Below are 57,425 nucleotides of genomic sequence, written 5' to 3' on the forward strand. Positions count from 1 at the left end.
GGAGTTTTTACCCAGGTCGATGGCGGCGATAGCTACGTTGTTCATGAGAATGGTCTCCGATGGGCCCCTTGCGAAAGCTTAGTGAGCTATCGCAAGGGGCGGTGGGGGTAACCATTTCATTAGTGTTCCTATGCCCCTGTGGGAGCGGGCTTGCCCGCGATGGCGGCATTCCAGGCGCCACAGAACACGGCAGGAACATTGACCCGCCCCGATGCGATGCGTAGCCTTGCGCCTTCGAGGTTCTTTGGCGCGTGCGCCGAAGCTAAGAAGGGAACGCGGTCAATGCCGCGGCTGCCCCCGCAACTGTGAACGGTGCTGTTTCTGCCAGGCCACTGCACGCTTGATCTCAAGCGGCGGGAAGGCGCAGCAACCGCCAGTCGAAAGACCGGCCCACCGTCAGCCAGGAGACCTGCCTCGATCCAGATTCTCACTACAACCGGGCGGGGTGATCCGGTGGCGAACGCTTTCCGCACGCCTGCGCGTTGCGGCTTCTCGTCCCGTATGCCCGCCACCTTGCCAAAGGGCATCCGATGAAAACACTGGCCAAACTTCCCGTCACCATCGTCACCGGCTTCCTCGGCTCGGGTAAAACCACCTTGCTGCGGCACATGCTCGACAACGCCCAGGGGCGTCGCATTGCGGTGATCGTCAACGAGTTCGGCGAGCTGGGCATCGACGGCGACATCCTCAAGCAGTGCACCATCGGTTGCACCGAAGAAGAAGCCACTGGCCGGGTGTATGAACTGGCCAACGGCTGCCTGTGCTGCACCGTGCAGGAAGAGTTCTTCCCGGTGATGCGCGAACTGGTGGCCCGTCGCGGCGACCTCGACCACATTCTCATCGAAACCAGCGGCCTGGCCTTGCCCAAGCCGCTGGTCCAGGCCTTCCAGTGGCCGGAGATCCGCAGCGCCTGCACGGTCGACGCCGTAATCACCGTGGTCGACAGCCCGGCCGTGGCCGCTGGCACCTTCGCTGCCTTCCCGGACCAGGTCGACGCCCAGCGCAAACTCGACCCGAACCTGGACCACGAGTCGCCGCTGCACGAGCTGTTCGCCGACCAACTGGCCAGCGCCGACCTGGTGATCCTCAACAAGGCCGACCTGATCAGCCCTGAAGACCTGGCCCGGGTCCGCCTGGAAGTGGCCGAGGAACTGCCGCCGGCGGTCAAGATCATCGAAGCCAGCAGCGGGCGTTTGCCCCTCGACGTGCTGATTGGCCTGGGTGCCGGTTCCGAAGAACACATCGACAGCCGTCACAGCCACCACGACCATCATCACGACGGCGACGACCATGACGACCATGATCACGACGCCTTCGACTCGATCTCCATCGAACTGCCACAAGCCGACGAAAGCCTGTTGCTCGATGCCTTGACCCAACTGGTGGTGCAGCACGGCATCCTGCGGGTCAAGGGTTTCGCCGCGATCCCGAACAAGCCGATGCGCTTGCTGATCCAGGGCGTGGGCACGCGGTTCGACAAGCATTTCGACCGTCAGTGGGGCGCAGACGAAGCCCGTACCACGCGCCTGGTGCTGATCGGCCAGGCGCTGGATGCGTCCTTGCTCGAAGCCCAACTGCGCGCCGCGCTCAGCGTCTGACCCATGCACCTGCTCAGGACCCAGCCCGGCGGATTTGTTGCCGACGACAACATTGCCGACTTAGGGCAAACCCCCGCCGACCTGGTGATCCTGTGCAGCGGCGACTCCAGCCTGGCGCTGCTGGCCGAAGTGGCCCAGCAGTTGCCGGATGACTACCCGAGCCTGCGCCTGGCCAACCCGATGCAGGTGCAGAATCACGCGTCGGTCGACCTGTACGTCGACCAGGTGCTGCGCCATGCCAAGGTGATCCTGATTTCGCTGCACGGTGGCATCGGCTATTGGCGCTACGGCGTCGAGCGCCTGGTGGAACTGTCCAGGCGCGGGGTGCAACTGATCCTGGTGCCGGGCGATGACCGTCCCGATCCGGAACTCAGCGACTTGAGTACGGTGCCGGTGCAGGACCGGGAGCGGCTGTGGCACTTCCTGCGCCAGGGTGGCAAAAGCAATGCCCTGGACCTGTATCGCTGCCTGGCCAGTGGCTGGCTTGGTCGCGACTACCCGTGGGCCGAGCCGCAAGCCCTGCCGCGTACCGCCATCTATCACCCGCGGCACAGCCAGTCCGACCTGGCCACCTGGCAAGCCGACTGGCACGCCGGGCAGCCGGTGGCGGCGGTGCTGTTCTACCGATCCCATTTGCAGGCGGCCAACACCGCCTTCATCGATGTGTTCTGCCAGCGCTTGCAGGCGGCGGGGCTCAACCCGTTGCCGATTGCCCTGGCCAGCCTGAAAGAGCCCGGCTGCCTGGCGGTGGTCGAGGACTGGCTGGATCACGTCCAGGCCTCGGTGATTCTCAATACCACCGGTTTCGCCCAATCCAGCCCGGAAGCGCCGCACCTGCGGCCGTTTCGCCGCAACATCCCGGTGATCCAGGCGATCTGCGCCCAGGACAATGAGCCGCTCTGGCGCGCCAGCGAGCAGGGCCTGGGCCCGCGGGACCTGGCAATGCACATTGCCTTGCCGGAACTGGACGGACGAATCATCAGCCGTCCCATCAGCTTCAAGGACCTGGCCTGGCGCAGCGAGCGCAGCCAGTGCGACGTGGTCTGCTACCGGGCGCAACCGGAACGCATGGATTTCGTCGCCGAACTGGCGCGCCGCTGGAGCGAGCTGGCGCGGGTGGAGAACGGACAAAAACGCGTGGCGTTGATCCTCGCCAACTACCCGACCCGCGACGGCCGCATCGGCAATGGCGTCGGCCTGGACACTCCGGCCGCGGCCTTGAACATCCTGCGGGCGTTGCAGGCCGAAGGTTATCCGCTGCCTGGCGAACTGCCGGACAGCGGCACCGAGCTGATCCGGCAACTGCTCGGCGGGGTCAGCAACGACCTGGACAGCATTGACCAGCGCCCTTGCCAGCAAAGCCTGGCGCTGGACGATTACCAGGCCCTGTTCGACACCTTGCCCGCCGCCAATCGTGCGGCAGTGCTGCAGCGTTGGGGCGCGCCGCAGAACGACCCGATGTGCCGCGGCGGGCGCATGATGATCGCCGGGCTGCGCTTTGGCCTGACCTTCGTCGGCATCCAGCCGGCACGGGGGTATCAGGTCGACCCGAGCGCGGTCTATCACGACCCGGACCTGGTGCCGCCCCACGGTTACCTGGCGTTCTATTTCTGGCTGCGCCAAGTCTACGGCGCCCACGCGCTGATTCACGTGGGCAAGCACGGCAACCTCGAATGGCTGCCGGGCAAGGGCGTCGGCCTGTCTGAACGTTGCTGGCCGGATGCGCTGCTGGGGCCGCTGCCGAACATCTATCCGTTTATCGTCAATGACCCGGGAGAGGGCGCCCAGGCCAAGCGCCGGACCCAGGCGGTGATCATCGACCACCTGATGCCACCGCTGACCCGTGCCGAAACCTATGGGCCGTTGCGCAACCTCGAGTTGCTGGCGGACGAGTACTACGAAGCCCAGTTGCTCGACCCGCGGCGAGCCCGGGAGCTGCAACGGGAGATTCTCGAACTGGTGCGCGAAACCCACATCGATCGGGAATTGCAACTGGACGGCCAACTCGACAGTCAGGCCGATGCGGCGATCTGGCTGCCGCGCCTGGACACCTACCTGTGCGACCTCAAGGAGTCGCAGATTCGCGATGGCCTGCATGTGTTCGGCGAATCGCCCAGCGGGCGCCTGCGCATCGACACCCTGCTGGCCCTGTTGCGCATCCCCCGGGGCGATGGGCGTGGCGCGCAGTCGAGCCTGTTGCGGGCCTTGGCCAAGGCGTTCGGCCTGGGTTTCGATCCGCTGGACTGTGAGTTGTCGGCGCCGTGGAACGGCCCCATGCCGGACGAGTTGCTGCACCTCGGCGAGGACACCTGGCGTACCGCCGGTGACACCCGTGAGCGCCTTGAGCTGTTTGCCGCGCACCTGATCGAGCAAGCATTGCCAGCCTCCTGTGGCAGCGAGCCTGCTCGCGAAACGGTTGATCCCGATGGCCTGCTCCCCCAGGACGCACGCTGGACGGAAGTCAGCACCATCATCGGCCATCTGCGCGAAGTCGTCGCACCGCGCCTGGATGCCTGCGGCCCGGCGGAAATGCGTGGCTTGCTCGATGCCCTGGCCGGGCGCTTTGTCCCGGCCGGCCCCAGTGGCGCGCCGAGTCGCGGGCGTCTCGACGTGCTGCCCACCGGCCGTAACTTTTTCTCGGTGGATGTGCGCAACCTGCCGACCACCACCGCCTGGCGCATCGGGTTCCAGTCGGCCAACCTGATCCTCGAGCGCCACTTGCAGGACCACGGCGATCACTTGCGCCAGCTCGGCCTGTCGGTGTGGGGCACGGCCACCATGCGCACCGGCGGCGACGACATCGCCCAGGCCATGGCATTGATGGGCGTGCGTCCGGTCTGGGCCACGGGCAGCCAGCGGGTCGACGATTTTGAGATCCTGCCACTGAGCCTGCTGGACCGCCCACGCGTGGACGTGACCTTGCGCGTGTCCGGGTTCTTCCGCGATGCCTTCGCCAACCTGATCCGCCTGTTCGATGCCGCGGTGCAAGCGGTCGCCGCGCTGGATGAGCCCGATGACATGAACCCGCTGGCGGCCAAGGTCCGTGAGGAACGCCAAGCGTTGCAGCAAACGGGGCTCGATAGCGAGGCGGCGGCGCGCCAGGCCGGCTGGCGGATCTTCGGCGCCAAGCCGGGCGCCTATGGGGCGGGCGTGCAGGGCGCCATCGATGGCCGGCTGTGGCAAAGCCGCGACGACCTGGCCGAGGTCTACCTGAATTGGGGGGGCTACGCCTACGGCGGCGCCGACGAGGGCACCGCTGCCCGCAGCCAGTTCGCCCAGCGCTTGAGCCAGGTCCAGGCGGTGCTGCAGAACCAGGACAACCGCGAGCACGACCTGCTCGATTCCAACGACTATTACCAGTTCCAGGGCGGCATGCTGGCCGCCGTGGAAAGCCTCAGCGGCGCCGCGGCGGCCAGCTACCATGGCGATCACAGCCAGCCGGACTTGCCAAGAATCCGCACCCTCAAGGAAGAGCTGAACCGGGTGATCCGCTCCCGTGCCGCCAACCCGAAGTGGATCGAAGGGGTCAAGCGCCATGGCTACAAAGGTGCCTTCGAACTGGCGGCGACCGTGGACAATCTGTTTGCCTTCGACGCCACCACGCAGTTGATCGACGATCACCAGTACGCCTTGCTGGCCGACGCCTACCTGCTCGACCCCTCGACCCGCGAGTTCGTGCGCCAGCATAATCCCCATGCGTTGCGCGACATGACCGAGCGCCTGCTCGAAGCGCAGCAGCGCGGGCTGTGGCAAGCGCCTGGCGAGTACCGTGAGGCGCTGGAGCATTTGCTGCTGGATATCGAAGAAGATTGTTGAACCCTTGTGCCACTGCTTTCGCTGGCAAGCCAGCCCCACAGGATCTACGCGGACCTGAGGGAGCTGGCTTGCCAGCGAAAGCGATGTGACAGACAACCGTTGTAGCCGAGACCTGAGATGACCGACATCCCCCATTTCCCGCTGTCCGCCGTGGTCGGCGCCGACGCCCTCAAGCTGGCGCTGTGCCTGACCGCCATCGACCCGAAAATCGGCGGGGTGCTGATCGAAGGGCCGCGCGGCATGGCCAAGTCGACCCTGGCCCGTGGCCTGGCCGACCTGCTGGCCAGCGGTCAGTTCGTCACCTTGCCCCTGGGCGCGACCGAAGAACGCCTGGTCGGCACCCTGGACCTGGACGCCGCATTGAGCGAGGGCCGCGCGCAGTTCTCCCCGGGTGTGTTGGCCAAGGCCGATGGCGGGGTGCTGTATGTCGATGAAGTCAATCTGCTGCCCGATCACCTGGTGGACCTGCTGCTCGACGTGGCGGCCAGCGGCACCAACCTGATCGAGCGCGACGGCATTTCCCACCGTCATCCGGCGCGTTTTGTGCTGATCGGCACCATGAACCCGGAAGAGGGCGAGTTGCGCCCGCAACTGCTGGACCGCTTCGGCCTGAATGTCGCCCTCAGTGGCCACACCGCGCCGCTGGAGCGCGGGCAGATCATTCGCCGCCGCCTGGATTTCGACAGCGACCCGCAGGCGTTCTGTGCGCAGTGGGAAACCGCCCAGGTGGCCCTGCGTGAGCGTTGCCAGCAAGGGCGCCGGCTGCTGAGTGAGATAGCCCTCGACGATCAGGCGCTGGCACAGATTACCGAACGCTGTTTCGCCGCCGGGGTCGATGGCCTGCGCGCCGACCTGGTGTGGCTGCGCGCCGCCCGTGCCCATGCGGCGTGGCGAGGGGCAACGGCGATCGAGGACAGCGATATCGAAGCGGTCGCCGAATTTGCCCTGCGCCATCGCCGTCGCCAGGCAACGCCGCCTGCCTCGGACCCACAACCGGCGCCCCCGGCGTCTGCCCCTCAATCAACGAATGCCGACGCGGGCCAGGGCCAGTGGGGTGAAATGCCGGCCCAGGCGCTGCCCACCGGTGTTCGCCGTGAAGTGCCGAGCTGGCCAAAAAAGCCCTAGGCATTCGCCCGCGCTGTGAGGCGGGGGCGGATGCCAGGCCCCGGGCGGGGCGCTTGAAAAATGGCCGGCAGGGGCCACGTCGCACCGCTGGCAGCGGCTCGGTGGATTGGCCGGGGACGCTGCTCAAGGGCCGGCCGCGCAGCCGCGACGCGCTGCTGTTCCATGTGCGCAGCCGGGCGCCCCACGAGCTGTGGCTGGTGATCGTCGATGCCTCGGCCTCGACCCGCCGCCATCAGGCGCTAGGCGACGCCAAGGGCCTGATGGCGCAGATGTTCGACGACGCCTACCGGCAACGCGCGCGCCTGGCCTTGCTCACCGTCAGCGGCCTGGCGCCGCGCTGGCAGGTCCAGGGCTTGAAAGCCTCCGCCAGTCTGCGGGACTGGCTTGAGGCGTTGGGGGCCGGGGGCGGTACCCCGTTGCTGGCGGCCCTGGGCGAGGCGGGGCAGTGGCTGGGCCGGCGGCAAAAACGATTGCCGGCCGAACAGCAGCGTGTATTGCTGGTGACCGACGGCCGCCTCAAGGCCTGGCCGCACCTGCCTGCGCTCGGCTGCCCGACCCTGCTGGTGGACATCGAGCGCGGCCCGATCCGCCTGGGCCGGGCCCGGGACCTGGCGCGGGACTTGAGGGCTGGGTATCGGCATATCGATGATCTCGGTCCGGTTTGACGGGGCAGCAGTTCCGTTGCTGCGGTCACGGCGACCGAGACAACCTGCCGGCCGGCCTGCTTCTGCGCGAGTACGCAATAACCGGCTTTATCCCTGATCGATACACCCGTCGCCAAACGCCGGGTAGCGCAGGGTATGCACCACGCCCTGGCTGTCGGCGTAGGTCAATTCCCGTTGGCCGATGCCGCAGTAGTTGTAGTCGGAGGTCGAGATGACCCTGGCGATGTCCAGGTGCATGCCATAGCTGTAGTCTTCGACGATGGGCGCTGGGCTTTGGCTACTGTCGGTGGCAGCCCAGGTCCCTGGACTCAAGGTGATGAGGGCCAGGGCAAACAAGGCGGTTTTCATGATGGGGGTCCTGTTGTCGGAGGCTGAAGGATTGCAGCCCCTGTACGACGAACCCCGTGGTGGTTTATTCCCTGCTTGCCGGCCCCTTGATCGTGACGTCAGGCAGCAAAGGTGTAGCGGTCCTTGCCGCTGTGTTTGGCCTGGTACAGCGCTTCGTCCGCCTTTCTCAACGCCTGGCTCAAGGAGTCGCCGTCGGCCACCCGGGCCAGGCCGATGCTGATGGTCACCGGGTGCTCGCCCGGATTCTCGCGCACCACCCGGCACAGGCGTGCGGCGAGGTGCTCGACGTCGCCCCGGCGGACCCCGGACAGGTAGACCGCAAACTCCTCGCCCCCCAGGCGCGCGTACTGGAAATCGGCCATGACCGCCTTGATGTCGGCCGCGATGCGCTTGAGCACCAGGTCGCCAATGTCGTGCCCATAGGTATCGTTGACCTTCTTGAAATTGTCGATATCGATCATCGCCAGGTAATGGTCGTGCTCGCGCGGGCGCGTCTGCAGCTGCTTGGTCGCGGTGGTCATGAACGCGCGGCGATTGGGGATTTCAGTCAGCGTGTCGAGGTAGGCCTGGTCCAGCAGTAACTTGGACATGATGTAGGCATAGAGCCGGGCCTGGCGCAGTTTCAGAAAGGTGTAGAGGGTCAGGGCGCTGAGGAACACCGAGTAGCAGGCGGTCATCGTGCCCTTGAGGTCGAACAGTTCTATATCAGTGTCATAGAAGGGGTTGAGTATCAGCCAGGTGATCAGCAGCGCGCCGTAGAACGAGCCGCGGCTCAACGGCAGCACCGAGGCGCCGTAGAGGATGCTGGAGGCGGCCAGCACCAGCCAGGCCGGCTGCAAGGTGACGGGCAAACCGTAGATGACCATGCGGATGCCCAGGGTCATGATCAGCACGAACAGCACATTGAGTCGGTGAAAGTGCCGGGCCTTGCGGGTGAACCCCAGGATGATCGCAAGGACTGAAAGGGCCCCCAGGAACAGGGGTGAGAGGTAGGTAAAACGCTGCCCGCCCATGAAGCTGACGATCAGGTCGAAGACCAGCCAGATCACGATGCTGGCGATGTAGATCAACAGGCAGAAACGTTGTTGGCGCTCGAAGTGATACTGCTCAAATTCCCGTTGCAAGGCCACCGGGGCAGCCTTTTTCAGCACTTCATCTTCAATGGTCTTGAACATCGCTCGCCTTGTTTCCCTGGAATACCCGGACGCACATGGATGTCGGCTGACGCTTGAATAAAAGCAGGCCAACGCGGTGTTGTCCACTGGGGCGAGGCGGTTGCTGGCCGGATTGCCGGTGCCGTTGCGGCGCTACCCGGCCGCTGGGGTAGCGGCGTGCAAGGTCACGGCGGTGATGGACCCGCATGCCTTCATGACGGTGGCGCCGGGCGCTGAATCCCAGGGCCTGCAGACGGGGCTCAATCGCGGTAGAACACCTGCACCAGGTGGTAGCCGAACTTGCTCTTGATCGGCCCGTGGACCACGCGCAACGGCTTCTTGAAAATCACCGCATCGATGGCGCCGACCATTTGCCCAGGCCGTACTTCGCCCAGGTCGCCGCCGCGCTTGCCGGACGGGCAGGTGGAGTATTTCTTGGCCAGCACATCGAACGCCTCGCCCTTGGCGATACGTTGCTTGAGCTGTTCGGCCTCTTCGGCGGTTTTCACCAGAATATGGCGGGCTTGAGCTTTCATTCGGACAGTTACCCTGCAACGGTGGTGGCGGCGGGGCGCGATTATGCCTGATATCCGCCTGCGGGGCGGATCATCTGGCGAATTTTGCCCGCCAGTTGCTCAAGGGTAAACGGCTTGGCCAGCAGGTCCATGCCCTCGTCGAGGAAGCCTTGGCGTTCGGCGGCCTGTTGCGCGTAGCCGGTCATGAACAGCACTTTCAGCCCGGGGCGATGCTGGCGGGCGATTTCCGCCAGTTGCCGGCCATTCATCCCGGGCAGGCCGACGTCGGTCACCAGCAGATCGATGCGCAGCTCCGATTCCAGCAAGGGCAGCGCGGTGTTGGCGTTTTCGGCGGCGTGGGTGCTGTAGCCCAGTTCCGTGAGCACGTTGAGCACCAGCAGGCGCACCGCCGGGTCGTCTTCCACCAGCACCACCGACTCACCGGCGACCGCGAAGGCGCTGCCCAGGGTCGGCGTGGGTGCCGTCGCCAGCGCCGGGCTGTGCAGGCGCGGCAGGTACAAACGCACGCAGGTGCCCTGGCCGGGCTCGCTGCTGAGCGTGGCGTGGCCGCCGGATTGCTGGGCAAAACCGTAGATCATCGACAAACCCAGGCCAGTGCCCTGGCCAATGGGCTTGGTGGTGAAGAAGGGGTCGAAGGCCTTGGCCAGCACACGTGGGCTCATGCCCGAGCCATTGTCGCGCACGCCGAGCATCACGTAGTCGCCGGCCTTGACCGGCTCCAGGGTGCTGATGTCGCTGCCGTCGAGGTAGCTGTTGGCGGTTTCGATCAGCAACTCGCCGCCGTCGGGCATGGCGTCGCGGGCATTGATCACCAGGTTGAGCAGGGCATTTTCCAACTGCCCGGCATCGGTGTTGACCGGCCACACGCCGGGGGCCAGGTCGAACGTCAATTCGATCTGTTCACCCTTGGTGCGGCGGATCAACTCTTCGAGCGAGCGCACCAGGCTGTTGGGGTCCAGCGGTTGGCGATCCAGCGATTGGCGGCGAGAGAAAGCCAGCAGCCGATGGGTCAGGGCGGCGGCGCGATTGGCCGAGGCTACGGCCGCCTCGGCAAAGCGCCCGATGTCCTCGGTTCGGCCATCGTCGATGTAGCGCTGGATCAGGTCCAGGCTGCCGATGATGCCGGTCAGCATGTTGTTGAAGTCATGGGCGATGCCGCCGGTGAGCTGCCCCACCGCTTCCATCTTCTGCGCATGGCGCAAAGCATCCTCGGCCCGTTCACGCTCGAACATTTCGCTCTGCAGGCGCTGGTTGACCTCCGCCAGGGCCTGGGTGCGCGTGGTCACCCGCTCCTCCAGGGTTTCATTGAGGTTGCGCAGGGCCTCCTCGGTCTGTTTACGCTCGGTTTCGTCGATCACGAAAATATAGAAACCATTCACCGCACCGTCCGGACCGAAGCGCGGCAGGTACTTCATCAACGCGTACCGCGGGCGGCCGTCGCGGTGCGGGGAGTAGGCTTCGAAGCTGCAGGCCTTGCCGGCCAGCGCTGCCTGGATATGCTCCGCCCGCGTGGCATACATGTCCGGGCCGAGGATCTCCAGGATGGACTTGCCGTACAGCTCCTGCGGGGTCATGCCGTACCAGTCCAGGTAGGCACTGTTGTTCAGGCGAAAGCGTTGTTCGTGGTCGACATAACCGATCAGCACCGGCATTGCGTTGATGATCAGTTGCAGTTCGGTCTGGCTTTGTCGCAGCGCCTGTTCGGTGTGCTTGCGTTCGGTCAGGTCGAGGGCGGCGCCGAGAAAACGAATGGGCCGGCCGTGGTGGTCTTTGTAGCAGCGGCCCCGGGCAAACACCCAGCGCACTTCGCCATTGGCTTGCAGCAGGCGGTATTCCTCGGCGTATTCGCCGGCGTGGCTGATGCAGTGCTTGATGCTGCGCGCGACCATGGCCCGGTCTTGCGGGTGCACGCCGTGCAGGTACTCGCTGATGGGCAACTGGCTGGCGCGGCTTGGGTCGACGCCGTGCAACTGGGCGAAATGAGCGTCGGCGAGGAACCGGTCGCTGCCGATATCCCAGTCCCAGGTGCCGACCGCCTCGGTGGCGGCCAGGGCCAGTTGCAGGCGCTGCTCGCTGTCTTGCTGGGCCTTGAGGCTGGCCTCCGAACGTTGCTTGAGCTCCAGGGCGATGCGCCGGCGCTCGTTGGTTTCGATGGCGGTGACCAGGATTCCGGCCACCTGCCCGTGTTCGTCGCGTATCGGGCTGTAGGTCAGGTCCAGCCAGAACTCCTGTTCATGGCCTTCACGTTGCAGGCTGAACCGTTGCTCGCTATAGGAGCGCACCTGGCCCTGCAGCACCGCGCGGTAGATCGGCGTGGTGAAATCCTCGAGCTCCGGCCAGGTCAGGTGCGTCGGCTGGCCGAACGCCTGGGGGTGTTTGTTGCCGGCCAGCAGGGCGAAGCCGTCGTTGTAGATCTGTGCCAGTTGCGGGCCCCAGAGCAGGAGCATTGGCATCGGCGAGTGAATCACGATGTCCACCGCGGTGCGCAGGCTCTGCGGCCACTGACTGGCAGCCCCCAGCGGGCTTTGTGTCCAGTCGAGGCGGGCAATCAGGGCCTGGGCGTCGCCGTTGGGGGAGTGATTCATCGCGGGTTCCTGCGTCCTGTCATCGGGCATGTCGAGGATGTAGACGCCTGGCGGCCGGAAAAGTCTCGCCGCTGCCCGATTTCCTTGTGCAGTCCGTGCTACTCCTGCAATTCCGGGCGCTGGCGAAACTGTTCCAGGGCCTCGGGATTGGCCAGGGCGTCGGTGTTTTTCACCGGCCGGCCATGCACCACATTGCGCACGGCCAACTCGACCACCTTGCCGCTGAGGGTGCGCGGGATGTCGCTGACCGCGAGGATTTTCGCCGGCACATGGCGCGGCGTGGTGTTGGCGCGGATCACCTGGCGAATCTGCTGTTCCAGGGCCTCGTCCAGGATCGCGCCGTCGGCCAGGCGTACGAACAGCACCACGCGCACGTCGTCCTGCCACTGTTGGCCGATGGCGACGCAATCCTGCACCTGTGCAACCTTTTCCACCTGGCGGTAGATTTCCGCGGTGCCGATGCGCACGCCGCCCGGGTTGAGCACGGCGTCGGAGCGGCCATGGATCATCCAACCGCCATGGGCCAGTTCTTCGGCGTAGTCGCCCTGGGCCCAGACGCCCGGGAACTGACTGAAGTAGGCGTCGTGGAGTTTTTCCTGCTGCGGGTCATTCCACAGGCCAATGGGCATGGCCGGGAAGTGGCGGGTGCAGACCAGCTCGCCTTTTTCGCCAATCACCCGCTGGCCGGCGTCGTTCCACACTTCGATGGCCATGCCCAGGCCCTTGCCCTGCATTTCGCTGCGGCGCACCGGCAGCAGCGGGTTGCCGGCGACAAAGCAGGAGATGATGTCGGTGCCGCCAGACATCGAGGCCAGGCACAGGTCGGGCTTGATCTGCCGATAGACGTAGTCGTAGCTGTGGGGTGACAGCGCCGAGCCAGTCGAGAGCAGGGTCTTGAGGCTGCCCAGGTCATGGCTCAGGCGCGGCTGCAAGCCGTGGCTTTGCAGAGTGGCCAGGTATTTGGGGCTGGTGCCGAAGACCGTGATGCGCTCGTGCTCGATCAGGTCGAGCAAGCGTTGTGGCCCCGGGTGGAAGGGCGAGCCGTCGTACAACACGATGCTGCTGCCCACCGCCAGTGCCGAGACCAGCCAGTTCCACATCATCCAGCCGCAGGTGGTGTAGTAGAACAATCGGTCGGCGGCCCCGAGGTCGACATGCAGGCCGTGCTCCTTGACGTGTTGCAGGAGCACGCCACCGGTGCTGTGGATGATGCATTTGGGCACCCCGGTGGTGCCGCTGGAATAGAGGATGTACAGCGGATGGGCAAAGGGCACGGCGACAAATTCAGGCTCGCCGCCGGCCTGATAAAAGTCCTGCCACAGGCTGACGTGGGCCTGGCTGACATAGTCCTGGGTGCGCGCCTGGGGGCGGGCGTACGGCACGATGATCAACTGCTCCAGAGACGGCATGCGCTGGAGTATTTCGTTGAGCTTGAGGGTCTGGTCGATGGTCTTGCCGGCATACCGATAGCCGGCGCAGGTCATCAGCACTTTGGGTTCGATCTGGCCGAACCGGTCGATCACCCCCTGGGTGCCGAAGTCCGGTGAGGAACAGGACCAGACCGCCCCCAGGCTGGTGGTGGCAAGCATGCCGACCAGGGTTTGCCAGGTGTTGGGCATGCACGCCGCGACCCGGTCGCCGAGGCCGACGCCGGCGGCTTGCAGGCTCTTTTGCAGGCCGGCCACATGGCTGGCCAGTTCGGCAAAACTCAGTTGTTCGCGCTGGCCATCTTCGCCGATGGCGATCACCGCCACCGCGTCATCGCGGCGGCGCAGCAGGTGCTCGGCGAAATTCAGGGTGGCCCCGGGAAACCACTGGGCGCTGGGCATCTGCGGGCCTTCACGCAACACCGCTTCGGGGGGCTGGTGGAAGGTGATGCCGAAGGAGTCGACGATGGCCTGCCAGAAGTCTTCGCGCTGGTCGATGCTCCACTGGTGCAGGGCCGGGTAGTCGGCGATGGTCAGGGCGTGGCGCTGGTTGCACAGGTGCCGGAAGGCCTCCATGCGGGTCTGGGCGATGCGTTCGGGGCTGGGTTGCCAGAGGATTTCGGACATGACTTGCCTCTTGTTTTTAGGGGGGCAGGTGGTGCTCGGTGGGTGGCGGATTGTGGGAGCGAGCTTGCTCGCTCCCACAACCACACGGTAGCGAATTACTGCGCCAACCACCCGCCATCGATGTTCCACGCCGCGCCACGCACCTGGCTGCCGGCATCGCTGCACAGGAACAGCACCAGTTCGCCCAGTTGCGGTGGGGTGACGAATTCCAGCGAGGGTTGCTTCTCGGCCAGCAGGTCGTGCTGGGCCTGCTGCGGCTCGACGCCGGCGGCGGCGCGGTCATCGATCTGCTTCTGCACCAGCGGCGTCAGCACCCAGCCGGGGCAGATGGCGTTGCAGGTGACGTTGCTGGTGGCGGTTTCCAGGCCGACCACTTTGGTCAGGCCGATCACCCCGTGCTTGGCGGCGACATACGCGGCCTTGCCCACCGACCCGACCTGGCCATGCACCGAGGCGATGTTGATGATCCGCCCCCAGCCTTTGGCGCGCATGCCCGGCAGGCTCAGGCGGGTGCTGTGGAACACCGACGACAGGTTGATCGCGATGATCGAGTCCCAGCGCTCCACCGGAAAGTCTTCCACGGCCGACACGTGCTGGATCCCGGCGTTGTTGACCAGGATGTCGATACCACCGAACTCGCGCTCGGCGTAGGCAATCATTTCGGCGATTTGCGCCGGGTCGCTGACGTCGGCCGGGTGATGACCGACCTTGCCGCCGAACTGGGCGACGTCGGCGATCACCTGGGAGGCGTCGCCAAAACCATTGAGGATCAGGTGGGCGCCGGCTTTGGCCAGGCTCAGGGCGATGCCCAGGCCGATGCCGCTGGTGGAGCCGGTGACCAGTGCGGTCTTGCCCGAAAGAGATGTCATGAATGCCTCACACAATGCCGGTGGCGTAGAAGGTAGCGATGACGACGAAGACCGCCAGGGTCTTGATCAGCGTAATACAGAAAATGTCTTTGTAGGCTTCGCGGTGGGTCAGGCCCGTGACCGCCAGCAAGGTAATCACCGCGCCGTTGTGGGGCAGGGTGTCCATGCCGCCACTGGCCATGGCCGCCACCCGGTGCAGCACTTCCAGGGGGATGTTGGCGGCGTGGGCGGCAGCGATGAAATCGTCGGCCATGGCTGCCAGGGCGATGCTCATGCCGCCCGAGGCGGAACCGGTGATGCCGGCCAGCAGGGTTACGGTGATTGCTTCATTGACCAGTGGGTTGGGGATGTTTTTGAGCCAGTCGGCCAGTACCAGGAAGCCCGGCAGGGAGGCGATGACTGCGCCGAAGCCGTACTCCGAGGCGGTGTTCATGGCCGCCAGCAGGGCGCCGCTGACTGCGCTTTTGCTGCCTTCGGCGAGTTTGCTGCGAATCGCCTGGAAACCGAACACCAGCACCATCAGGATGCCCACCAGCAAGGCCGCCTGCACGGCCCAGATGGCGGTGAGCTTGGCGATTTCGCTGGTCACCGGCGCAGTCATGCCGGGCAGGCTGAGGCTGTGGGTCTTGCCGTACCACTGGGGAATCCAGTGGGTGAACAGCAGGTTCATGATGCCCACCGCCAGCAGTGGCGACAGGGCCAGCCAGGGGTTGGGCAGCTTGATGTCTTCGGCGGTTTCCGGCTCGTTGCGCAGTTCGCTGCCATAGCCTTCGCCGCTGCGCTGGGCCTTGTTGCGCTGGCGCTGGAGGAACAGCATGCCGGCGCAGAACACGAAGATGGTGCCGATCACCCCCAGCCAGGGCGCGGCCCAGGCGGTGGTGTTGAAGAAGGTGCTGGGGATGATGTTCTGGATTTGCGGGGTGCCCGGCAGGGCATCCATGGTGAACGAGAACGCGCCGAGGGCGATGGTGGCCGGGATCAGCCGTTTGGGAATGTTGCTCTGCTTGAACATCTCGGCCGCGAAGGGGTAGACCGCGAACACCACCACGAACAGCGAGACGCCGCCGTAGGTGAGCAGGGCGCAGACCAGCACGATCACCAGCATTGCCTGGCGAGTGCCCAGCAGGCGGATGGCCGCGGCCACGATCGAGCGCGAGAAGCCCGACAGCTCGATCAGCTTGCCGAACACCGCACCGAGCAGGAAGACCGGGAAATACAGTTTGATGAAGCCGACCATTTTCTCCATGAACACCCCGGTAAAGGCGGGCGCAACGGCGGAGGGGTCGGTTAGCAGGACGGCGCCAAGGGCGGCAATCGGGGCAAAGAGGATAACGCTATAGCCACGGTAGGCTGCGAGCATCAGCAGCGTGAGGGCTGCCAAGGCAATGATCACACTCATGGTGTGTCTCCTTCGATTGTTATTTTTTTAGGGGGGAAAGCGGGTGTGGGAGGGGCTATAGCGGGTTTTGTGCCATATATTTAAGTTATTGATTTATAAGTACTTTTTAGTATTTCAGTAATAAATTTTAATAAATTGTCTCGGTAGTGAGATATTTATCGATGGGGATAACGCTATCGCGAGCAAGTTTTGCGTCTGCGGTGGGCGCTACAAGTCCGTCGGAGCAGGGCTTGCCCGCGATAGGGCAAGGCCTGTCTCTCTATCAAGACCTAAGTCTCAATTAAGAGACTCATCAATTCCCAGCGCTGCCATCTTCTTGTATAAGGTCGAGCGCCCCAGCCCCAACCGAACCGCAGCCTCCGGCACCTTGCCCGCGCATTGGGCCAGGGTGCTCTGGATCAACTGCCGGTCGAAACGCTCGCGGGCGGCGCTGAAGGTTTCATTCAGCAGGGGTTCAATCGACGCCGTTGCCGCGCGTTGCACGGGCACCAGGCTGCCGATTGCCGCGCGGATTTCGCTGGCGTCGAGGATCAGGTCGTCGCTGAGCAAGGCGGCCCGCTCCAGCACGTTGCGCAATTCGCGGATGTTGCCCGGCCAGGCGTGTTGGCCCAGCAGTTCCAGGGCCGACTGGTCGAGTTCGTGCTGGCTGCGCAGTTCTTCGAGAATCGCTTCGCTCAAGGCGGGCAGGTCGTCGAGGCGCTCGCGCAGGGGGGGCACCTGGATCGGCAGGACGTTGAGGCGGTAATACAGGTCGGCGCGAAACTCGCCGCGCTTGATCGCCGCTTCGAGGTCGGTGGAGGTCGCGGCGATGACGCGCACGTCACTCTGGATCATTTCATTGGAACCCACCGGCTCGAATTCCTTCTCCTGCAGGACCCGCAGCAACTTGCTTTGCAGGGGCAGGGGCATGTCGCCGATCTCATCGAGAAACAGGGTCCCGCCCTGGGCGATTTGCAGCTTGCCGGCGCGCCCCTTGCGATCGGCACCGGTGAAGGCGCCGGGGGCCGTGCCGAAAAACTCGGCTTCCAGCAGCGCTTCGGGAATCGCCGCGCTGTTGATGCTGACAAAGGCTTTGTGCGCCCGGGGTGAAGCACTGTGAATGGCCTGGGCCAGCAGTTCCTTACCGGTACCGGTTTCCCCCAGCAGCAACACCGGCGAGTCGGCACTGGCGCTGCGCCGGGCACGGCGCTTGACCTCCAGGCTGGCGGCGCTGGTGCCGATAAAGTGGGCAAAGGTGTACTTGGCCTGGCAGGCCCGCAGCAAAGAGCGGGTGGAGGCCAGTTCTTCCTGCATGCTCAGGTAGCGCTTGAGCATCGGCGACAGGCTGCGCAGTTCGTCGAACAGGGCAAAGCCGATGGCGCCGATCACGGTGCCGGCATCGTCGTGGATCGGCAGGCGCATCACCACCAGCGGTTCCTTGGAGGTGTCCTGCATGTCCAGCAGGATCGGTCGGCCGCTGCGCACTACCTCGCGCAACAGGCTGCCGGGGATCACGCTTTCGCAGGCCTTGCCGATGGCCACGGCGGCCGACTCCAGGCCAAAGCGCCGGGCATACCGCTCGTTCATCCAGACGATGTTGGCATCGCGGTCGACAATGACCGTGCCTTCGCTGGATTGCTCGATGATCTCGAACAAGGAGCGGATCGCCAGCGAGCGTACGCGTTGGTAGTCCTTGAGGTTTTCGCCGGTGTTCATCGGTTCATTTCCGAAAGGTGTGTGGTGGGTGACGGCCTCATCGCGAGCACGGTCCAGCGGCCGACGCGCAATCATGCCCACCCCGGATGCGCCGCCGCCAACAGCTCCTTGGTGTAGGGATGCTGTGGCGCCTCGAACACGTCATGGCTGGCGCCGCGTTCGACCACCTTGCCGTCCTTGATCACGATCATGTCGTGGGCCAGGGCGCGGATCACCGAGAGGTCGTGGCTGATGAACAGGTAGGTCAGGCCGTATTTTTCCTGGAGCTGGCGGAGCAGGGCGACCACTTGTTTTTGCACGGTGCGGTCCAGCGCCGAGGTCGGTTCGTCGAGCAGGATCAGCGCCGGCTTGAGCACCAGGGCGCGGGCGATGGCGATGCGTTGGCGCTGGCCGCCGGAAAACTCATGGGGGTAGCGGTGGCGGCTCTGTGGGTCGAGGCCGACTTCCTTGAGCACCTGGATCACCTGGGCTTCACACTCCTGGGCGGTGGACTGGCTATGGACCTCCAGGCCCTCGCTGATGATCTGCGCCACCGACATCCGCGGGCTGAGGCTGCCGAAGGGGTCCTGGAACACCACCTGCATCTGCTTGCGCCAGGGCCGCAGCTGCTTCTGGTTGAGACCGTCCAGCGCCTCGCCCTGGAAGCGGATGCTGCCCTCGGAGTCCAGCAGGCGCAGGATCGCCTGGCCGAGGGTCGATTTGCCCGAACCGGATTCGCCGACGATGCCCAGGGTCTTGCCCCGTTGAATGCTCAGGCTGATGCCGTCCACGGCGTGCAGCCAGGTCTTGCGCTGGAACAGCCCGCCGCCGAGGGGGAAGCGCACGTTCAGGTCGGTGACTTGCAGCACCGCTTCGCGTTCATCCCGGGGCAGCGCTTCACCTTCCGGCTCGGCGTTGAGCAGCACGCAGCTGTAAGGGTGCTGCGGCGCGGTGAACAGGGTTTCACAGGCGGCCTGCTCGACGATCTCGCCGCCGCGCATCACGCAGACACGCTGGGCGATGCTGCGCACCAGGTTGAGGTCGTGGCTGATCAGCAGCAGCGACATGCCCAGGCGTTGCTGCAGCGACTTGAGCAGCCGCAGGATCTTGCGCTGCACCGTCACGTCCAGGGCGGTGGTGGGCTCGTCGGCGATCAGCAGTTCCGGTTCGCAGGCCAGCGCCATGGCAATCATCACCCGTTGCCGCTGGCCGCCGGAGAGCTGGTGCGGGTAGGCCTTGAGGCGCTCCCTGGGGTTGGGGATGCCCACCAGTTCGAGCAATTGCAGGATTCGTTGTTGCGCCGCCTTGCCGCCCAGGCCCTTGTGCACCAGCAGGGTTTCGCCGATCTGTTTTTCGATGCTGTGCAGGGGATTGAGGGAGGTCATCGGCTCCTGGAAGATCATTGCGATGCGATTGCCCCGCAGGGCGCGCAGGGTGCTGGCCTCGGCGCCGAGCAACTGCTGGCCGCGGTAGCGAATGCTGCCCGAGGACTGGGTGCCGCACTCGGGCAGCAGTTGCAGGATCGAGTGGGCGGTCACCGACTTGCCCGAGCCGGACTCACCGACCAGCGCCAGGCACTCGCCGGGACGGATGTCCAGGCACAGGTCGCGCACCGCCACCTGGCCGTTGAAGGCCACGTTGAGGTCACGGATTTCGATCAGGTTGTCGCTCATGGCAATAGTCCGCCTCAAGACCGGGGATCAAGATCGTGGATCAAACGCGTCGCGCAAGGCTTCGCCGATAAATACCAGCAGTGACAGAATCAGTGCCAGGGTGAAAAACGCCGTCAGCCCGAGCCACGGCGCTTGCAGGTTCTGTTTGCCCTGGCCGATCAGTTCGCCCAGGGATGCACTGCCGGCCGGCATGCCGAAACCGAGGAAGTCCAGGGCGGTCAGGGTCGAGATGGCCCCGGTGAGAATGAACGGCAGGTAACTCAGGGTCGCGTTCATGGCGTTGGGCAGGATGTGCCGCACGATCACCTTGCGGTCGTTCAGGCCCAGGGCCCGGGCGGCCTTGACGTATTCCAGGTTGCGCCCACGCAGGAACTCGGCGCGCACTACGTCCACCAGGGCCAGCCAGGAAAACAGCGCCATGATCCCCAGCAACCACCAGAAATTCGGTTCGACGAAGCCAGAGAGAATGATCAGCAGGTACAGCACCGGCAACCCCGACCAGACTTCCAGCAAGCGCTGGCCCAGCAGGTCGACCCAGCCACCGTAGTACCCCTGCAGGGCTCCGGCGGCGATGCCGATCAGCGCGCTGATGATAGTCAGTGCCAAGGCGAACAGGATCGATACCCGGGCGCCAAAGATCACTCGCGCCAGCACATCCCGCGCCTGGTCATCGGTGCCCAGCCAGTTGACCTTCGACGGTGGGCTCGGGGCGGGTTGGTTGAGGTCGTAGTTGGGGGTGTCGTCGCTGAATGGGATCGGCGGGAACAGCATCCAGCCGCCGTCCTTTTGAATCAGCTTGCGCACATAGTCGCTGCGGTAGTCGGCCTGGAAGGGCAGTTGACCGCCGAACGCCTGTTCGGTGTAGCGCTTGAACGCCGGGAAGTACAAGCTGTTCTGGTAGCTGAGGACCAGCGGTTTGTCGTTGGCGATCAGTTCACCGCCCAGGGTCAGCAGGAACAGGCCGATGAACAGCCACAGTGACCACCAGCCACGACGGTTTTTCTTGAAGCGCTCGAAGCGTCGGCGCGCCAGGGGCGACAGATTGAGCATCAGGCGTTCCTCGCGGCAAAATCGATGCGCGGGTCGACCAGGGTGTAGCACAGGTCGCCGAGCAGTTTTATCAGCAGGCCGAACAGGGTGAAGATGAACAGCGAGCCGAACACCACCGGGTAGTCCCGGGATACCGCGGCTTCATAGCTCATGCGTCCCAGGCCATCGAGGGAGAAAATCACCTCGATCAGCAGCGAGCCGGCGAAGAACACGCTGATGAACGCCTGGGGAATCCCCGACACCACCAGCAGCATGGCGTTGCGGAACACGTGACCGTACAGCACCCGGCGCTCGCTCAGGCCCTTGGCGCGGGCGGTGACCACGTACTGGCGGGTGATTTCGTTGAGGAAGGAGTTTTTGGTGAGGATGGTCAGGGTCGCGAAGCCGCCGACCACCAGCGCCGTCACCGGCAACACCAGGTGCCAGAAGTAGTCGGCGATTTTGCCCAGGGTCGATAATTGCTCGAAGTTTTCCGAGACCAGGCCGCGCACCGGAAACCAGTTGAGCGAGGTGCCTCCGGCAAAGATCACGATCAGGAACATGGCAAACAGAAAGGCCGGCATGGCGTAGCCGATGATGATTGCGGTACTGCTCCAGATGTCGAACTGGCTGCCGTGGTGTACCGCCTTGCGGATGCCCAGCGGGATCGACACCAGGTAGGTGATCAGGGTGGCCCAGAGTCCGAGGGATATGGTCACCGGCATTTTTTCCAGGATCAGCTCGGTGACCGTGGCCCCGCGAAAGAAGCTCTTGCCGAAGTCCAGCTGGGCGTAGCTCTTGAGCATCAGCCACAGGCGTTCATGGGCCGGCTTGTCGAAACCGTACTGTTTCTCGATGTCCTTGATCAGTTGTGGATCGAGGCCGCGACTGGCCCGCGAGCCATGGCCCAGGGCATCGCCGGACGCGCCGACGCTGCCACCCCCGCCAATCCCCTGCAAATGCGCGATGGCCTGTTCCACCGGGCCACCGGGCGCGGCCTGGACGATCACGAAATTGACCAACAGGATGACCACCAGGGTCGGGATGATCAGCAGCAAGCGACGCAACACATAAGCCAGCATCAGCGCGGTCCTCCGGGCTGTCCACGCTTGATGCGTTCGGCGGCCATTTGTTCATTGGTCAGCGGCGTGGTGCTTACTTGCCACCAGCTCTCGATGGCTTCGTCATTGCTGGCCGGTACCGCCGGCATGCCAAAGCGGTTCCACCACACGGTGGAGGTGCCCGGCGGGTAGTAGTTGGGAATCCAGTAGTAGTTCCATTGCAGGACCCGGTCCAGGGCGTGGGCATGGCGCAGCATGTCGGCCTGGGTGGTGGCCTTGACCAGGCCGTCGAGCAGGTGGTCGACGGCAGGGTTCTGCAAGGCCATGTAGTTGTTGGCGCCGGGGTCGTTGGCCGCGGCCGAGCCGAAGTAGTTGAACAGCTCACCGCCCGGTGAGGTGCTGACCGGGTAGCCGGTGACGATCATGTCGTAATCACGGCTCATCAGGCGATTGACGTACTGCGAGGAGTCGATCAAGCGGATATTGAGCTGGATGCCGATCTGCGCCAGGGTGCGTTTGTAGGGCAGCAACAGGCGATCCATGCCGTTCTGGCTGATCAGGAACGTGAATGCCAGCGGTTCGCCCTGGGCATTGACCAGTTGATCGCCGTCGGGTTTCCAGCCGGCCTGTTCCAGCAGGTCCAGGGCTTGCAGTTGCTTGTCGCGAATCAGCCCGCTGCCATCGGTTTTCGGCGCCTCGAAGACCTGGGTGAAGACTTCGTCGGGAATCTGCCCGCGCAGCGGTTCGAGAATCGCCAGCTCAGCGGCATCCGGCAGTTTGCGCGCGGCCAGTTCGGTGTTGGAGAAAAAGCTCTGCTGGCGGATGTACAGGTCACGCATCATCTGCCGGTTGCTCCACTCGAAATCCCAGAGCATGGCCAGGGCCTGGCGCACGCGGCGGTCCTTGAACTTCGGGTTCTGCAGGTTGAACACAAACCCCTGGGACGGTTGTGGGCCCTGCTTGGCCAGATGGGCCTTCTGCAGGCGCCCGTCGTTCAGGGCCGGGCCGTCGTAGCCGATGGAAAAACCGGTGGCGGAGAACTCGCGGTTATAGTCGTAGGCGCCGCCGCGCAGGACCTGGCGCGCCACGTCGGTGTCGCCAAAGTACTCGATGCTGAAACGGTCGAAGTTGTACAGGCCACGGCTGACGGGCAGGTCCTTGCCCCACCAGTCGGGGTTGCGCTCGAAGGTGATACTGCGCCCGGAGTCGATCTTGCTGACCCGATACGGGCCGCTGCCCAGGGGGGCTTCATAGCCGCCGCCATTAGCGAAGTCGCGGGTTTTCCACCAGTGCTCGGGGAACACCGGCAAGGTCGCGATATCCAGGGCCAGGGTGCGGTTCTGGTTGTTCTTGAAGTCGAAGCGAATGAGGCGCGGCGACTCGACCTCGACGCCTTTGACGTCGGCGAACTGGGTGCGATAGCGCAGGCTGCCCTGGGTCATCAGCAGCTCGAAGGTGTAGCGCACGTCTTCGGCGGTGATGGCGCGGCCGTCGGCAAAACGGGCTTTGGGATTGAGGTAGAAGCGCAGCCACATGCCGTCTTCGGCGCGCTCCATTTTTTCCGCCACCAGCCCGTAGACGGTGTAGGGCTCGTCCAGCGAGCGTTGGGCCAGGGGCGAGTACAGCATGCCATCGAGCTGGCTGACGCCGATGCCTTTGTCGATGTAGGGCGAGACGTGGTCAAAGCGCCCGATCTCAATGGCCGAACGGCGCATGCTGCCGCCCTTGGGGGCTTGCGGGTTGGCATAGGCAAAATGGCTGAAGCCGGCAGGGTACTTGGCCGGTTCGCCGTAGACGGTGAGGGCGTGCTGGGGTGCTGCGGTCACGGGGGTGGCGCTCAGCAGCAGGGCCAGGCCCGTGAAGATCAATGAGGAGAAAGCCAGTCGCATTGTCAGCCTTAAGAGCCGGGTGATCGATGGTTCGATTTGTACGCTAGCGGCGCAGGCCTTGCCAGCCAAAAACGTTCGGCACAAACACAACGGCCCACCAAAAGGCGGGCCGTTGTTCAAACAATTGGCGGTGGATCAGTCCTGACGGCTGGTCACTTCCAGCAGGTGGTAACCGAACTGGGTCTTGACCGGGCCTTGTACGGTGTTGACTGGGGCGCTGAAGACCACGGTGTCGAATTCCTTGACCATCTGGCCAGGGCCGAACGAACCCAGGTCGCCGCCTTGACGGCTGGATGGGCAGGTGGAGTTGGCTTTGGCAACTTCGGCAAAATCAGCGCCGCCTTCGATCTGGGCTTTCAGTTCGTTGCACTTGGCTTCGCTGGCAACCAGGATGTGACGGGCAGTGGCTTTGGCCATGGGAAGAATCTCCATTCAATGTTCAATAAAGTGCTGAGCCTACCGGATTCAGTGGGCTATTTCTCGTCAATCTGCTGCTTGATGCTGCGCCAAAGGGCCATCGGTCGTAAATAGTCTGCCCTGCGGCACTCAGGCGCCGGCCTGCTTCAGGCGCTCGACGTGTTCCAGGTACAGGGCCACGGGATTGATGCCCGGGCGCACCAGGCCGGCGGTCTGGTTGATGCTGTCCATGTGGTCCAGGGGATAGTCGGAGCGCAGGACCGTGCCCAGGTGCGAACTGAAGCGCCCGACCATGCCGTCGTTCTGTTCGGCCTCGCGGATGAAAAAGCGCGAGAAGCTGCGGCAGAACAGGTGCAGCGGATCGAGGGCGTTAGGGCCATCGTCCAGCAGGCGACCCTGCAGGGTGCCGCTCCAGGAGTAGTAGCGAACGCCGTTGACCTGCTCCTCGCCGTTGCCGCCCCAGGTGTCGGGCAGCCCTTGTGGGTATTTGTCATTGAAGGCGGCGACGCCCTCGGTGGTCAGGGCGTTGAGGGCGGCGATGGCGTTCTGGGGAATTTTCGGACTGCCGCTGATAAACCTGAGGAACTCGACAAACAGGGTCGAGACCGCCGCCGCGACCTGCTCGGGCAGATGCCCGGGGGTGAGCGCCTGGCGCAGGCAGTCGGCCAGCTCCGAGCCATGGTTCGGCCCGCTGACCGAGGTAATCGAGGCCACATGCCGGGGTGCCACCGCCGCCGCATAACGCGCCGCAAGGGCGCCTTGGCTATGGCCGATCAGGTTGACCTTGGCGGCGCCGGTGCCCGCCCGCACCAGTTCGATCTGCGTCAGCAATTGTTGGCCGCGCAGTTCGTTGCTGTGGGTGGCGGAGAGGTAGGGGATGAACACGTGGGCGCCGGCGTTGCGCAAGGCCTGCTTGACGCCGTGGAAGAGGTCGAGATTGCCGATACTGTCGAAACCGAAGAGGCCGTGAACCAGCATGATCGGGTATTGGGTGCTTGCATTCCGTTGCATAAGCGTGCCTGTATTCCGTGAGGTCGGGAAGGGATTCGCGTTCTCACTCTAATGCAGGCCACACCGGTGCGTTGTGCGAAAAAGCCGCTGTCCGTTGTTGCAGACGGAATAGAAGTGGCAGGAGGAATCGGTGGTGAACCCTGCCGTTGCGCGCCAAACCGGCGCAACGGCGTATTCAGTCAAAAGCCGGTGGGCTTCAGGTCGTGCGCAGCTTGAGGCTGGCCTGGCGCAGGAGCTGCTCGGTCGCCTCCCAGCCCAGGCAGCCGTCGGTCACCGACACCCCGTAGCGCAGGGACGGCCCCAGTGCCTGGCACCCTTCGAACAGGTGGCTTTCAAGCATCATGCCGATCAGCGCGCGATTGCCGCTCAGGCGTTGTTCCAGCACGTCGTTGAACACCGCTGGCTGACGCAGGGGATCCTTGCCGCTGTTGGCATGGCTGCAATCGACCATGATCCGCGACGCGATATTCAAGCGCTGCAGGTCGTCCTCGATCCGGGCTACGTGATGCTGGTCGTAGTTGGGGCCGCGATGGCCGCCGCGCAACACCAGGTGGGTGTCCGGGTTGCCCGGGGTCTGGATGATCGCTGGATGGCCCTGGCTGTCGATGCCGAAATGGCGGTGCGGGTGGGCGGCCGAGCGCATGGCATCGGTGGCCACGCCCACGCCACCATCGGTGCCGTTCTTGAAACCGACCGGCATGCCCAGGCCGCTGGCCATTTCCCGGTGGATCTGCGATTCGGTGGTGCGCGCACCGATGGCGACCCAACTGAGCAGGTCGTCGAAGTAGCTGGCGGCCATGGGTTGCAGCAACTCGGTGGCAACCGGCAAGCCGAGGCGCAGCATCTCGCGCATCAACTCCCGGGACAGGGTCAGGCCGCCGACCATGTCGTCACTGCCGTCCAGGTGCGGATCGTAGGCCAGGCCTTTCCAGCCCACCGTGGTGCGCGGTTTTTCGACGTAGGTACGCATCACCAGGAGCATCTCGGCGCTGACGTCGTGGGCGAGCCGGGCGAGATTGGCGGCGTATTCGAGGGCCGATTGCGGATCGTGGATCGAGCAGGGGCCGACGACGACCAGCAGGCGGGTGTCTTCACCGTCGAGGATGGCGCGGATGGCTTGGCGATGGGCGGCGACCTGTTGGCTCAGGGCGAGGCTCAGGGGCAGTTGTTGCTTGAGCTGCAATGAGCTGGGCAGACGCTGGGTCAGCGCTTGATTGGCAGAGTTCTGGGTAGACAGCGGCAGAGCGGATACGCGGGAGTTCATATTCAGGCTTCCTGGGCTGGCGGCGGGTTCGTGCCCGCGCGCTCGGCCCTACTGGGGTGTTCGACAATTGGCCGTGTTGGCTGGGTGTGTGCGCTTGCCACCTGTGGGTGACCGATCGGAGGCGGCAGGCTGTCCCGAGCGGAGGCTGGTAAATCGCCAGGCGGTAAAACTGTCGTGACGGTAATAAGTGGTGTAGTTCATGTCGTAATTCCTTGAAGTCAGTGATGTCGCTAAAAAGGTGGGGGCCTGAAAAAACAAAACCCCCGGTCGGGGAGCCGACCGGGGGTTGAGAATTCTCTGGCAGGCGACCCCTTGAGTAGTGGCCGCCGTGTGGGTATCAGGCGCGCCAGTGGCTAAACCAATACCCAAAATAAAAGTTTGCCGGAGCACAGGTGCCGTTCGCCCGCGCAGCCGCATCCGAGCGCAGGGCGCTGGAGGTGCAAGACTGGGAAGGGGTATGCAACATGCTGGTAGGTCTCCGATGAATGCGCCGAGCTTACTAGAGGCCAGGACGCAGTTTCAATCAGAAAATGCTATCGGCGTGAAGGTAGCTCGCTATGGTTTAAGTCGTGACACGCTTTATGCCAGACTCGGCGATTGCTTGCGCACCCTCATCAAGGAAAGCCGGGATGACCACACTGACTGTTGCAGCGGCCCAATCGATCTCTATTGCTGGCGATGTCCACGCCAATATTGCCCGCCACCAGCGCTTCATCGTGGCCGCGGCGGAGCAGGGCGTGCAGGTGCTGGTGTTTCCCGAACTGTCCTTGAGTGGTTATGAGCGTGGCCTGGCGGCGCAACTGGCGATCGCCCCAGATGCCGCGCTGTTGCAACCCTTGCGGGATCTGACGCGGGAAGTTGGCGTCACGGCGGTCGTCGGTATGCCGATTCGCCTGTCGGACGATTCCCCAGTGTTAATCGGCGCGCTGGTGCTGGCCGCCGATGGATCGTTGGCCGTCTATAGCAAGCAGCATCTGCACCCCGGCGAAGAAGTGGCGTTCGCTCCGGGGACGGGTGGCGGGCCCTTGACCCTGGGTGACGACACCATCGCGCTGGCGGTCTGTGCCGACTTTTCCCACGCCAGCCATGCCGCTGCGGCCGCTGAAGTGGGGGCGAAGATCTATGCCGCCGGGGTGCTGATCACCGAAGGCGGATACGCCGCCGACAGCGCCTTGCTGCAAGGTCATGCGCGCGAACACGGGATGCTGGTGCTGATGGCCAACCATGGTGGCGCGACTGGCGGCTGGGCGTCGGCAGGGCGCAGTGCAATCTGGGCAACGGACGGCAGGCTGCTCGCCGCCGCTCCCGGGGTAGGGGACGCGCTGGTGATTGCCCGTCGCCAGGCGCTTGCATGGAGTGGCGAAGTGGTGCCGGTGAAGCATGCCTGAGCCCGGCTTGGCGTTGCGTCCGGCCATGGCCCAGGATTTGCCGTTTGCCCGGGCACTGGCGCGGCGCGGCATGCTCACCTATTACCTGCGTCACGACCTGTTGTGGCTCGACGAGGCGTTCGATGTGGCCTGGGCCGGGCGGGAAAACTGGTTGATCTGCCAGGACAGCGCGGTGCTTGGCTTTACCAGTCTGAGTCGCGACGCCAACGCCCTGTACATTCGCGAGTTGCACGTGGTCGAGGCCGCGCGGGGGCGGGGCATCGGCAGTTGGACGATCGATCAGGTTTTTGCCCAGGCCTGCCAGGAACGGCGTCCGGCCCTGCGTCTGACGGTGTTCACCGACAACCCGGCACAAGCCCTGTACCTGCGCAGGGGGTTGCAGATTGTCGGGCAGGATGACTGCTTCTTGCGAATGCAGCGCCAGTGTCCGCGTTGAAGCGTCTGAAAGGCACGTAGTACAAGCGTTCCAAGATGTATTGAAACCATTTTAAATCGTGGGTTCTGCTAGGTCTGCCGGATGCTTTTTGCTAAGGTGGCGGGCAACCAACAAGACCATATCGCGGGGTGTCTGCTTGATTAGGGTGCTAGTAGTCGATGACCATGATCTCGTTCGTACAGGTATTACACGAATGCTGGCTGACATCGATGGCCTGCAAGTAGTCGGCCAGGCCGAGTCGGGGGAAGAATCCCTGCTCAAGGCGCGCGAACTGAAACCCGATGTGGTGCTGATGGACGTCAAGATGCCCGGCATCGGCGGCCTGGAGGCCACGCGCAAGATGTTGCGCAGCCATCCGGACATCAAGGTCGTGGCGGTCACCGTCTGCGAGGAAGACCCCTTCCCGACGCGGTTGCTGCAAGCGGGCGCGGCGGGCTACCTGACCAAGGGTGCCGGCCTCAACGAAATGGTGCAGGCCATTCGCCTGGTGTTTGCCGGCCAGCGCTACATCAGCCCGCAAATTGCCCAGCAACTGGCGATCAAGTCGTTCCAGCCGAGCAACGATTCGCCGTTCGATGCCCTTTCGGAGCGCGAGATCCAGATCGCCCTGATGATTGTCGGCTGCCAGAAGGTGCAGATCATCTCCGACAAGCTCTGCCTGTCACCCAAGACCGTGAACACCTATCGCTATCGGATTTTCGAGAAGCTGTCGATCAGCAGTGACGTCGAGTTGACCCTGTTGGCGGTGCGTCACGGCATGGTCGATGCCAGCCTCTGACAATGACTCAAGCCTTTGATCCAAGCGCCTTCCTCGCCACCTGCAGCGGGCGCCCCGGTGTGTATCGCATGTTCGACAGCGATGCGCGCCTGCTCTACGTGGGCAAAGCCAAGAACCTGAAAAAGCGTCTGGCCAGCTACTTTCGCAAGACCGGCCTGGCGCCCAAGACGGCGGCGCTGGTAGGCCGAATCGCCCAGGTCGAGACCACCATCACCGCCAACGAGACCGAAGCGCTGCTGCTGGAGCAGACGCTGATCAAGGAATGGCGACCGCCCTACAACATTCTGCTGCGCGACGATAAGTCCTATCCCTATGTGTTTCTTTCCGATGGTCAGTTTCCGCGCCTGAGCATTCATCGCGGGGCAAAAAAGGCCAAGGGCAAGTATTTCGGTCCCTATCCCAGCGCGGGGGCGATTCGCGAAAGCCTCAGCCTGCTGCAAAAGACATTTTTTGTCCGCCAGTGTGAAGACAGCTACTACAAGAACCGTACCCGGCCATGCCTGCAATACCAGATCAAGCGCTGCAAGGCGCCCTGTGTCGGCCTGGTGGAGCCTGAGGTGTACGCCGAAGATGTGCGGCACTCGGTGATGTTCCTCGAGGGGCGCAGCAATGCCCTGACCGATGAACTGTCGGCGGGCATGGAGCAGGCAGCCAGCACCCTGGATTTCGAGCGCGCGGCCGAACTGCGCGATCAGATCTCCCTGTTGCGCCGGGTCCAGGACCAGCAGAGCATGGAAGGCGGCACGGGCGACGTCGATGTGGTCGCGGCGTTCATCAACCCCGGTGGCGCCTGCGTGCACTTGATCAGTGTGCGGGGTGGTCGAGTGCTGGGCAGCAAGAACTTTTTCCCGCAGGTGGGTATTGAAGAAGACGTTGCCGAGGTCATGGCGGCGTTTCTCGGACAGTATTTCATCAGCAGTCCTGAGCGCGACTTGCCGAGCGAGTTGATCGTCAATGTGGTCCACGAGGACTTCCCCGCGCTGATCGAAGCCATTCATGAGCTGCGCGGTCGCGAGTTGACCATCAGTCACAGGGTCCGTGGCACCCGGGCGCGCTGGCAACAATTGGCGGTCACCAACGCCGAGCAGGCGTTGGGCGCGCGCCTGGCCAATCGTCAGCACGTTGCCGCGCGCTTTGACGCGCTGGCTGAAGTATTGAATCTGGATGAGCCGCCCCAGCGCCTGGAATGCTATGACATCAGCCACTCCAGTGGCGAAGCGACCGTGGCGTCCTGCGTTGTGTTCGGCCCGGAAGGGCCGTTGAAGTCCGACTACCGTCGCTACAACATCGAAGGGGTGACCCCGGGCGATGACTACGCGGCGATGCACCAGGCACTGACCCGGCGCTTCAGCAAGCTCAAGGATGGCGAAGGCAAGCTGCCGGACATCCTGCTGGTGGACGGCGGCAAGGGCCAGTTGTCGATGGCCCGTGACGTGCTCAATGAACTGGCCGTGCCCGACCTGATTCTTTTGGGCGTGGCCAAGGGGGCGACTCGCAAGGCCGGCTTTGAAACCCTCTACCTCAATGATGCAGCCCATGAGTTCACCCTGCGCGGCGACTCCCCGGCGTTGCACCTGATCCAGCAGATCCGTGACGAGGCCCATCGTTTTGCCATTACCGGGCACCGCGCGCGACGAGGCAAAACCCGCCGTACCTCAACCCTGGAAGGGGTAGCCGGGGTAGGGCCGACCCGGCGTCGGGACCTGTTGAAACATTTTGGTGGATTGCAGGAGCTGTCTCGTGCCAGCATCGACGAGATCGCCAAAGCACCGGGGATCAGTAAAAAGCTCGCAGAGTTGATTTATGCAAACCTGCACAGCGAGTAGAATGCCCCCTCACCTCGTAGCCAGTTGTGCCGATGAATATCCCTAATCTGATCACCGTACTACGCGTTCTGCTCATCCCGATCTTTATTCTGCTGTTCTACATGCCGTATCACTGGAGCTATATGGCCGCCAGTTCGGTCTTTGCGTTCGCTGCGGCGACGGACTGGCTCGATGGTTACCTGGCCCGCCGGCTGGAGCAGAGCACCCCGTTCGGGGCGTTTCTCGATCCGGTGGCCGACAAGCTGATGGTCGCCGTGGCCCTGGTGCTGCTGGTCCAGGAACACGCCAACCTGTGGCTGACCTTGCCGGCAGCCGTGATCATTGGTCGTGAGATCGTCATTTCCGCCCTCAGGGAATGGATGGCCGAACTGGGTGCACGGGCCCAGGTGGCCGTGTCGAACCTGGGCAAATGGAAAACCGCCGCGCAAATGCTGGCGCTGGTGATCCTGCTGGCCAACCCGTCGGACTTCAGCTTCTGGGTACTCGTAGGCTACGCCTTGCTGATGGTCTCGGCCGGCCTGACCCTGTGGTCCATGGTGCAATACCTGCGCGCCGCCTGGCCGCACCTGAAAACTGATGTGCAGAAAAAATAAAACTTTTTTGAATCAAAGGGTTGACGCGTATTCGAATTGCTATAGAATACGCCACACCAAGACGCGGGAATAGCTCAGTTGGTAGAGCACGACCTTGCCAAGGTCGGGGTCGCGAGTTCGAGTCTCGTTTCCCGCTCCAAATATTGCGCTGCAGAGATTCAACTGAATTCTGTAAGCGATTGAAATAAGGACCTTCGGGTCCTTTTTTCGTTCCAGCGGGAACCACTGAAATCCAGCACTATCCGGTGCGTTTAAGTCCAGAATCCTGACTTGCACCGAATCGGTTTGTTGCTGGAGCAGTTTGCGCAGTGAGATGAGCATCTGGTCCTGACTCTGTTCAGGCGCTTGCGATGGCACTCTCAGAAATGACAGTTCGGCATGCCAGAATCACCGGTAATGACTACATCCTCGGTGACAGCGATGGTCTCACACTCAATGTGACGGCCAGAGGCGGAAAAGTCTGGCTCTTCCGTTACTACTGGGCTGGCAAGCGGGATCAATCCCTATGAGCATCGCAAACAACAGCGACTTGCTGTTCGTTTTGCGACAGAGCATACCTTCGAGGTCGTGTTCAATCAGTGGGTGGGGTTCCGCAGTCTGAGCCTGAAGGAAGGGCGTCAAAGTACGCTCTCGCAAATCTTGAGAGTCTTCAATAAAGACGTCCTGCCCATACTGGGTGGACGGTCTATCTACGATATGAATCGTCACGACCTGCTGGATTTATTGAGCAGGATCGAACAGCGCGAGGCCCTAACAACAGCTGAAAAATGTCGGACCTGGTTCAACCAATTGTTCCGCTATGCGCTGGTGAAGATCGAGGGGCTGGAGCACAACCCAGTTTCAGATCTTGATGTGGTGCTCTCCCCAAACCTCCGGTTGCGCATAATCCATTTCTTCGTATGGACGAGCTCTCGACTTTGTTTGCGCTTGCCAGCGTATTCAAAGTCGGAATAGCTCATCTGGCTCATGCGTGGCTCGGGTCAGGTGATGAAAGCGTACTTCGGCATATCTGAGGACGTGTTCGGAGTTTCCTTAGGTCATAGTCGAATATAGCCCGCCAGCGTACCGGAATTAACCGTCTTGTATGTCAGTGCTACGTACTCACGCGTCAGGTATAATGAAAAATCTTGCATTGTCTTCGCTGTTTCCGCAGAGTCGAGGTAGTCCTGAAGGATAATGAGCTCATCACATGGATAGTCAATTCAAATACTCTGATATCGTCCCGGCCCACGAGAGTCATTCAAGCGTCTGTTTACAACCCGAACTTGAAAACCTGTTAGGGGACCTTCAGGGATTAAGCTATGCCTACTTTGCTGTTCCTCGAAATCGTGAAGCGGCTCCCATTATTGTTTCAAATTATCCATCGCCCTGGCTGAAAGCCTATAAGGGAGCCAACTATCATTTGATCGATCCGATCATTCAACACGGTCTTAAAAGTTGCGCGCCATTTTCTTGGAGTGATGCGCTCCAGGCCCTTTCCTGTGCCAAGAGTCGGGAGTTGTTTCGACGTTCCAGCCAATACCGGATCTGCTCCGGCGCCACCTTTATCCTGCATGACCCCTGTGGAGTGTTCAGTTCGTTGAGTCTTTGCAGCGGCGGGCAGCAATCCGACTTCGACCGCCGCATGGCCGACCAGCAGGGGCAGATACAGATGGCACTGATCCGCTTTCATAGCCGACTGTTGAGCCTGCGGACGGTGGATGAACTGTTTTCCAAACTCCAGAGTGGGCTACTTTCGGACAAGGAGATGGGGGTGCTCAAGTGGGTGATGATGGGCAAGTCCTACCGGGAAATCGCGCTGATCTGCGCGATTTCCGAGCGTACAGTCAAATTTCACATGTCCAACATTTCCGGAAAACTGCAGGTCTGCAATGCCAAGCAGGCGGTTTATGAGGCTCGGCGCCAAGGCATCCTCTGAATCAGGCGCTGATCCGCTTGGGCTAACCGAGCGGTGTGTCGCGGATGTGCAGACGATGCGGCCACTGGCTTGCCTGCGTGGATGACAAGGGTTGCTTGCGCGCAATACTGGACATCAGTCGCTGACGATTGAGCTCGGTTACCGGCATGTTCAGCAGCAGCACCTTTTCCCCCGGAGAGGCTTCGCCGGTATCCAGCACTTCGTAGTGCCAGCCGGCGTTGCGTACGACCCGTCCCATGGCATTGCTGACCACGGTGATGATCGATTCCAGGCCACTGCCTGCGGCATAGTTGTGCATGCAAAAAAGCAGCATTTCGGTCAGAGGTACTTGGGCCAGGCCGTGTTGGCGTGATCGGATCTTGTCGACGAAGAAGCGACTGGACTCGGCCATCAGCGCGTGCTTGGGCAGCTCGCAGCGGAAAAAATCACGGAACGGCCCTTCGACCATATAGGGATCCAGGGTGCTGATTAGGCGCAGGCCGGCCAAGGGGACACCCTCCCAGGTACCGATCAGGTAGGTCGTCCGCTCGCTGTCGTATTCATCGAACTCGATGCCGTTGTTTATATTGACTTTCCAACTTAAACGATCAGCGAATACTTCCTTGCGCAGGCGATACAAGTCGGCGACCCAGGCATGGGGCGTCGCACTATAGTCAAGCGCGTGAAACTCGATAGCTTTCATGTTATTAACATTCTTCCATGGGAACTGGCACTTAAGTACTAAATGGTGCGGCTCGTACAGGTCGCGAGGGAATAAGCTTCCGGGTACGAAAAATCAATCGCGCGACCACTGTTAGTTTATCAATGTCCGCCTAGCGGCAACCTGTACTTAGGTGCAGTTGCAGGCTGCATAATTTTATTTTCATCGCGCTATCTGTCCCTAGATACAGTTGTTCTCTCCGGGTAACTACGGCAACTTATGCCGGGCAGTGGTTAAGCCCCCTATGACGCCGCAGCGCTGAACTTTTAAATGTTGGACGACTGTTCCAACTAAGGCGTCATGGCTTGTACTTGCGAGTGCTCCACTTGCCTATATCGCCGAACATGGCAATGACAGTCTGAGCGTCTGGATCAGGCGTTCTTCACGCTGTACGGCATTCCAGTCAAGACATCGAAACAGGGAAGATCATGGAAAAGTCCGCTTCTTCAGAACCGCGCCGGGTCGTTGTAACCGGTTATGGCGCCATCTGCTCGTTAGGGGAGAATGTCGACGCCATCTGGGACGCAATGATGGATTACCAGGTCGGTTACCGTCAGCACAGGTTCGACGATCCGAGCATCCATGCGCGTTACTTTGGCTTTATCGATGACTTCGGTCGTGAAGCGATGCGTCCGTTTTCGAAGAAAATCTCCAAGATGTTGCCGTTGTTCGCCAAATACAGCCTGGTGGCCACCCACGAGGCGATCTGCATGGCGTTCGGTGATACGCCTTTGGATGAGATCGTCTCGCCCTTTGATCGCGGCGTGATCCTGGGGACCGGTTGGGGTGGGCTCGACACCGCCAACTGCAATAACAACGAATACCGTAAGCACGGCATCTCCACTTCCTTCGCCACCGTCATGTCGATGTGTAATGCCGCGACCGCCGGCATCACCATGAACTGGAACATGCGTGGTATCCAGAACAGCCCGGTTGCAGCCTGCGCCACGGGCACCATCGCCATTGGTGAGGCTTACGAGGCGATTCGCAGCGGCCGCGCCAAGGTGATGATCGCTGGTGGCAGTGAGTCCTTGAAAGAGCAGTTCAACGTCTGGTCGGTGGATGTCATTCAGGCCCTGAGCAAAGAGCAGGAAAACACGCGCCTGGCCTGCTGCCCGTTCAGCAAGGGACGCAGCGGCTTCGTGCTCTCCGAGGGCGCGGCTGTGCTATGCCTGGAGGACTATGAGTCGGCCCGGGCACGGGGCGCGAAGATTCTCGGCGAGATCACCGGCTACGCTAACTATTCGGACGCCTACGACATGACAGCCCCGGCCGAAGACATGCAGGCCCGGGTACGGGTGATCAATGACGTCTGCAAGCAGGCAGGCGTGAAGGCATCGCAGATTGACTACGTCAACCTGCACGGCACCTCGACACCGCTCAACGATGTCAACGAAACCCGCTCGATCAAGCTGGCCCTGGGGGACGCCGCATACGGCATTCCGATGTCCAGCACCAAGTCCTACACCGGCCACCTGATCGGTGCCGCCGGTTCCATGGAGGCGGTCTTCTGCCTCAAGGCCATGGCCCGTGGCACCATCCCGGCAACTATCCATATGGATGAGGCCGATCCTGACTGCGACCTCAACTACGTGCCCAACGAGCATCTGCATGGGCAGACCCTGAATAACGTGCTGAACCTGAGCTTCGGCTTCGGTGGTGCCAACGCCGGCATCATGCTGCGCAAGGTGGTCTGATCATGCAGTTGCAATTCGGAGCCGAGCAGATCGAGGCCTGGGCCGGCCTCTCCGGTGATCGCAACCCGATCCACTTCGACCGTGAGGCGGCGCGCCGCATGGACGCAGCCGATGTGGTGGTGCATGGCATGCTCGCGCTACTGTCGGTCAAGCATCGCATGGGGCGTGTCAATCAGGTGCTGCCCCAGGACTGGATGCAGTTCAAGGCGCTGCTCAAGGCTCCGGTGCTGCGCGACAGCCCGGTAGTCCTGTCGACCCGCGAGCGCAGCGACAGCACGGGGTTCAAGTTGCACTCGAGCGGCGGCGACAGTGAACACATGATCGGCCATGTACGTATCGTCGAAGCGCCGGTCTGGTTATCCACAACCCCGGGCTTCCTGCTGGCACGCGAGGAGGTCGCGGCCTGGCTCGCACAGTTTCGTGATGACCTGGGCCGGGGGGTCGATGATTGGGTCGCGCTCGATGCACTGATCTTTTCCCACTTCATTCGTAACCATCTGGGGGTGATCTTCGATTGCCTGTCCCCGCAGTTCCGTCAACGACAGCGGCCGGACCGGCTTGAGGATCTGTCTGATCATCTAGTGGTGCAGACCAGCCACCAGATCACCTTCTGCACGTCGCTGCGCTCGCTGGGCCAGTTGCAGACCGATATTCGCTGTGAGATCGACAACATCCACCTGATTGAAAGCCCTGGCAAGGCCGTGGGCACCCTCGATCTTGGGGTGCATGTCAGCGATCGCCACGTGATGACCATCACTCTCGGGCTGATGGTAAAGACACTTTCAACCCACCAAGGAGCTGTGCAATGACCACTGTAGAGAACGTATTTGCTGTTGTTCGCGACCTCATTCTGGAACTCAAGGATGTCGACGAAAACGATGTGACCCTCGATACCAACATCGAATCGATGGCGTTCGATAGCCTGGACTTCGTCGAGATGCAGCTAGTGGTGCAGAAGAAGATCGGCGTGGCGCTGGATCCCGATTCGTTCGCCAGCCGCAAGATTTCCACGCTGCGCCAGCTGTGCGAGTTCGTGGTCGAGTTCAACGAGTCCGCCGCCGTCCCTGCCTGACTGGCAGGTCTACCGTTACGGATAGGAGCAAGGGAATGTCCACGCAGACCAATAGTGTATTCACCATTTCAGAAGCAAGGGAATCGAAGGTCCGCAAGCTGAGCGAGGTCTCGCACCACAAGACCATGGACCACGCGACCGTATTGCCCTGGGACCAGGAGGTCGATCGCAGACTGTACCCGAAGGACCCCGATCATCTGTGGATCAACGGCACTCGTTTCTGTGAAGGCCTGAGCGAGGCACAGAAGCTGGAACTGGCCTGGCTGGAGACCGGCCGTGACATCTCCATGTTTATCTGGCTGGAGCAGACTATTCCGCCGCTGTACATGGGTTATGTCACCCAATTCCACGATCGCATCTCCCAGGACCTGCAGGAGTACCTGATGATCTTCTCCAAGGAGGAGATCGTTCACACCCTGACCTTCAAGCGCTTCATGGGCAAGGCCGGCCTGCAATTGTGGAACCCACCGGTGGGTCTCTACGAATTGCTGACCCAGACACTGCCGAAAATGGAGCCCGCGGTGGGCGTGCTGTTCACTCTGTTGATCGAGTGGGTCGCGGAAATGGGGGCGATGCACACGTCCCAGGGCCCAGGCATCGAACCTATGACCCGTACCATGTTCCGTGAGCATCATCATGACGAGGCCCGGCACATCGCCTTCGGTCGCTGGATCAGCGAGTCGTTCTTTGAAACGGCCAGCCCGGAGTCCATCGCCCAGGTGAAGGCCATGAGTCGCAGAATCATTCCGGCGTTGATCGACATGTTCACCTATAACCCGGAAATCGCCCGGCACACCTCGTTTGAGTTTCCGATCGCGGTGGATGACAAGGCGAAGATCGAGGAGGTCTGGCGCTCGGCCCACAACGCCCGGCTCAATGCCATGCGTTTTGCTGAGATCTACGCCTGGGTCGACAAGTTGGGGCTGCGCCAATGAGCCAGCCGTCCTGGGACGCGATCTTCGTCGGTGCCGGGATCACCAGCCTGGCCTGTGCGGCCATGCTGGTCAAACGTGACCCCGGGGTGCGCTTGCTGGTAGTCGACAAGCATATTGTTGTCGGCGGGTATGCCTCCACGTTCAGTCGGCCGAAACAGAACGCGGTGTTCGACTGCAGTCTGCATAAGCTCAGTGGCATGGCCGAGGGTGGCAACCTGATCCGTATCCTGCGTAATCTGGAGCTGGAAGAGACACTGGACCTGGTCTATCCCCAGGACTATTTCTGCGCCTACCAGGACGGCATGGCGCTGCCGCTGGCCAATGACGCGGACAGTGTGCAACAGCTGTTGGTCGAGCGCTTTCCCCATCAGGCCGAGGCCATCGCGACCTTCTTCGAGCACGTTCGAACTTACGGGCGCAACGGCTACTACCAGTTCCAGATGCTGGACGGCACCTTTGAGCCGGACATGGCCCAGTTGCGTTTCGCGCATCGCAACCTGAAGCACAAGACAGTGCGTCAGGCGCTGCACGAACTGTTCGACGATCCGTACCTGATCGAGATCCTGGCGGCACCGGGAATCTACGTCGGTGGCTACTCGGAAGACCTGGGCTACCTGTACTACCTGCATGTGGTGTACGCCACGCTCAACCGTGGCAACGCCTATGTCATGGGCTCCTCCCAGCACCTGTCCAATCAGCTGGCGCAGCGGATTGAACAGGCCGGCGGGCAGATCCTACTCAGCACAAGTGTCGATGGGGTGCTCACCGATGGACAAGGCAATGCCACGGGCGTCAGCACCAATCGTGGCGAATTCCATTCTTCGCGGGTGTACATCAACGCTTCACCGCACTACGCGGTGCAGTCGCTGTTCGCGGCGGATGTGGAGCTGGCGGCCACTCGGGAGAAACTCACCGCGCTGAAACCGGCACGCTCGACCACCACGGTGTACCTGGTGACCGACCTGCCACCGGCGCAACTTGGCCTGCTGCATAGCGAATCGATGCTGTTCGCCGGTGATCCGGCGGCAGGCGCCGAGCTGCGCATGGCCGCCGAACGCAGCGGTTATGAGGCGGCGCTCAGTGAGTGGGCATTCTGGGAGATGTCGCCGATCGAGGTCACCAACTATCACGCCCTGGATCCGGCTGCGGGCCTGGTGGTGTGTATCAACGTGCTCGACTCGATCGCCCATTGGCCACCGCGCCGCACAGCGCAATACCGCGCCAAGAAACAACGGGCCAGCGACACCCTGGTGGAGCGTCTGTTGAGCCAGGTGCCGGGGCTGCGCGGACATGTGCTGCATACCGAGGTTGCCACGCCCCACACCTATGTGCGCTTCACCAACAACACCGACGGTTCGGGTTATGGGGCGATGGTGGGTACCGATCTCAGCGGGCATGTATTCCATCACGGCTTCCCGGTGCAGGGCGTGCAGTTCCTCAGCGCCTGGGTGGCGGGTCCCAGTTACGAAGCAGCATTCGGTTATGCCGAGATGAAGGCCAGACAATGGAAGCGAGCATGAGCAAAAACGAGCAATCGACCGGTTGGCTGGGTGTCGCCATTTCCAAGCTGTTCATCCGGACAATGTTCCGCCAGGTACAAGGCTGGAAGCGCGACGTGCCAAGTCGTGCGGCAGGCTTTGTCGAAGTCGCACGCGACGGCAGCCGGCTCGAGGGAGCGTCCCTGCGCACCACCGCCATGCACCCTCGGGGCGTGGTGCTCTTGTGCCATCCGTTCCTCAAGTACGGCATGCATTACTTTTTCGAGAACAAACTGGATCAGGCGTTTCTCGATCAGGGTTATCACGTGGTCGCCTTCAACTTCAAAGGCTTCGGCCGCAGCACCATCGGCGGCCACGCGTTTGCCGACGATGTGCTGGCGATTGCCCGGCGAGTGACCCGGGACAACCCCGGGCTGCCCATCCACCTGGTGGGCTGTTCGTTTGGCGGCTATCACCTGTCCCATGCCCTGGCGCGCGATACCACGCCCTTTACCTCGGCGGTGCTGGACAGTGTGCCGGTTTCGGTGCGCAGCTACTTCACCCGCGGACCGCTGCGACTCGCTATGCGCTGGATCAGCGGCAGCCGTCTGGCGGTTCCCACGGGGACCTGTGCCATTGATCACTCGTTGCAGGGCGTGCGCGATCTACCGATCGCCTATTTTTACGGGCTCGACGACCGCTTTATCCCGGCTGCCAGCGTGGTGGGGCTCAGCCTGGATTGCGAGGCGCTACATATGGTCGGTTTCGAGGGCTGTCGTCACTTGGAAAGCCACAAGAAGCATCGGGACCGCTACTTCGAGGAAATCTTCGATTTCTTCAATCGTGCAGAAGCTCAAACTCCCGTCGTGCCCGCGTAACAACGGCAGGACCATCAGGCTAAAGGATGTAGATCATGGATGTTCAGCAGTCTTCAAACGGCAAATGGGTACTGGTCAGTGGCGGCAGTCGTGGCATTGGACGCGCACTGGTCTCGGCCCTGGCACGGGAAGGGTATCAGGTTGCTTTCACCTACCAGTCCTCGGCCGACGCGGCTTTGCAACTGGAGCGGGAAGTGGCGGCCAGCGGTGGCTGGGCCCGTGGGCATGCCTGTGACGGGCGGAGCCACGGTTCGGTCGAGGCGGTGTGTGCACAGTTGGTGGAGACCCTCGGCGAGCCCTACGGCTTGATCAACAACATGGGGGTGACCGGCGATCAGTTGTTGCTGAAGTTCGATATCGAGCGTTACCGCGATGTGGTCGCGACCAACCTCGATTCGGCGGTGTATTTCAGTAAATGCCTGGCGCCGGCGATGGCCGCCGAGCGTCGCGGCAAGATCTTGCACATGTCCTCCGTCAGTGGGTTCAAGGGTAACAAGGGGCAGTTGAGTTATTCAGCGACCAAGGCGGCGATGATCGGCATTACCAAGACCATGGCCCTGGAATTGGCGCGCTTCAAGATCAACGTCAACGCCATCGCCCCAGGTTTCATTGCCACGGAGATGGTCGAGCAGATCGCCGACCCGGTGCGCAAGTCGATCACCGACACCATCCCCCTCAGGCGCTTCGGTGAAGTGCGTGAAGTGGCGGCCTTGGCCAGCTTTCTGCTGTCGACCCAGGCCGACTACATCACGGGGCAGACATTCGTCATCGATGGCGGCCTGACGGTCTGATTTGGCTGTCCGGATCTGGCCGCAGAGCCTGGAGATGTAATGAGTCAAGAATACGATACCGTTTTCGTCGGCGCGGGCCTTGGCGCACTGGCGAGTGCCAGCCTTATGGCGCAGCGAGGCCAGAAGGTACTGGTAGTGGAAAAGCACAATGTACCCGGCGGTTATGCCAGCAATTTTCGGCGCAAGGATTTCAACTTCGATGTTTCGCTGCATTCGTTCGACGGCGTGGTACGTGGCGCCGAGTCGTTCAATGTCATCGAGGCCTGTGGCGTGGCGGACAAAGTCGAGTTTCTTCATCACCCGACCCTGTATCGCTATCGCTCTCAGGACATCGACATAACGGTTGGACACCGAGACCTGGAAGGTTACAAACGCGAGTTGTTCCGTTTCTTTCCCGAGGAAGTCGACAACATCAATCGCCTGTTTGCCGAGTCTCAGCGCAACTACAAGGACCTGTGCGGCTTTCTGTATTCGCGCAAACCTTTCTGGATGAGGTTGGTGGCCACGCCCATGATCTATCCGCGGGTGCTCAAGTATGGCCATGAAACGGTGGATCACTACTTCTCGCGGTTCACCTCCAACGAACGCTTGAAGGAAGTGCTGTCGGCGCAATGGAGCTACTACGGTCTACCGGCCAAGGACCTGGCGTTCGGGTACTTTTCCTATCCCTTTATCGACTATCTGGAGAACGGCGGCTATTCGATCAAGGGCGGCTCCCAGGCATTGTCCAATGCCCTGGTCGAAGTGATCGAGCAACATGGCGGCCGGGTCGAGCTGGAGTCAGCGGTCAACCAGATCGTGATTGAACGCGGGCGAATCGGCGGCGTGGTAACGCGCAAGTCGGGCAGGGTCAAGGCGCGCAATGTTGTGGCCAATATTTCGCCCCATGCGGTCGTGGCACTGGCTGGCGAGCAGCACTTCGCCGCCAAGTACCGCTCGCGACTGCGCCGGCTCAAGTTGTCGGTGTCCGGGTTTCAAGTCTACCTGGGGCTCGATTGTCCGCTGAGCGAGTTGGGAGTGGGCCCCGAGGAGTACATCCACTTCTTCGCCCCGCAGAAAACCCAGCGCGAGCAGTTCGAGCATATCCAGGCCGGGGAGCTGCATGGCGACAACACCAGTTGGTCGATCAACTACTTCTCCAACGTCGATGCTTCGATGGTCCCGGCCGGAAAGTCCAGCCTGGGCCTGTTCACGCTGACGGGCGCAAGCGAGTGGCACTCGCTGGGCAAGCTCGACTACAGGCGCAAGAAACTTGAACTCACCGAGCTGCTGATCGCCAACGCCGAACGAGTCATTCCAGGCCTGAGTCGGCACATAGAGGTCTGCGAGAGCGGCTCGCCACGCACCATGACCAAGTTCACCCATAACCCGGAGGGCGCGATCTACGGCTTCGAGCAGAACACCCGACAATCCGGCCTATTCAACCGTTTCCCGCAGAAATACCCGGTCAAGGGGCTGTACCAGGTCGGGGCCTGGACATTCCCGGGCGCAGGTTTCATCGGGACGATGTTGTCGGCGCGTTTGTTGGTCGACCGCTACTTCTGAGTGGCGACTTCCCCGTCAAACCAGATTTTTACGAGACGCACCATGACCTACGTAGTGACTGACAACTGCATTCAATGCCGCCACACCAACTGCGTCGATATCTGCCCCGCGGATGCTTTCCACCTAGGGCCCAACTTTATCGCCATCAACCCTCAGGAGTGCGTCGACTGTGGTCTGTGTCTGCCCGAGTGTCCGGAGGAAGCGATTCAGCCGGAGAACCAGCTCGATGACAGCAACCGGCATTTCATCGAACTCAACGCCGAGCTGGTCAAGCACTGGCCGGTGATCCTGCAGCGGATTCCGCCATTGGCGAACCATGAGCACTGGAGCCGCAAGCCGAACAAGCTGCCCCACCTGATACGTGAGGCCGAGGCGGTCGATCCGACCCGAGACCACCACCTAGCCCATGCCTGACGCGCGACTGGAACCTTATCCATGCAAAGTTTTGATCGATTCAAAACCCTCGAAAGCGACACCTTTGACGTGATCGTAGTTGGCGCCGGCATCGGTGGCCTGACGGCTGCCGCGACCCTGGCCAATCGCGGGAAGCAGGTACTGGTGCTCGACATGCACTATGAAATGGGCGGCTGTGCCACGGTGTTCCACCGCAAGGGCAAGGACTATGAGTTCGACGTCGGCCTGCATTACATCGGTGACTGTGGCAAGCACGGTCTGATTCCGCGGATTTTGCGGGGAGCAGGTATCAATGACGGTGAAATCAAATTTATCGAGCAGGACCCGGAGGGGTTCGAAACCCTGTGTTTTCCCGACTTCCAGTTCGCGGTTCCCCGTGGCTACGAACGCTTTCGCGAGAAGCTGCTGGAGGCATTCCCTAAGGAGCGAGCGGGAATCAACCGCTACTTCAAGATGCTGCAGCAGGTCTGGGATTTCATGGGCATCCACTCGCGGCCGCTGACCGCGCTGTGGGTGCTACCACGCTCTTGGATGCTGATGCGGCATGCCAAATCGACGGTGGCGCAGTTCCTCGACACCTGTACGCAGAATCAGCGCCTTCGGGCCATCCTGACCGGGCAGTTGGGGGTCTATCACCAGCCGCCGAGCCGCGCGACCATGGCTGGCCATGCCGCGGTGGTCAACCACTTCCTGCAGGGTTCCTATTACCCCTCGGGTGGCGGCCAGATGTTCTCCGACAAGTTGGGCGAGGTGGTCGAGCGCAAGGGCGGCAAGATCCTCCTGCGATCCAAGGTCGAACGTATCCTGATCGAGAACGGTCGTGCCGTGGGCGTCGAGTTCAGCAACAAGCACTTGGGCAAACGGGTGGTCAAGGCGGACGCGGTGATCTGCAACGCCGATATCAAGCAGGCCCTGCTTGGCCTGATTGGCCGTGAACACCTCAAGCCACAGACCGTGCGTCGTACCGAACAGTTCGAGATGTCACCGGCCATGGGCGTGGTCTATCTCGGCATCGACATGGACCTCAAGGCCATGGGCCTGAAGAACACCAACTACCGCATCTACCCTGGCTGCGATTATGAGAAGGCCTACCGCGAGGTGTTCGCCGGAGAGTTTCCCGAGGAGCCCCATCTGTTCATCGGTAACGCAACGATGAAAGACCCGGATAACCCGGCCATCGCCCCGCCAGGCATCTATAACCTGCAGCTCATGTCGGCGGTGCCTTCCACGCCGCAAAGCTGGGGCGTGACCCAGGCCGAACTGACGGATGGTAGCTACCGGACCAACCCTGTGTACCTGGAGAAGAAAGAGTGGTACGCCCGCCAGCTGATTGCCCTGGCTGAACGGGTGATTCCGGGAATGTCGGGCCACATCGTGTATCAGGAAGTCTCGACCCCTTTTTCAGTGACGCGCTTTATCGGCTCTGAAGGTGGCACGTCCTACGGTCTGGCCTTTACCCCGGAGTACTTCCTGCACAACAGGCCAGGGGCCAAGACTGAAATCCGCAACCTGTACCTGTGCGGCGCATCGACTCGTACCGGGCATGGTATTTTTGGCGCCATGACTGGCGGGGTGGAAGCGGCCGCTGCGATCTGCGGTCGTCACGTGCGCTACCAGGTGATGGACGTCGGCACCCGCGCCGAAGCGGCAACCAACTGAGTACGTGTCAAGGCGGGCCCTGCCGACGCGCCACGATGTCTATGGGGCTCACCGTGGCGTATTTGCATCAAGGAGCGATGGAATGGCAAACGAATACAACATGGCGCTGGTGATCGGCGCCGGGCTCAGCCTGCTGGCGGCCCTGATGCATGTCGGGGTGATCATGGGAGGGCCTTCCTGGTATCGCTTGTTTGGCGCTGGCGAGCGCTTTGTGCGTGCGGCCCAGGCCGGTCGCTGGTTTCCTGCGATGGTCACGACGGGGATTGCCCTGGTGCTCGCCGCATGGGCGGCGTATGCACTGTCTGGGGCCGGGGTGATCGATCCCTTGCCCCTGCTGCGCCCGGCATTGTGCGCGATCACCTTGGTCTACCTGCTGCGCGGCCTGTTGGGACCGATCACGCTGGCAGGCACTGGGCGTAGTGTTCGCTTCATCGTGATCAGTTCGGCGGTCTGCCTGGTCTATGGGCTGGTGCATCTGTTCGGACTGGTGCAAGTGTGGGATTCCCTTGCCTAGTGTTCTGTCTCAGAAATAAATTCCTAGCCCGAGCTGTGTCTGCAAGGCCTGGTGGATCTGCCCGGACGAGGTCGCAAGCCATCTTTGCCGGACGAAGCGTTGAAACGAACCCTTGAGCAAGTCACTCAGCCGCTGTAGGAGCGCGGTTTATATGCGGTGGCGTCCTCGTGGTCGCCATCGTCTGGTCGCCCTCTGAAGCCCCACATCAACAAAAAAGACGCTTCGGCGTCTTTTTTCGTTCCTGTAGGTCAGCAGGTGCTGAACGTGATAGGCAAGAATGGGCGGCACAAGGCCATGCCCATGGCGCAATAAAGCTGTACGTGGCTCACCCATTCCGGAAAAAACACGCGTCACTCGACGGCCGTTCAAGGGCTGTGAGCTGCCCCACACGCTGCTGCGTGAATCATTGGGGCAGCGCTGGATCAGAGCTTCGGCAACTGCCCGATACGCCCCATCATTTCCGTGACGATCTGCAAGTCCAGCATGAACTGTTCGACGGTCTTGAACTCGTTGTCGTTGTGCCCGGTGTATTTGACGTCGGGCATGGCCAGGCCGAATTGCACGCCGTTGGGCAGTTCATGCACCGAGGTGGCGCCGGCGGAGGTGCCGAACTGGTGTTTCATGCCCAGGTTATCGCTGGCCACGGCCAGCAGGGCCTTGACCCATTCACCTTCGGGGTTGCGGTACATCGGTTCGGCGATCGAGTAGTCGAAGCCTGGCGCGATCCCGGTCTTGCTGCTCCAGGCGCTCAGTTTGTTGGCGATTTCGCTCTTGAGCACCTCCGGAGACTTGCCCTTCGGCACCCGCAGGTTGACCGCCAGCTTGAAGGCCTTGTCGTCCATGCCGACGTAGGTCAGGGACGCGGTCAGCGGCCCCATGAAATCATCGGCAAAACCAACCCCCAGCTTGCCACCCAGGTAGTCCAGGCCCCAGTTGTCGGCGGCGTAGCGGGCGGCGTCAGTGATCTGGTTGTGCTTGAGCGCGACCTTGCCGTCGAGGCCATTGATGAAGTCGAGCATCCGCGCCACCGGGTTGACCCCGGACTCAGGCTCGGAAGAGTGGGCAGACACGCCGGTGACGGTCAGTTGCACGTCCGTGCCGACAACCTTGGCGGTCACCGTGAAATTGCCGCCGTTACGCTTGGCGTAGTCGGCGCCGGCTTGCTGCAGGCTGGCGGCCAGTTCGACGGGTTGCTCGGTGAGCAAGGTGGCGACCGAGGTCGACGGAATCTGATTGGTCGCCAAACCGCCGGTCAGGGTGCTGATTTCGGCACCTTTGCCCTCGGCGGCGCGCCGGGCAAAACGGGCCATGACCGTGCCGTAGCCTTTCTCGGCGATCACCACCGGGTAGCCACCATCCAGGGCCAGGTTGTAGTTGGGCGTCGGGTTGCGCTCGAAGTAATAAGGGATGGCGTCACCGGTGGTTTCCTCGGTGGTGTCCACCAATAGCTTGAAGTTGCGTGCCAGTGGCAGCTTCTCGTCCTTGATGACCTTCATCGCGTAGAGGGTGACCACGATGCCGTTCTTGTCATCCTCGGTGCCGCGGCCGTACAGGCGGTCGCCAATCAAAGTGACCTTGAACGGGTCCAGCCGGGTGCCGTCTTCCAGCACCCAGTTCTCCGGGGTCACGGGCACCACATCGGCGTGGGCGTGAATGCCGACGACTTCATCGCCAGCGCCGTCCAGGGAAATTTCATAGACCCGGTTGTCGATGTTGCGAAACTTCAGGTTGAAGCTCTGGGCCAGGTCCCTGATCTTGTCGGCAATCTTGAGGAACTGCGGGTTCTCGTGCTGCGGCACGCCTTCGACCTCGAAAGTCGGGATGGCCACCAGTTCGCGCAGGGTCTCGGTGGCCGCGCTGCCATATTTGACCCGGGCATAGAGGCCCAGCAGGCGATGGATTTCATTCTGCTGTTCGGCGCTCAGGCTCTGGTTGGCGAGGAAGGCATTGATGGCCGGGGCGAGGTCGTCGTTTTTCGCCAGCTCGCTCTTGGCCAGGCGCGTGAGGAACTGCCTGAAATCCGTGACTGAACTGTCGTTGAAGGTCTTGAGGATGGCTGCGCTCTGTTGCGGGGTGATAGTGGCGTGGGCTGCGGTGGTGAATGACGCCAGGCTGGCCAGCATCAGGGTGGTTGCGGCCAGGTGCTTGAGGGAAAAATCCATGGTGGGGGCATTCCTTTGCAGGGGGTGTAGGGGAGATGAAACAAATCATTTCCAAGCTAACACCACAACCGTGCGAAAGGGCAGCCCCTGAAGTGGGATCTGTCCCACAGAAATGTAAGTGCGCCCCACATGCCCAATCCTGAGCAAGGCGCCTGTACTTGTCAGCGCAGCCTTACTGTCCAGCGGGTTGTGGGCGTTGATCGACAGGTGGCCAGATTTTTTCCATCTCGAGCACTTCAACCGATCCGCTGGGGGACTGGACCGTTGCCGACAGCGCTGGGAGCATTTTTTTGTCCTGCGTGCGGGGCTGGCGGTCAAAGTTGACGGTTATCCGGGTGCCGTCGGCGAATTGTGAGCGCTGTACCAGGCGGTCGCGGGACAGGGTTTCAAAGTGAGTCATGGCCTGGGTGAACAAACGCTGATGCAGGGGCGAAAAGACCCGGTCATAGGCTTGAATCAACGGCAGGTCGCGACGCAGCACCGGGTCGCTCAGGTGATACAGCGGTGGCACCATGTACAACAGTTGCAGCAATGCCGTCTGGTCGCGTTCGGTGGTGAACTTCAGCGAGCCATATTCCCAATGATGGGTGCTGACGATGCTGTCGTGCAGGGCGATTTCATACAGTGGCAGGCGAAACTGTGGACGCGTCACATAACGCGCCACCGAATCCGCCAGCGGCACGGGTTGAAAGTACAGTGAGGGTGCTTCCGGCGGCCAGTATCGGCCTCGGTAGTAAGGTGAGCGGGGATCCTGGATGGAGGGGTCCATCCAGGCAAAAGGCGGCGTCAGCACACCGTGGGCAAACGCCACCTGAGGGGCAAACATCGAAAGCACGCCTTCACTCCCGGTGACCAGGCCATGGGTCAGCGTGGGGTATTCCAGGCGCCGACGGTGGGCCTGGGCGTCGTCAGCCTGGTTCATTTCCCGCCCGGGCGTGTAGTCCTCCGTCAGGGGGCCGGCGCCGTCGACGTCGAGAAAGTAGCTGTTCAACTGCCCGGCTGCAGCGACGGCACTGATGCGCCGCCGGGTATAGGGCTCGACGACCTGTGGGTTGGCGTACACCCCACGACCGGCAAAACCGACTGCGAGTTTGCCGTCCTGGTTACGATAACCCGCGTCAGCCAGCGCATTGCCCATTTGCGCGGTTGACCAGGTATTGGCCAGGTCCTCTCGATGGGCGCTGCCATAGCTGTCATACACCGCCACCAGATACCCTGCGGCTTTGGCGGCGGCCACGGCCTCGGGGTGCCAGAAACTCGATAGCCAGTTATCGGCGCCCAACCAGGCGCGCTGTAGTCCGGCTGTGCGCAAGGCATCGATGGTGCTGGTGGACAGCCCATCGCCCCATTGTGCCGGCGGCTGCAGGGTTTCGCCGAAGGTCTCCAGCAGTTGTTCGCGAACCGTGCGCCCCCAGGCGACTTCGGCCATGGGGTCGTGCTTGCCCGGCAGCGGCGCCACCGGCATGCGGGGCACTGTCTGGCGCAGGCCGCTGTTGAGGGCGTGGATCAATGGCTGTCGCCGCCAGGTGCTGAGACTGCCGTTGACCGACTCGTTGAACGCCGCTTCGAAGAGGTCCCGAGTCTGCGTGTCAAACAGCTGCCACACGCGAGCGGCCAGGCTCCCCGATACCTGCCGGCCCGCCTGCAGGCGCTGGAGAAAGCCAGGCCAGTCGGCGATGTCGGCGGCTTTCAACAGCCCGCTGTCCCAGAGATAGATGTGGGAGGCACCGCCGAGTCTGGCGGTGGCTGGCAGGGTCTTGATCTTTTCGTCCAGCGAGACGAACTGGGTGGTTTGTTGCAACCAGTCTCGGTAACGGCGCGCCCCGGCCATGACGTCCGGGCCGGCAATGTGCAGGCGTATGATGTAGGGTGCGTCCGGGGCCAGCCGGGTGAATGCATGGCGCAGTCGCATTTGCGGGCGCCCCCCATTATCGACAATCGAAAATTCCGTGTTCAGCGGCGTCTCGACCATCCAGGTGAGCGAGCGCTCCTTGCGCAGTTCGGTCCAGAATGGCATCGACAATGCGCCGGCGACACTTTCGTTTTGATAGCGGCGCACCAGCCAGTCCAGCCAGCCCGGATCGGTACTGGGTACGTAGTTGCCTGCGCCAAAGGGAAAGGCATAAGCGTCGATCGCAGAAGGTTGGGCCGAGATCGGCCAATCCAGCGTGGCGGGTTGTGCGGCGCGGATGCTGACCTGAAGGTCATTCTGGTCGCGCGTGACGGCGATGTCGAAACGCTGTTGCCCCTGCTGGATCTGCCATCCTTCAGCAGTCAGAGGGGTGGTGTTTGCACCGCTGAAAGCGGGAGCCGCGAGGGGCAATGTGGGACCTGTAGGTGGCATGAGTTCGATGGCCAGGGTAGCCCGATCGATTCGCCAGGTACCGGCTGCCGTTGGCACTTCGTGCCAGTCCGTGACTGCGGCGAGGGCATTTACACTCAGGCCGCAGAGCAGCAACAGCAATATCCCACGAAATACCTGCCAGGCCATGCCTCGACTCCTTGTCGTCAATCACGCTAGCGCGTGGGTTCGAGTAGTAAACAGCGGCCTTGCGCCGGTGACTGACTACCGTACTCATCGCCGTCGCCACTGCCAACGGGCTGTTGCGTGAAATGCATTCAACATGTAAGCAGCGGGATGGAACTAACCTTCACGTCAGACTCTATATTTCAACAGCCCCTAAAAAATCAAGGAACGCTCCATGTCCAGATCTCGCGCGTTGATTGCAGCTGTTACGTCCCTTGCATTGGTTTGCGGCTCGGCGCTGGCATGGGCCGATCCAGGTAATGGCAAGGGCCAGGGGAACGGCAAGGGAAACCCGCCCAATAGCCAGGCGCATGGCAATCAAGGTGGGCATGGCAACCAGGGCAAAAACCCCGCTGGCGGCGATTGGAGCAACGGTCCGAGTATCAACCGCACCAGTGTGCTGGGAATTGTCGGCGGCTACCGGGACTACTGGAGCCCCGGACCGGCCTTGCCCCCCGGGATTCAGAAGAACCTTGCGCGGGGCAAGCCACTGCCGCCCGGCATTGCCAAGAAGCTCGATGGCCGGCTACTTGGCCACTTGCCCCATTACGACGGTTACGAATGGCAGCAGGTGGGTACGGACTTGATTTTGGTGGCCTTGGCCACCGGGCTGATCTATGAAGTGCTCACGGGCGCTTTTGATTAACGCACCAGGTGGTGGGCCACCATCCATCGTGAGGCTTGAACTGTGTGGGTTTTTACGCGTCTTAACACACGCAGTATCCACCCCCATGGGAAGCACATCATGCTTTTAAAGAACAAGAGTCTGTTTGCGGTAATGTCCTGCGCCCTGATGCTTGCAGCGGCGCCTTTACTCCCCGCTGACCTGTCCATCATGAACTCCGCCTACGCGAAAGAGGGTGGTGGTGGTGGTGGTGGTGGTGGTGGTGGTGGTGGTGGTGGCGCAGGGGGTGGCCATGGCGGTCATGCCGGCTCGGGTCACTCGGGCAGCAATGGCCAGGGCAAAGGCTTGAGCAGTGATCACGCCGGCAAGGCGGTTCGCGATCATGGTACCAGCGGCAATCACTACGGCAGTGACCGTAACGATGATCGTGGGCATGGCACCACGACCTCGGGCATTGCCCAGTCCAACGATACCCGTGGCGTGACTAAAGCCACTGCAATTTCGACCTCTACCCCTGGCGATCACAACGCCAAAGGCTTGAGCAAGGCCGGGCCATCGGCAACCAAAAAATCCTATTGATCGACCCTCGCTGCCCCCACATGACACCTGTTCGCGCTGCGCGAACAGGTGTCATGTCACTTCAACCGGACTGCCACCCGCCCTGGCGCAGTCACTCAAGCCGTCTGGCGTCGCATCGTCAGTATCGCGGTGCCAAAGAAGATAAACGTCGAACCCACCACACGATTGACCCACTTGGAAAAGGTCGGCCGGGTCAGTACGCCTTTGGCCCGTGAAGCGAGCAGGGCATACAGGCTCAGGGAAACCAGGGACAACGCCATGAAGATCAGGGTGAGCACGAAGAACTGCGGGATCAGGGCCGAGTTCTGATCGATGAACTGCGGGAACAGCGCGGTGAAAAAAACCGTCGCCTTGGGGTTGGTGGCGGCCGTCAGGAACGCAGACTTGAACAGCTTGAAACGGGCCGGGTACAGGTTGTCCGGATGCGCGTGCGTTTGCGCGGCCATCACCTGGTTGTTCTTGAGCAGGTGCTTGGCGCCGAGATAGAACAGATACCCGGCCCCGGCAATCTTCACCGCGTTGAAGATCAATTCCGAACTGGCGATCAATGCGCCCAGGCCCAGCATGGCCGCTGCAGAGATGCAGAACAGGCCGCAGATATTGCCCAGTGACGACCACAGGGTGGATCGGGCGCCGTAGGCCAGGCTGTTGTGCAGGGCCATCAGGGTAGCGGGGCCGGGGCTGGCGATTGAAACAGCGGCCACCAGGGTGTAGGTCAAAACCGAGTGAACTTCCATTTTCCGAACTCGTTGGGCGTGAGGCGGCGATTCTACGGACAAATGCCCCGTGAATCACCCAGCGCTCAGTCGCCGTTGCACTTGTGCACTGACCGGGGGCCTGGAGGCGGACGAACGTTGTGTCGGCTGAATGGCTCGGATGGGCTGAGAATCGACAGTTCGATACGTCCGCAGTGTGGGCACAAGGCTTTGATCTTGGCCTTGGCCGCGCTGTCGGTGTCGGCCATCACTTCGCCGTAGACCGCGTGCTGGGCGTGGTCCTTCGGGTAAGCGGTGTAATCGTAGAGCCGCATGGTTCGAACCTGAGGGTGGAGAGGCTGCCGCCGAACTCACAGGTATAGGTCGCCAAGGGCGGTTCGTCCAGTATCAGGTTTGAAAGGTGACTGGCGGTTCACCTTGCAGCGTCGGCTCTACGCTCAGTCACAGCGGCGGTGCGGGCTGCGAGTCTTTGAACTGGGCGAGCTCCAGGGTGATTTCCTTGGCTACCTGATTGATTTCGCCGCGCAGCCATTTGTGCGCCGGCGATGCGTGCAGGCGTTCGTGCCAGACCTGGGAGACGGTGAAGCCCGCCACTTCTACTGGTGGTTCGAACAGTTGCAGGGGAATGTCCTTGGCGATGCGCAAGGCCGTCAGCTCGGCGATCATGCCGATCATGTCGGTTTGCGAAATCAGGATGTGCGCCAGCAAGAAGTGCGGCACCGTCAGGGACGTCTTGCAGCGGATGTCGTGTTGTTCGTAGAGGCTGTCGATGGCCTCCTTGACGGCCCCGTGGTTGCTACTGATACGCAGGTGCTGGCCGTTGCGAAATTGCTCCAGGGAGAGGCTGCCGTTGATCTGGGGATGACCGACACGCACCACTGACTTGAGCCGGTCGGAGAACAGTTTGCGCACGTGGAAATTGGCTGGGGCGCTCTTCTCGTTCCAGATGATCAGGTCGAGCTTGCCGTCCTTGAGCAGCGGCAGATCCTCTTTGGGGCGCAACGGCTGGATGTTCAGTTCGACCCCGGGCGCGACTTCGGCGAGGCGCACCATCAGGCGCGGCAGGAGGATAAAACCGATGTAGTCGGTGGTGGCGATTTCAAAGCTGCCCTGGAATTGCCCGGGGTTGAAGGCCTTGACCGGCTCGATCAGCTTGTTCAGCGCGGCCAGGCTTTGCTGCAAGGGCTCCACCAGCTCCAGGGCGCGGCTGGTCGGCACCATGCCACGGCCCATGGAGACAAACAGCGGATCGTTGAACAGCAGGCGCAGGCGAGCCAGGGTATGGCTCACCGCCGACTGAGTCATGTTCAGTTGCTCGGCGGTGCGAGTGACGTTGCACTCGTTGAGCAGGCAAAAGAACACGTGCAAGGATTTCATATCGACGTTTTGCATGTGCCGGGCGCTGGCCTCGCGGTGAAGGATGGACAATACCGGTCGCCACTTTACCGAGGTTTGCGCGCGAAAGCTGGTCAAGGCTTCAGACCATCGGCACCAGCGTATGGGCGAAGTCCTTGCGTCGCTCCATCAGTTGCAGGGTCTGGGCCTGCGCGCCCTGGAGCAGGGCCGTCTCGTCGACCAGGGTACTGCGGCCGTTTTCCAGGATCACCTTGCCGTCCACCAGCACGGTTTTCACGTTCGAGCCGCGGGCCGAGTACACCAGGTTCCACAGCACGTTGGTCTGGGTCCCCTCCCAGACGATCGGGCACATGTTCGGCTGGGCCAGGTCGAGCAGCAGCAGGTCGGCGCGCTTGCCGACTTCGATCGAGCCGATCTCCCGGTCCATGCCCAGCACCCGGGCACCCTCGATGGTTGCCATGCGCAAGGCGACATTGGCCGGCAGGGCGGCGGCATCCAGGCGGTGGGCCTTCTGCAGCAGCGAGGCGAATTTCATTTCTTCGAACAGGTCGAGGCTGTTGTTGCAGACGTTGCCGTCGGTGCCCAGGCCGACGCGGATGCCGGCGGCGAGCATTTCCGGGACCCGGGCGATCCCGCTGGCCAGCTTGGCGTTGCTGCTGGGGCAGTGGGCGACCGCGGTGCCGGTGTCGGCCAGGCGCTTGATCTCTTCATCGTTGAGCCACACGCAGTGGGCGATCAGGGTCTTTTCGCCGAGGATGCCCATCTGGTCCAGCATCGGGATCGAGCGTTTGCCGAAATGCTGCAGCACCGCCTGTTCTTCCTCCTTCTGCTCGCAAGCGTGGGTGTGGATGCCGATCCCGTAGTCGCGCGCGCAGTCGCGGGCATGGGCATAGGCCTTGGGTGAGCAGTAAAACAGGTGTTCCAGGCCCATCCACACCCGCACGCGACCGTCGTGGGCCATGTGATGGGTTTCGATCAGCGTGCGATTGGCGTGCGGGCTTTCGAAGAAGTCCTTGCCGGGCAGGTCGGCGGCATAGGGCGCCAGGTGCACACGGATACCGATTTCGCCAGCGGCGTCGGCGCAGCGGTGCATGAAGCGGTACATGTCCATGACGCAGGTGGTGCCGCTCTTCAGTGCCTCCAGGTAACACAGGCGTGCGGCGTGGTAGGCGTCCTCGGCGTTCATGGCCCGGTGTTCGAGCTGGTAGTAGGGCAGCCATTGCATCAGCGGCCTATTTTCGGTGATGCCGCGCATCAGGCTGGAGTGCGAGTGGGCATCCACCAGGCCTGGCAGCAGGGCCATCTGGCCTTGGCAATCGATGACTTTGGCGTCGGCGGGCCAGGGCATGTGTTCGCCCTGGCCGATGGCTTCGATGAGGCCGTCGCGGATGACCACATGACCGTTGGCGAGGACCTGGTCCTGGGGATTGACGGTGAAGATGATTGCGTTGCGGATCACGGTGTAGCTCATGGCTGGGTCCTTGTTTTTTTTGCTTGGTTTTTACTGTAGGAGCGAGCTTGCTCGCGATGGCGACCTGCGCCACACCATAGATCTCGGCAATCCCCGCACCTAATACTGCACCCGCATCACCAAAAACACCGACAACGCCGCCACCCACCACATGATGGGCTTGACCGTGTGCGCCTTGCCGATCAGCAGTTTGAGCAGGACGAAGACGATGAAGCCCAGCGCGATGCCCAGGGTAATGGAGTAGGTCAGGGGAATCAGCAGGATCACCAGGAATGCCGGAATCGCCTCTTCATACGACTTCCAGTCGATTTTGCTGATGGTGTCCATCATGAACACGCCGATCATGATCAGCACCGGTGCCGTGGCGATTGCCGGCACCAGGGACAGCAGGGGGGAGAGGAACAGGAATGGCAGGAACAGCACGGCGGCGACCAGGGCGACCATGCCGGTGCGGCCGCCCTGGGAAATGCCGGCGGCCGATTCGATGTAGGCCGTCGCCGGGCTGGTACCCAGGGGCGCCGAAGCCAGGGCGGCGAGGGCGTCGACGTGCATCGACTGCTTGATGTTGCGCGGGTTGCCGTCGGCGTCCTTGAGGTCGCCCGCTTCGGAAATGCCGAGAAAGGTCGACAGCGACTCGAAGAAGTTGGTGAACACCAGCACGAAGATGTACGGCAGGTAGTCGAGGCGCAGCGAACCCAGCAAGTCGACCTGGCCGAGGAAGCTGAAGTCCGGCGCGGCAAACAGGCCGCTCCAGTTGACCAGCGTCACGGTGCTGGCGCCTTCGGGCCAATAGGCCGTGGCATCGCCCCACAGGCGGCCGATCGGGATCGCCAGCAAGGTGGTGCAGATGATCCCCAGAATCAACGCCCCCGGCACCTTGCGCGCCACCAGGGCAATGGTGATCACCAGGCCGGCGAGGAAGGTCAGGATGATCGGGTTGAACGGTGCGGCGTGCACCACGGTGAACGGGTCGGCGCTGATGAACTTGGCGTTCACCAGGCCGATCAGGGCGATGAACAGGCCCATGCCACAGGAAATCGCATTGCGCAGGCTCGCCGGGATGCCGTCGATCACCGCCTGGCGCACGTTGAAGAACGCCAGCACAGTGAAGATCACACTGGCCCAGAGCACGCAGCCCAGGGCAATTTGCAGCGGGATCTTGGCGCCCACCACCATGGTGTAGGCGAACAGGATATTGATGCCCATGCCGGGGGCGATGAGGATCGGGTTGCGCGCATACAGGGCCATCGCCAGGGTGCCGAGAAAGCTCACCAGTACGGTGGCGGTGACACCGGCGGAGAAGGGGATGCCGGCCGCTGCGTTGATGTCCGGGTTGACCACGATCACGTAGGCCGCCGCGAGGAAGGTGGTGCCCCCGGCGATGATCTCGCGCTTTAAAGTGGAGCCTTCGCGGTGGATGCCGAAGTAGGTTTCCAGCCACACCTTGAGCCTCGCGATAAACCCGATGGGCGCACCGCGCAAACTGACCGGTTGGTTCATGTTGATCTCCTCAAAGCGGCAAGGCTCGGTTATTTGTCGTTGTTATTTTTTTTGGTTTGATTCGAGTCGAACAGGGGTCAGACGGATGAAGTGGCGAAAATGCCCGACATCACGGTGAAACCGGGCAAGCGTTTGATGCGGTCGGTCCAGCGCCTTATCGCGGGGTAGTCGATCAGGCTGATGCCGGCCTCGTCGGACAACATCACATAGGGAAAACAGGCGATGTCGGCCACGCTCGGCAAAGGTCCGCTGCAGACCCATCCCTGGTGTTGCCGCTCGCTGAACCACAGGTGTTCGTCGAGGATGCGGAACAGGGCGTGGGCGCCGTTGCGGGCTTTTTCGGCGTCAAGATCATAGTTGAAAACATCCGCCAGGCGCGCGGCCGACGCGGTGGCCGTGATGCCGTCGGCAAAGGCCAGCCACATGTTCACCTCACCCAGGCGGCGCGCGTCCTGCACCGGGTACCAGGTGCCGCTGGCGTCGTAGCGGGCGGCCAGGTAAGTGAGGATCGCCTGGGCGTCGCGCAGCACATAACCGTCGTCGTCGAGCACCGGCAACTGGCCCAGGGGGTTGATGGCCAGGAAGGCCTCGCCCTTGTGCTCCTTGCCTGGGTAGAACTCCAGGTCCACCGTGCGGAAATCCACACCCAGCAGGTTCATGAACAGGCGCAGCTTGTAGCAGTTCCCGGACAGCTCGTAGTTGTAGAGTGTGATCACCTGCCTGCTCCCTTAAAGATCGAGCACCAACAGCTCGGATTTGCTGCGCGATACACAAGGCATCAGGCAGCGGTTGCCTTGCCGCTCTTCGCGGGTCAGGTAGACGTCACGGTGTTCCGGTTCGCCATCGACCACCGCGGTGCGGCAGGTCCCGCACACGCCTTGCTCGCACGAGGTGTCGAGCGTTATCCCATGGGCCTTGAGGCTGTCCGCCAGGCTGACGCCGGCCGGTACGGTAAATTCCTCGCCGCTGTGTTGCAGGCGTACCCGGAAGGGCTGGTCCTGGTCATGGCTGACTGTGTTGGCGAACAGTTCGAAGTGCACCTGGCTGTCGCTCCAGCCGGCTTCGCTGGCCAGGGTGCTGACCAGCTCGATCAGGGCCTTGGGGCCACAGACATACAGGTGGGTGCTGGCGCTCGCCTGTTGCAGCACGATGCGCAGGCGTTCGCGGGTCTGTTGCGGGTCCAGGCCGGTGTGAATGCAGTTGTGCCGCAGCTGATGCAGGCGTTCGGGGAACGCCACGTGGGACTCGCTGCGCACAAAATAATGCAGCTCGTAGGGTCGTTCGGTGGCCTGCAGGGCCGCGCCCATGGCCAGCAGCGGGGTGATGCCGATCCCGCCGGCAATCAGAATCCCGGCGGTGCCTGGGACCAGCCGAAAATTGTTCTTCGGTGCCGAGATGCGCAGGCGCTCGCCGGCCTTCAGGTCGTGGTGCATCGAACGGGAGCCGCCACGCGACTGCGCCTCCAGCTTGACCCCGATCACCAGGTGCTCGCGCTCGTCGGGGGCGTTGACCAGCGAGTACTGGCGCACCAGCCCGCCGGGTGTATGCACATCGATGTGGGCACCTGCGTCGAAGTCAAAGCCGCCATCGGCGGGCAGGGCCAGTTTCAGGGCGACAATCTCGCTGGCGGTGGTCCAGCGCTGCAACACCTCGACTTCCAGGGTTTGTGCCGGACGGCGCGCCGCTGCGATGGGCGCGAT

Annotated in this window: 48 protein-coding genes, 1 tRNA gene, 2 pseudogenes and 1 riboswitch (1 of these 52 running past the window's edge); of the genes and pseudogenes, 26 read left to right on the forward strand and 25 right to left on the reverse strand. The window is 62.4% G+C overall.

The annotated features are described in order from the left end of the window. Window positions 1-220: 220 nt before the first annotated feature. Window positions 221-431, forward strand: a riboswitch (cobalamin riboswitch). Between the two features lie 99 nt (window positions 432-530). The 4 genes from cobW (at window position 531) to AACY45_RS12585 (ending at window position 7,204) form a co-directional block, all read left to right on the forward strand. Then, a complete protein-coding gene (cobW, locus tag AACY45_RS12570; protein WP_095170367.1) occupies window positions 531-1,598 on the forward strand; it encodes a cobalamin biosynthesis protein CobW in 1,068 nt (355 codons plus the stop codon). A 3-nt stretch (window positions 1,599-1,601) separates the two neighbouring features. Continuing rightward, complete coding sequence (gene cobN, locus AACY45_RS12575) at window positions 1,602-5,414, forward strand: cobaltochelatase subunit CobN (RefSeq protein ID WP_339545776.1); 3,813 nt, start codon at window positions 1,602-1,604, stop codon at window positions 5,412-5,414. A gap of 117 nt (window positions 5,415-5,531) precedes the next feature. After that, a complete protein-coding gene (locus AACY45_RS12580) occupies window positions 5,532-6,539 on the forward strand; it encodes an ATP-binding protein (protein WP_339545777.1) in 1,008 nt (335 codons plus the stop codon). Window positions 6,540-6,592: 53 nt separating this feature from the next. Further along, on the forward strand, window positions 6,593-7,204 hold the full coding sequence (locus tag AACY45_RS12585) for a vWA domain-containing protein (protein ID WP_339545778.1): 612 nt from the start codon (window positions 6,593-6,595) through the stop codon (window positions 7,202-7,204). An 87-nt stretch (window positions 7,205-7,291) separates the two neighbouring features. Here the strand turns inward: AACY45_RS12585 and AACY45_RS12590 are convergent, their stop codons facing one another. Both AACY45_RS12590 and AACY45_RS12595 read right to left on the reverse strand, forming a co-directional pair. Then, the gene (locus tag AACY45_RS12590; protein WP_339545779.1) at window positions 7,292-7,552 is read right to left on the reverse strand and encodes a DUF2790 domain-containing protein; all 261 of its coding nucleotides are present in this window, start codon (window positions 7,550-7,552) and stop codon (window positions 7,292-7,294) included. A gap of 98 nt (window positions 7,553-7,650) precedes the next feature. Next, window positions 7,651-8,727: a GGDEF domain-containing protein gene (locus AACY45_RS12595; protein WP_339545780.1), complete on the reverse strand. Its 1,077-nt coding sequence runs from the start codon at window positions 8,725-8,727 to the stop codon at window positions 7,651-7,653. A 73-nt stretch (window positions 8,728-8,800) separates the two neighbouring features. Here AACY45_RS12595 and AACY45_RS12600 point away from each other — a divergent pair. Then, a pseudogene (locus AACY45_RS12600) lies at window positions 8,801-8,944 on the forward strand (amino acid deaminase); the annotation flags it as partial. 22 nt (window positions 8,945-8,966) lie between these two features. Here the strand turns inward: AACY45_RS12600 and AACY45_RS12605 are convergent. From AACY45_RS12605 to AACY45_RS12665, 13 genes are all read right to left on the reverse strand, one after another. Then, on the reverse strand, window positions 8,967-9,242 hold the full coding sequence (locus tag AACY45_RS12605) for a peptidylprolyl isomerase (protein ID WP_019690952.1): 276 nt from the start codon (window positions 9,240-9,242) through the stop codon (window positions 8,967-8,969). Between the two features lie 41 nt (window positions 9,243-9,283). Then, the gene (locus AACY45_RS12610; protein WP_339545781.1) at window positions 9,284-11,827 is read right to left on the reverse strand and encodes a PAS domain-containing hybrid sensor histidine kinase/response regulator; all 2,544 of its coding nucleotides are present in this window, start codon (window positions 11,825-11,827) and stop codon (window positions 9,284-9,286) included. A gap of 98 nt (window positions 11,828-11,925) precedes the next feature. Next, window positions 11,926-13,881, reverse strand: coding sequence for an acetoacetate--CoA ligase (locus tag AACY45_RS12615; protein WP_339545782.1), 1,956 nt, complete (start codon window positions 13,879-13,881; stop codon window positions 11,926-11,928). 95 nt (window positions 13,882-13,976) lie between these two features. Beyond that, window positions 13,977-14,750 carry a 3-hydroxybutyrate dehydrogenase gene (locus AACY45_RS12620; RefSeq protein WP_339545783.1) on the reverse strand — a complete coding sequence of 258 codons (774 nt, stop codon included), beginning with the start codon at window positions 14,748-14,750 and terminating at the stop codon, window positions 13,977-13,979. Window positions 14,751-14,757: 7 nt separating this feature from the next. After that, on the reverse strand, window positions 14,758-16,149 hold the full coding sequence (locus AACY45_RS12625; protein ID WP_339545784.1) for a GntP family permease: 1,392 nt from the start codon (window positions 16,147-16,149) through the stop codon (window positions 14,758-14,760). A 276-nt stretch (window positions 16,150-16,425) separates the two neighbouring features. Then, the gene (locus tag AACY45_RS12630; RefSeq protein WP_339545785.1) at window positions 16,426-17,844 is read right to left on the reverse strand and encodes a sigma-54 interaction domain-containing protein; all 1,419 of its coding nucleotides are present in this window, start codon (window positions 17,842-17,844) and stop codon (window positions 16,426-16,428) included. A gap of 71 nt (window positions 17,845-17,915) precedes the next feature. Further along, window positions 17,916-19,496 carry an ABC transporter ATP-binding protein gene (locus AACY45_RS12635; RefSeq protein ID WP_339545786.1) on the reverse strand — a complete coding sequence of 527 codons (1,581 nt, stop codon included), beginning with the start codon at window positions 19,494-19,496 and terminating at the stop codon, window positions 17,916-17,918. A gap of 27 nt (window positions 19,497-19,523) precedes the next feature. Then, window positions 19,524-20,546 (reverse strand): ABC transporter permease, encoded by a 1,023-nt coding sequence (locus AACY45_RS12640; RefSeq protein WP_339545787.1) that lies wholly within the window; start codon window positions 20,544-20,546, stop codon window positions 19,524-19,526. Continuing rightward, complete coding sequence (locus AACY45_RS12645; protein ID WP_339545788.1) at window positions 20,546-21,607, reverse strand: microcin C ABC transporter permease YejB; 1,062 nt, start codon at window positions 21,605-21,607, stop codon at window positions 20,546-20,548. Before AACY45_RS12645 ends, AACY45_RS12640 begins: the two co-directional genes overlap by 1 nt. Then, window positions 21,607-23,475 carry an extracellular solute-binding protein gene (locus AACY45_RS12650; RefSeq protein WP_339545789.1) on the reverse strand — a complete coding sequence of 623 codons (1,869 nt, stop codon included), beginning with the start codon at window positions 23,473-23,475 and terminating at the stop codon, window positions 21,607-21,609. Before AACY45_RS12650 ends, AACY45_RS12645 begins: the two co-directional genes overlap by 1 nt. A 135-nt stretch (window positions 23,476-23,610) precedes the next feature. Then, window positions 23,611-23,892 carry a peptidylprolyl isomerase gene (locus tag AACY45_RS12655; RefSeq protein ID WP_008369704.1) on the reverse strand — a complete coding sequence of 94 codons (282 nt, stop codon included), beginning with the start codon at window positions 23,890-23,892 and terminating at the stop codon, window positions 23,611-23,613. Between the two features lie 129 nt (window positions 23,893-24,021). Continuing rightward, complete coding sequence (locus AACY45_RS12660; protein WP_339545791.1) at window positions 24,022-24,903, reverse strand: esterase/lipase family protein; 882 nt, start codon at window positions 24,901-24,903, stop codon at window positions 24,022-24,024. A 196-nt stretch (window positions 24,904-25,099) separates the two neighbouring features. Next, on the reverse strand, window positions 25,100-26,167 hold the full coding sequence (locus AACY45_RS12665) for a 3-deoxy-7-phosphoheptulonate synthase (protein WP_339545792.1): 1,068 nt from the start codon (window positions 26,165-26,167) through the stop codon (window positions 25,100-25,102). Between the two features lie 629 nt (window positions 26,168-26,796). On the opposite strand from AACY45_RS12665, the gene AACY45_RS12670 reads away from it, so the two are divergent. The 8 genes and pseudogenes from AACY45_RS12670 to AACY45_RS12705 all read left to right on the forward strand — a co-directional run bounded on the left by AACY45_RS12670 (window position 26,797) and on the right by AACY45_RS12705 (window position 33,106). Continuing rightward, window positions 26,797-27,555 carry a carbon-nitrogen hydrolase family protein gene (locus AACY45_RS12670; RefSeq protein ID WP_339545793.1) on the forward strand — a complete coding sequence of 253 codons (759 nt, stop codon included), beginning with the start codon at window positions 26,797-26,799 and terminating at the stop codon, window positions 27,553-27,555. Beyond that, on the forward strand, window positions 27,548-27,991 hold the full coding sequence (locus tag AACY45_RS12675) for a GNAT family N-acetyltransferase (protein WP_339545794.1): 444 nt from the start codon (window positions 27,548-27,550) through the stop codon (window positions 27,989-27,991). Before AACY45_RS12670 ends, AACY45_RS12675 begins: the two co-directional genes overlap by 8 nt. Before the next feature lie 136 nt (window positions 27,992-28,127). Beyond that, window positions 28,128-28,769, forward strand: coding sequence for a response regulator transcription factor GacA (gacA, locus tag AACY45_RS12680; protein WP_339545795.1), 642 nt, complete (start codon window positions 28,128-28,130; stop codon window positions 28,767-28,769). A 2-nt stretch (window positions 28,770-28,771) separates the two neighbouring features. Continuing rightward, entirely contained in the window at window positions 28,772-30,595 is a 1,824-nt protein-coding gene (gene uvrC / locus AACY45_RS12685; protein ID WP_095170423.1) for an excinuclease ABC subunit UvrC, read from the forward strand. Window positions 30,596-30,627: 32 nt separating this feature from the next. Beyond that, window positions 30,628-31,188 carry a CDP-diacylglycerol--glycerol-3-phosphate 3-phosphatidyltransferase gene (pgsA, locus tag AACY45_RS12690; protein ID WP_339545796.1) on the forward strand — a complete coding sequence of 187 codons (561 nt, stop codon included), beginning with the start codon at window positions 30,628-30,630 and terminating at the stop codon, window positions 31,186-31,188. A gap of 63 nt (window positions 31,189-31,251) precedes the next feature. Continuing rightward, window positions 31,252-31,327, forward strand: a tRNA-Gly gene (locus AACY45_RS12695). Window positions 31,328-31,538: 211 nt separating this feature from the next. Beyond that, window positions 31,539-32,108, forward strand: a pseudogene (locus AACY45_RS12700) (phage integrase central domain-containing protein); the annotation flags it as partial. Window positions 32,109-32,377: 269 nt separating this feature from the next. After that, window positions 32,378-33,106, forward strand: coding sequence for a helix-turn-helix transcriptional regulator (locus tag AACY45_RS12705; protein WP_339545797.1), 729 nt, complete (start codon window positions 32,378-32,380; stop codon window positions 33,104-33,106). 22 nt (window positions 33,107-33,128) lie between these two features. Here AACY45_RS12705 and AACY45_RS12710 read toward each other — a convergent pair whose 3' ends face one another. Beyond that, window positions 33,129-33,788, reverse strand: coding sequence for an acyl-homoserine-lactone synthase (locus AACY45_RS12710; protein WP_339545798.1), 660 nt, complete (start codon window positions 33,786-33,788; stop codon window positions 33,129-33,131). 446 nt (window positions 33,789-34,234) lie between these two features. Here AACY45_RS12710 and AACY45_RS12715 point away from each other — a divergent pair, with 446 nt between their 5' ends. The 11 genes from AACY45_RS12715 (at window position 34,235) to AACY45_RS12765 (ending at window position 44,789) form a co-directional block, all read left to right on the forward strand. Beyond that, complete coding sequence (locus AACY45_RS12715) at window positions 34,235-35,503, forward strand: beta-ketoacyl-[acyl-carrier-protein] synthase family protein (RefSeq protein WP_339545799.1); 1,269 nt, start codon at window positions 34,235-34,237, stop codon at window positions 35,501-35,503. 2 nt (window positions 35,504-35,505) lie between these two features. Further along, window positions 35,506-36,312: a MaoC family dehydratase gene (locus AACY45_RS12720; RefSeq protein ID WP_339545800.1), complete on the forward strand. Its 807-nt coding sequence runs from the start codon at window positions 35,506-35,508 to the stop codon at window positions 36,310-36,312. Continuing rightward, window positions 36,309-36,575 carry an acyl carrier protein gene (locus AACY45_RS12725; RefSeq protein ID WP_339545801.1) on the forward strand — a complete coding sequence of 89 codons (267 nt, stop codon included), beginning with the start codon at window positions 36,309-36,311 and terminating at the stop codon, window positions 36,573-36,575. The genes AACY45_RS12720 and AACY45_RS12725 overlap by 4 nt, the downstream gene beginning before the upstream one ends. A gap of 35 nt (window positions 36,576-36,610) precedes the next feature. Further along, entirely contained in the window at window positions 36,611-37,510 is a 900-nt protein-coding gene (locus AACY45_RS12730; RefSeq protein ID WP_339545802.1) for a diiron oxygenase, read from the forward strand. Beyond that, complete coding sequence (locus tag AACY45_RS12735; protein ID WP_339545803.1) at window positions 37,507-39,030, forward strand: phytoene desaturase family protein; 1,524 nt, start codon at window positions 37,507-37,509, stop codon at window positions 39,028-39,030. The genes AACY45_RS12730 and AACY45_RS12735 overlap by 4 nt, the downstream gene beginning before the upstream one ends. Beyond that, window positions 39,027-39,866 carry an alpha/beta hydrolase gene (locus AACY45_RS12740; protein WP_339545804.1) on the forward strand — a complete coding sequence of 280 codons (840 nt, stop codon included), beginning with the start codon at window positions 39,027-39,029 and terminating at the stop codon, window positions 39,864-39,866. The genes AACY45_RS12735 and AACY45_RS12740 overlap by 4 nt, the downstream gene beginning before the upstream one ends. Before the next feature lie 35 nt (window positions 39,867-39,901). Continuing rightward, window positions 39,902-40,657: an SDR family NAD(P)-dependent oxidoreductase gene (locus AACY45_RS12745; protein WP_339502017.1), complete on the forward strand. Its 756-nt coding sequence runs from the start codon at window positions 39,902-39,904 to the stop codon at window positions 40,655-40,657. 39 nt (window positions 40,658-40,696) lie between these two features. Further along, on the forward strand, window positions 40,697-42,202 hold the full coding sequence (locus AACY45_RS12750; protein ID WP_339545805.1) for a phytoene desaturase family protein: 1,506 nt from the start codon (window positions 40,697-40,699) through the stop codon (window positions 42,200-42,202). A gap of 42 nt (window positions 42,203-42,244) precedes the next feature. Then, window positions 42,245-42,616: a ferredoxin FdxA gene (gene fdxA / locus AACY45_RS12755; protein WP_339545806.1), complete on the forward strand. Its 372-nt coding sequence runs from the start codon at window positions 42,245-42,247 to the stop codon at window positions 42,614-42,616. A 21-nt stretch (window positions 42,617-42,637) separates the two neighbouring features. Beyond that, window positions 42,638-44,275, forward strand: a complete 1,638-nt coding sequence (locus AACY45_RS12760; protein WP_339545807.1) for a phytoene desaturase family protein — start codon at window positions 42,638-42,640, stop codon at window positions 44,273-44,275. An 82-nt stretch (window positions 44,276-44,357) separates the two neighbouring features. Then, window positions 44,358-44,789: a hypothetical protein gene (locus tag AACY45_RS12765; RefSeq protein WP_339545808.1), complete on the forward strand. Its 432-nt coding sequence runs from the start codon at window positions 44,358-44,360 to the stop codon at window positions 44,787-44,789. A 422-nt stretch (window positions 44,790-45,211) separates the two neighbouring features. Here AACY45_RS12765 and AACY45_RS12770 read toward each other — a convergent pair whose 3' ends face one another. Together AACY45_RS12770 and AACY45_RS12775 are read right to left on the reverse strand one after the other, a co-directional pair. Beyond that, on the reverse strand, window positions 45,212-46,951 hold the full coding sequence (locus AACY45_RS12770) for a dipeptidase (protein WP_339545809.1): 1,740 nt from the start codon (window positions 46,949-46,951) through the stop codon (window positions 45,212-45,214). A 172-nt stretch (window positions 46,952-47,123) separates the two neighbouring features. Next, window positions 47,124-49,442 carry a glycoside hydrolase gene (locus tag AACY45_RS12775; protein ID WP_339545810.1) on the reverse strand — a complete coding sequence of 773 codons (2,319 nt, stop codon included), beginning with the start codon at window positions 49,440-49,442 and terminating at the stop codon, window positions 47,124-47,126. A 211-nt stretch (window positions 49,443-49,653) separates the two neighbouring features. Here AACY45_RS12775 and AACY45_RS12780 point away from each other — a divergent pair, with 211 nt between their 5' ends. Both AACY45_RS12780 and AACY45_RS12785 read left to right on the forward strand, forming a co-directional pair. After that, window positions 49,654-50,124 carry an anti-virulence regulator CigR family protein gene (locus AACY45_RS12780; protein WP_339545811.1) on the forward strand — a complete coding sequence of 157 codons (471 nt, stop codon included), beginning with the start codon at window positions 49,654-49,656 and terminating at the stop codon, window positions 50,122-50,124. A gap of 99 nt (window positions 50,125-50,223) precedes the next feature. Next, complete coding sequence (locus tag AACY45_RS12785) at window positions 50,224-50,682, forward strand: hypothetical protein (protein ID WP_339545812.1); 459 nt, start codon at window positions 50,224-50,226, stop codon at window positions 50,680-50,682. Window positions 50,683-50,777: 95 nt separating this feature from the next. Here the strand turns inward: AACY45_RS12785 and AACY45_RS12790 are convergent, their stop codons facing one another. From AACY45_RS12790 to AACY45_RS12820, 7 genes are all read right to left on the reverse strand, one after another. Then, a complete protein-coding gene (locus AACY45_RS12790) occupies window positions 50,778-51,419 on the reverse strand; it encodes a LysE family translocator (RefSeq protein WP_339545813.1) in 642 nt (213 codons plus the stop codon). A 65-nt stretch (window positions 51,420-51,484) separates the two neighbouring features. Next, entirely contained in the window at window positions 51,485-51,712 is a 228-nt protein-coding gene (locus AACY45_RS12795) for a hypothetical protein (RefSeq protein WP_339545814.1), read from the reverse strand. A 127-nt stretch (window positions 51,713-51,839) separates the two neighbouring features. Continuing rightward, a complete protein-coding gene (locus AACY45_RS12800) occupies window positions 51,840-52,826 on the reverse strand; it encodes a LysR family transcriptional regulator (protein ID WP_339545815.1) in 987 nt (328 codons plus the stop codon). A 49-nt stretch (window positions 52,827-52,875) separates the two neighbouring features. Next, window positions 52,876-54,225, reverse strand: coding sequence for an amidohydrolase family protein (locus tag AACY45_RS12805; RefSeq protein WP_339545816.1), 1,350 nt, complete (start codon window positions 54,223-54,225; stop codon window positions 52,876-52,878). 99 nt (window positions 54,226-54,324) lie between these two features. Further along, window positions 54,325-55,725, reverse strand: coding sequence for an NCS2 family permease (locus AACY45_RS12810; RefSeq protein ID WP_339545817.1), 1,401 nt, complete (start codon window positions 55,723-55,725; stop codon window positions 54,325-54,327). Between the two features lie 77 nt (window positions 55,726-55,802). Continuing rightward, the gene (locus tag AACY45_RS12815; protein ID WP_339545818.1) at window positions 55,803-56,441 is read right to left on the reverse strand and encodes a glutathione S-transferase family protein; all 639 of its coding nucleotides are present in this window, start codon (window positions 56,439-56,441) and stop codon (window positions 55,803-55,805) included. Window positions 56,442-56,453: 12 nt separating this feature from the next. After that, window positions 56,454-57,425, reverse strand: partial view of a Rieske 2Fe-2S domain-containing protein gene (locus AACY45_RS12820; RefSeq protein ID WP_339545819.1) — the 3' portion only. Its footprint extends 750 nt past the window's final position; the window shows 972 of its 1,722 coding nt (coding positions 751-1,722); its start codon lies off the right edge, out of view; it ends in the stop codon at window positions 56,454-56,456.

The organism is Pseudomonas sp. RA_35y_Pfl2_P32, assembly GCF_963970735.1.
Lineage (GTDB): Bacteria > Pseudomonadota > Gammaproteobacteria > Pseudomonadales > Pseudomonadaceae > Aquipseudomonas.

Excerpts from the sequence above, each read along its gene's own strand:
- AACY45_RS12745 (WP_339502017.1), top strand. The coding sequence starts at position 39,902 with ATGGATGTTCAGCAGTCTTCAAACGGCAAATGGGTACTGGTCAGTGGC.
- uvrC (WP_095170423.1), top strand. The coding sequence starts at position 28,772 with ATGACTCAAGCCTTTGATCCAAGCGCCTTCCTCGCCACCTGCAGCGGG.
- AACY45_RS12645 (WP_339545788.1), bottom strand. The coding sequence starts at position 21,607 with ATGCTGGCTTATGTGTTGCGTCGCTTGCTGCTGATCATCCCGACCCTG.
- AACY45_RS12810 (WP_339545817.1), bottom strand. The coding sequence starts at position 55,725 with ATGAACCAACCGGTCAGTTTGCGCGGTGCGCCCATCGGGTTTATCGCG.
- AACY45_RS12765 (WP_339545808.1), top strand. The coding sequence starts at position 44,358 with ATGGCAAACGAATACAACATGGCGCTGGTGATCGGCGCCGGGCTCAGC.
- AACY45_RS12655 (WP_008369704.1), bottom strand. The coding sequence starts at position 23,892 with ATGGCCAAAGCCACTGCCCGTCACATCCTGGTTGCCAGCGAAGCCAAG.
- AACY45_RS12620 (WP_339545783.1), bottom strand. The coding sequence starts at position 14,750 with ATGACATCTCTTTCGGGCAAGACCGCACTGGTCACCGGCTCCACCAGC.
- AACY45_RS12605 (WP_019690952.1), bottom strand. The coding sequence starts at position 9,242 with ATGAAAGCTCAAGCCCGCCATATTCTGGTGAAAACCGCCGAAGAGGCC.
- AACY45_RS12710 (WP_339545798.1), bottom strand. The coding sequence starts at position 33,788 with ATGAAAGCTATCGAGTTTCACGCGCTTGACTATAGTGCGACGCCCCAT.
- AACY45_RS12625 (WP_339545784.1), bottom strand. The coding sequence starts at position 16,149 with ATGAGTGTGATCATTGCCTTGGCAGCCCTCACGCTGCTGATGCTCGCA.
- AACY45_RS12705 (WP_339545797.1), top strand. The coding sequence starts at position 32,378 with ATGGATAGTCAATTCAAATACTCTGATATCGTCCCGGCCCACGAGAGT.
- AACY45_RS12590 (WP_339545779.1), bottom strand. The coding sequence starts at position 7,552 with ATGAAAACCGCCTTGTTTGCCCTGGCCCTCATCACCTTGAGTCCAGGG.
- AACY45_RS12665 (WP_339545792.1), bottom strand. The coding sequence starts at position 26,167 with ATGAACTCCCGCGTATCCGCTCTGCCGCTGTCTACCCAGAACTCTGCC.
- AACY45_RS12660 (WP_339545791.1), bottom strand. The coding sequence starts at position 24,903 with ATGCAACGGAATGCAAGCACCCAATACCCGATCATGCTGGTTCACGGC.
- AACY45_RS12650 (WP_339545789.1), bottom strand. The coding sequence starts at position 23,475 with ATGCGACTGGCTTTCTCCTCATTGATCTTCACGGGCCTGGCCCTGCTG.
- AACY45_RS12635 (WP_339545786.1), bottom strand. The coding sequence starts at position 19,496 with ATGAGCGACAACCTGATCGAAATCCGTGACCTCAACGTGGCCTTCAAC.
- fdxA (WP_339545806.1), top strand. The coding sequence starts at position 42,245 with ATGACCTACGTAGTGACTGACAACTGCATTCAATGCCGCCACACCAAC.
- AACY45_RS12770 (WP_339545809.1), bottom strand. The coding sequence starts at position 46,951 with ATGGATTTTTCCCTCAAGCACCTGGCCGCAACCACCCTGATGCTGGCC.
- AACY45_RS12730 (WP_339545802.1), top strand. The coding sequence starts at position 36,611 with ATGTCCACGCAGACCAATAGTGTATTCACCATTTCAGAAGCAAGGGAA.
- AACY45_RS12760 (WP_339545807.1), top strand. The coding sequence starts at position 42,638 with ATGCAAAGTTTTGATCGATTCAAAACCCTCGAAAGCGACACCTTTGAC.
- AACY45_RS12640 (WP_339545787.1), bottom strand. The coding sequence starts at position 20,546 with ATGCTCAATCTGTCGCCCCTGGCGCGCCGACGCTTCGAGCGCTTCAAG.
- AACY45_RS12740 (WP_339545804.1), top strand. The coding sequence starts at position 39,027 with ATGAGCAAAAACGAGCAATCGACCGGTTGGCTGGGTGTCGCCATTTCC.
- AACY45_RS12610 (WP_339545781.1), bottom strand. The coding sequence starts at position 11,827 with ATGAATCACTCCCCCAACGGCGACGCCCAGGCCCTGATTGCCCGCCTC.
- AACY45_RS12780 (WP_339545811.1), top strand. The coding sequence starts at position 49,654 with ATGTCCAGATCTCGCGCGTTGATTGCAGCTGTTACGTCCCTTGCATTG.
- cobN (WP_339545776.1), top strand. The coding sequence starts at position 1,602 with ATGCACCTGCTCAGGACCCAGCCCGGCGGATTTGTTGCCGACGACAAC.
- AACY45_RS12735 (WP_339545803.1), top strand. The coding sequence starts at position 37,507 with ATGAGCCAGCCGTCCTGGGACGCGATCTTCGTCGGTGCCGGGATCACC.
- AACY45_RS12790 (WP_339545813.1), bottom strand. The coding sequence starts at position 51,419 with ATGGAAGTTCACTCGGTTTTGACCTACACCCTGGTGGCCGCTGTTTCA.
- AACY45_RS12595 (WP_339545780.1), bottom strand. The coding sequence starts at position 8,727 with ATGTTCAAGACCATTGAAGATGAAGTGCTGAAAAAGGCTGCCCCGGTG.
- AACY45_RS12675 (WP_339545794.1), top strand. The coding sequence starts at position 27,548 with ATGCCTGAGCCCGGCTTGGCGTTGCGTCCGGCCATGGCCCAGGATTTG.
- AACY45_RS12775 (WP_339545810.1), bottom strand. The coding sequence starts at position 49,442 with ATGGCCTGGCAGGTATTTCGTGGGATATTGCTGTTGCTGCTCTGCGGC.
- AACY45_RS12725 (WP_339545801.1), top strand. The coding sequence starts at position 36,309 with ATGACCACTGTAGAGAACGTATTTGCTGTTGTTCGCGACCTCATTCTG.
- AACY45_RS12715 (WP_339545799.1), top strand. The coding sequence starts at position 34,235 with ATGGAAAAGTCCGCTTCTTCAGAACCGCGCCGGGTCGTTGTAACCGGT.
- AACY45_RS12795 (WP_339545814.1), bottom strand. The coding sequence starts at position 51,712 with ATGCGGCTCTACGATTACACCGCTTACCCGAAGGACCACGCCCAGCAC.
- AACY45_RS12720 (WP_339545800.1), top strand. The coding sequence starts at position 35,506 with ATGCAGTTGCAATTCGGAGCCGAGCAGATCGAGGCCTGGGCCGGCCTC.
- AACY45_RS12630 (WP_339545785.1), bottom strand. The coding sequence starts at position 17,844 with ATGAACACCGGCGAAAACCTCAAGGACTACCAACGCGTACGCTCGCTG.
- cobW (WP_095170367.1), top strand. The coding sequence starts at position 531 with ATGAAAACACTGGCCAAACTTCCCGTCACCATCGTCACCGGCTTCCTC.
- AACY45_RS12785 (WP_339545812.1), top strand. The coding sequence starts at position 50,224 with ATGCTTTTAAAGAACAAGAGTCTGTTTGCGGTAATGTCCTGCGCCCTG.
- AACY45_RS12670 (WP_339545793.1), top strand. The coding sequence starts at position 26,797 with ATGACCACACTGACTGTTGCAGCGGCCCAATCGATCTCTATTGCTGGC.
- AACY45_RS12750 (WP_339545805.1), top strand. The coding sequence starts at position 40,697 with ATGAGTCAAGAATACGATACCGTTTTCGTCGGCGCGGGCCTTGGCGCA.
- AACY45_RS12805 (WP_339545816.1), bottom strand. The coding sequence starts at position 54,225 with ATGAGCTACACCGTGATCCGCAACGCAATCATCTTCACCGTCAATCCC.
- AACY45_RS12615 (WP_339545782.1), bottom strand. The coding sequence starts at position 13,881 with ATGTCCGAAATCCTCTGGCAACCCAGCCCCGAACGCATCGCCCAGACC.
- pgsA (WP_339545796.1), top strand. The coding sequence starts at position 30,628 with ATGAATATCCCTAATCTGATCACCGTACTACGCGTTCTGCTCATCCCG.
- AACY45_RS12580 (WP_339545777.1), top strand. The coding sequence starts at position 5,532 with ATGACCGACATCCCCCATTTCCCGCTGTCCGCCGTGGTCGGCGCCGAC.